General features: G+C 63.0%; 55 protein-coding genes (1 of these 55 cut by a window edge). 29 read left to right on the top strand and 26 right to left on the bottom strand.

Going from position 1 to position 55918, the window contains the following annotated elements; translation table 11 throughout:
• The 3 genes from GYB81_RS12980 to GYB81_RS12970 form a co-directional block, all read right to left on the bottom strand.
• On the bottom strand, positions 1-115 hold the 5' end (the start) of the coding sequence (locus tag GYB81_RS12980; RefSeq protein WP_161865838.1) for a 4-vinyl reductase. 416 nt of this gene lie to the left of the window's left edge; 115 of the gene's 531 nt are visible here — the first part of the coding sequence; the start codon lies at positions 113-115; its stop codon lies beyond the left edge, outside the window.
• A 189-nt stretch (positions 116-304) separates the two neighbouring features.
• Positions 305-1282 (bottom strand): dipeptidase, encoded by a 978-nt coding sequence (locus GYB81_RS12975; protein ID WP_161865839.1) that lies wholly within the window; start codon positions 1280-1282, stop codon positions 305-307.
• Between the two features lie 240 nt (positions 1283-1522).
• Complete coding sequence (locus GYB81_RS12970) at positions 1523-2467, bottom strand: GlxA family transcriptional regulator (protein ID WP_161865840.1); 945 nt, start codon at positions 2465-2467, stop codon at positions 1523-1525.
• A 233-nt stretch (positions 2468-2700) separates the two neighbouring features.
• Between GYB81_RS12970 and choX the strand changes: the two genes are divergently transcribed.
• The 4 genes from choX (at position 2701) to GYB81_RS12950 (ending at position 6380) form a co-directional block, all read left to right on the top strand.
• Positions 2701-3633 (top strand): choline ABC transporter substrate-binding protein, encoded by a 933-nt coding sequence (gene choX, locus GYB81_RS12965; RefSeq protein ID WP_161865841.1) that lies wholly within the window; start codon positions 2701-2703, stop codon positions 3631-3633.
• A gap of 97 nt (positions 3634-3730) precedes the next feature.
• Positions 3731-4618 carry a 3-dehydrocarnitine:acetyl-CoA trimethylamine transferase CdhC gene (cdhC, locus tag GYB81_RS12960; protein WP_161865842.1) on the top strand — a complete coding sequence of 296 codons (888 nt, stop codon included), beginning with the start codon at positions 3731-3733 and terminating at the stop codon, positions 4616-4618.
• A gap of 139 nt (positions 4619-4757) precedes the next feature.
• Positions 4758-5723 (top strand): L-carnitine dehydrogenase, encoded by a 966-nt coding sequence (locus GYB81_RS12955; RefSeq protein WP_161865843.1) that lies wholly within the window; start codon positions 4758-4760, stop codon positions 5721-5723.
• 183 nt (positions 5724-5906) lie between these two features.
• Positions 5907-6380: a thioesterase family protein gene (locus tag GYB81_RS12950; protein ID WP_161865844.1), complete on the top strand. Its 474-nt coding sequence runs from the start codon at positions 5907-5909 to the stop codon at positions 6378-6380.
• 21 nt (positions 6381-6401) lie between these two features.
• On the opposite strand, the gene GYB81_RS12945 is transcribed toward GYB81_RS12950, so the two are convergent.
• Positions 6402-6797, bottom strand: a complete 396-nt coding sequence (locus GYB81_RS12945) for a YkgJ family cysteine cluster protein (RefSeq protein ID WP_011920733.1) — start codon at positions 6795-6797, stop codon at positions 6402-6404.
• A 224-nt stretch (positions 6798-7021) separates the two neighbouring features.
• Between GYB81_RS12945 and GYB81_RS12940 the strand changes: the two genes are divergently transcribed.
• The 8 genes from GYB81_RS12940 to GYB81_RS12905 all read left to right on the top strand — a co-directional run bounded on the left by GYB81_RS12940 (position 7022) and on the right by GYB81_RS12905 (position 18403).
• The gene (locus tag GYB81_RS12940) at positions 7022-10612 is read left to right on the top strand and encodes a DUF2339 domain-containing protein (protein WP_161897857.1); all 3591 of its coding nucleotides are present in this window, start codon (positions 7022-7024) and stop codon (positions 10610-10612) included.
• A gap of 2 nt (positions 10613-10614) precedes the next feature.
• Positions 10615-11958: a DUF3999 domain-containing protein gene (locus GYB81_RS12935; RefSeq protein ID WP_178106597.1), complete on the top strand. Its 1344-nt coding sequence runs from the start codon at positions 10615-10617 to the stop codon at positions 11956-11958.
• Positions 11959-12193: 235 nt separating this feature from the next.
• Positions 12194-13825: a histidine kinase N-terminal 7TM domain-containing diguanylate cyclase gene (locus GYB81_RS12930; protein WP_233787568.1), complete on the top strand. Its 1632-nt coding sequence runs from the start codon at positions 12194-12196 to the stop codon at positions 13823-13825.
• Between the two features lie 89 nt (positions 13826-13914).
• The gene (gene estP, locus GYB81_RS12925; protein WP_161868000.1) at positions 13915-15759 is read left to right on the top strand and encodes an esterase EstP; all 1845 of its coding nucleotides are present in this window, start codon (positions 13915-13917) and stop codon (positions 15757-15759) included.
• A gap of 158 nt (positions 15760-15917) precedes the next feature.
• Positions 15918-16925, top strand: a complete 1008-nt coding sequence (locus GYB81_RS12920; RefSeq protein WP_161897855.1) for a class 1 fructose-bisphosphatase — start codon at positions 15918-15920, stop codon at positions 16923-16925.
• Entirely contained in the window at positions 16925-17527 is a 603-nt protein-coding gene (locus GYB81_RS12915) for a DUF924 family protein (protein ID WP_161868002.1), read from the top strand. Before GYB81_RS12920 ends, GYB81_RS12915 begins: the two co-directional genes overlap by 1 nt.
• A gap of 69 nt (positions 17528-17596) precedes the next feature.
• Entirely contained in the window at positions 17597-17848 is a 252-nt protein-coding gene (gene bamE / locus GYB81_RS12910) for an outer membrane protein assembly factor BamE domain-containing protein (protein ID WP_017360545.1), read from the top strand.
• A 12-nt stretch (positions 17849-17860) separates the two neighbouring features.
• Complete coding sequence (locus GYB81_RS12905) at positions 17861-18403, top strand: lipocalin family protein (protein ID WP_161868003.1); 543 nt, start codon at positions 17861-17863, stop codon at positions 18401-18403.
• 66 nt (positions 18404-18469) lie between these two features.
• On the opposite strand, the gene GYB81_RS12900 is transcribed toward GYB81_RS12905, so the two are convergent.
• The gene (locus tag GYB81_RS12900) at positions 18470-18907 is read right to left on the bottom strand and encodes a hypothetical protein (protein ID WP_161868041.1); all 438 of its coding nucleotides are present in this window, start codon (positions 18905-18907) and stop codon (positions 18470-18472) included.
• Between the two features lie 77 nt (positions 18908-18984).
• On the opposite strand from GYB81_RS12900, the gene pip reads away from it, so the two are divergent.
• The gene (gene pip / locus GYB81_RS12895) at positions 18985-19956 is read left to right on the top strand and encodes a prolyl aminopeptidase (RefSeq protein WP_161868040.1); all 972 of its coding nucleotides are present in this window, start codon (positions 18985-18987) and stop codon (positions 19954-19956) included.
• Positions 19953-20390: a D-aminoacyl-tRNA deacylase gene (gene dtd / locus GYB81_RS12890; protein ID WP_161868039.1), complete on the top strand. Its 438-nt coding sequence runs from the start codon at positions 19953-19955 to the stop codon at positions 20388-20390. The genes pip and dtd overlap by 4 nt, the downstream gene beginning before the upstream one ends.
• A 208-nt stretch (positions 20391-20598) precedes the next feature.
• On the opposite strand, the gene GYB81_RS12885 is transcribed toward dtd, so the two are convergent.
• The 9 genes from GYB81_RS12885 to ubiE form a co-directional block, all read right to left on the bottom strand.
• The gene (locus GYB81_RS12885; protein WP_161897854.1) at positions 20599-21309 is read right to left on the bottom strand and encodes a 16S rRNA (uracil(1498)-N(3))-methyltransferase; all 711 of its coding nucleotides are present in this window, start codon (positions 21307-21309) and stop codon (positions 20599-20601) included.
• Positions 21306-22100: a twin-arginine translocase subunit TatC gene (gene tatC, locus GYB81_RS12880; protein ID WP_161897853.1), complete on the bottom strand. Its 795-nt coding sequence runs from the start codon at positions 22098-22100 to the stop codon at positions 21306-21308. The genes GYB81_RS12885 and tatC overlap by 4 nt, the downstream gene beginning before the upstream one ends.
• Positions 22097-22435 (bottom strand): Sec-independent protein translocase protein TatB, encoded by a 339-nt coding sequence (tatB, locus tag GYB81_RS12875; protein WP_161868092.1) that lies wholly within the window; start codon positions 22433-22435, stop codon positions 22097-22099. Before tatB ends, tatC begins: the two co-directional genes overlap by 4 nt.
• Before the next feature lie 3 nt (positions 22436-22438).
• Positions 22439-22672 (bottom strand): twin-arginine translocase TatA/TatE family subunit, encoded by a 234-nt coding sequence (gene tatA / locus GYB81_RS12870; protein WP_024306614.1) that lies wholly within the window; start codon positions 22670-22672, stop codon positions 22439-22441.
• A 22-nt stretch (positions 22673-22694) separates the two neighbouring features.
• Positions 22695-23030 carry a phosphoribosyl-ATP diphosphatase gene (locus GYB81_RS12865; RefSeq protein WP_161868091.1) on the bottom strand — a complete coding sequence of 112 codons (336 nt, stop codon included), beginning with the start codon at positions 23028-23030 and terminating at the stop codon, positions 22695-22697.
• A complete protein-coding gene (gene hisI, locus GYB81_RS12860) occupies positions 23023-23421 on the bottom strand; it encodes a phosphoribosyl-AMP cyclohydrolase (protein ID WP_004372946.1) in 399 nt (132 codons plus the stop codon). Before hisI ends, GYB81_RS12865 begins: the two co-directional genes overlap by 8 nt.
• A gap of 70 nt (positions 23422-23491) precedes the next feature.
• On the bottom strand, positions 23492-25078 hold the full coding sequence (gene ubiB, locus GYB81_RS12855) for a ubiquinone biosynthesis regulatory protein kinase UbiB (RefSeq protein ID WP_161897852.1): 1587 nt from the start codon (positions 25076-25078) through the stop codon (positions 23492-23494).
• Positions 25075-25692 carry a ubiquinone biosynthesis accessory factor UbiJ gene (locus GYB81_RS12850; protein ID WP_161897851.1) on the bottom strand — a complete coding sequence of 206 codons (618 nt, stop codon included), beginning with the start codon at positions 25690-25692 and terminating at the stop codon, positions 25075-25077. The genes ubiB and GYB81_RS12850 overlap by 4 nt, the downstream gene beginning before the upstream one ends.
• Complete coding sequence (ubiE, locus tag GYB81_RS12845; protein WP_161897850.1) at positions 25692-26462, bottom strand: bifunctional demethylmenaquinone methyltransferase/2-methoxy-6-polyprenyl-1,4-benzoquinol methylase UbiE; 771 nt, start codon at positions 26460-26462, stop codon at positions 25692-25694. Before ubiE ends, GYB81_RS12850 begins: the two co-directional genes overlap by 1 nt.
• 147 nt (positions 26463-26609) lie before the next feature.
• Between ubiE and GYB81_RS12840 the strand changes: the two genes are divergently transcribed.
• From GYB81_RS12840 to GYB81_RS12830, 3 genes are all read left to right on the top strand, one after another.
• Positions 26610-26885: a polyhydroxyalkanoic acid system family protein gene (locus GYB81_RS12840; RefSeq protein ID WP_161897849.1), complete on the top strand. Its 276-nt coding sequence runs from the start codon at positions 26610-26612 to the stop codon at positions 26883-26885.
• Positions 26886-27078: 193 nt separating this feature from the next.
• On the top strand, positions 27079-27525 hold the full coding sequence (locus GYB81_RS12835; protein WP_161868077.1) for a phasin family protein: 447 nt from the start codon (positions 27079-27081) through the stop codon (positions 27523-27525).
• A 10-nt stretch (positions 27526-27535) separates the two neighbouring features.
• On the top strand, positions 27536-28396 hold the full coding sequence (locus tag GYB81_RS12830; protein ID WP_161897848.1) for a phasin family protein: 861 nt from the start codon (positions 27536-27538) through the stop codon (positions 28394-28396).
• A gap of 83 nt (positions 28397-28479) precedes the next feature.
• On the opposite strand, the gene GYB81_RS12825 is transcribed toward GYB81_RS12830, so the two are convergent.
• The 11 genes from GYB81_RS12825 to GYB81_RS12775 form a co-directional block, all read right to left on the bottom strand.
• Entirely contained in the window at positions 28480-29094 is a 615-nt protein-coding gene (locus GYB81_RS12825; RefSeq protein ID WP_161897847.1) for a TetR/AcrR family transcriptional regulator, read from the bottom strand.
• Positions 29095-29164: 70 nt separating this feature from the next.
• A complete protein-coding gene (gene phaC, locus GYB81_RS12820; RefSeq protein ID WP_161897846.1) occupies positions 29165-30847 on the bottom strand; it encodes a class II poly(R)-hydroxyalkanoic acid synthase in 1683 nt (560 codons plus the stop codon).
• Between the two features lie 33 nt (positions 30848-30880).
• Positions 30881-31018 carry a hypothetical protein gene (locus tag GYB81_RS12815; RefSeq protein ID WP_161868049.1) on the bottom strand — a complete coding sequence of 46 codons (138 nt, stop codon included), beginning with the start codon at positions 31016-31018 and terminating at the stop codon, positions 30881-30883.
• A 29-nt stretch (positions 31019-31047) separates the two neighbouring features.
• Positions 31048-31905, bottom strand: coding sequence for a poly(3-hydroxyalkanoate) depolymerase (gene phaZ, locus GYB81_RS12810; protein WP_024306621.1), 858 nt, complete (start codon positions 31903-31905; stop codon positions 31048-31050).
• Between the two features lie 141 nt (positions 31906-32046).
• Positions 32047-33726, bottom strand: coding sequence for a class II poly(R)-hydroxyalkanoic acid synthase (gene phaC / locus GYB81_RS12805; RefSeq protein WP_161897845.1), 1680 nt, complete (start codon positions 33724-33726; stop codon positions 32047-32049).
• Between the two features lie 290 nt (positions 33727-34016).
• The gene (locus GYB81_RS12800) at positions 34017-34388 is read right to left on the bottom strand and encodes a gamma-butyrobetaine hydroxylase family protein (RefSeq protein WP_161868055.1); all 372 of its coding nucleotides are present in this window, start codon (positions 34386-34388) and stop codon (positions 34017-34019) included.
• A 163-nt stretch (positions 34389-34551) separates the two neighbouring features.
• Positions 34552-35892, bottom strand: a complete 1341-nt coding sequence (gene hslU / locus GYB81_RS12795) for an ATP-dependent protease ATPase subunit HslU (protein ID WP_161897844.1) — start codon at positions 35890-35892, stop codon at positions 34552-34554.
• Between the two features lie 40 nt (positions 35893-35932).
• Positions 35933-36463, bottom strand: a complete 531-nt coding sequence (gene hslV, locus GYB81_RS12790; RefSeq protein ID WP_024306625.1) for an ATP-dependent protease subunit HslV — start codon at positions 36461-36463, stop codon at positions 35933-35935.
• 96 nt (positions 36464-36559) lie between these two features.
• Positions 36560-37234 (bottom strand): SPOR domain-containing protein, encoded by a 675-nt coding sequence (locus tag GYB81_RS12785; protein ID WP_024306626.1) that lies wholly within the window; start codon positions 37232-37234, stop codon positions 36560-36562.
• The gene (argS, locus tag GYB81_RS12780) at positions 37235-38974 is read right to left on the bottom strand and encodes an arginine--tRNA ligase (protein WP_161897843.1); all 1740 of its coding nucleotides are present in this window, start codon (positions 38972-38974) and stop codon (positions 37235-37237) included. It lies immediately after the preceding gene.
• 124 nt (positions 38975-39098) lie between these two features.
• Entirely contained in the window at positions 39099-41318 is a 2220-nt protein-coding gene (locus GYB81_RS12775) for a primosomal protein N' (protein ID WP_161897842.1), read from the bottom strand.
• A gap of 158 nt (positions 41319-41476) precedes the next feature.
• Here GYB81_RS12775 and rpmE point away from each other — a divergent pair, with 158 nt between their 5' ends.
• The 4 genes from rpmE to GYB81_RS12755 all read left to right on the top strand — a co-directional run bounded on the left by rpmE (position 41477) and on the right by GYB81_RS12755 (position 45322).
• A complete protein-coding gene (gene rpmE / locus GYB81_RS12770) occupies positions 41477-41689 on the top strand; it encodes a 50S ribosomal protein L31 (protein ID WP_024306629.1) in 213 nt (70 codons plus the stop codon).
• A 26-nt stretch (positions 41690-41715) separates the two neighbouring features.
• A complete protein-coding gene (locus tag GYB81_RS12765) occupies positions 41716-42516 on the top strand; it encodes a thermonuclease family protein (protein WP_161897841.1) in 801 nt (266 codons plus the stop codon).
• Positions 42513-43949, top strand: a complete 1437-nt coding sequence (locus tag GYB81_RS12760) for a M48 family metalloprotease (protein ID WP_161897840.1) — start codon at positions 42513-42515, stop codon at positions 43947-43949. The genes GYB81_RS12765 and GYB81_RS12760 overlap by 4 nt, the downstream gene beginning before the upstream one ends.
• Positions 43950-44053: 104 nt before the next feature.
• Positions 44054-45322 carry a malic enzyme-like NAD(P)-binding protein gene (locus GYB81_RS12755; RefSeq protein WP_161867615.1) on the top strand — a complete coding sequence of 423 codons (1269 nt, stop codon included), beginning with the start codon at positions 44054-44056 and terminating at the stop codon, positions 45320-45322.
• A 204-nt stretch (positions 45323-45526) separates the two neighbouring features.
• Here GYB81_RS12755 and GYB81_RS12750 read toward each other — a convergent pair whose 3' ends face one another.
• Positions 45527-47935: a penicillin-binding protein 1A gene (locus GYB81_RS12750; RefSeq protein ID WP_438810710.1), complete on the bottom strand. Its 2409-nt coding sequence runs from the start codon at positions 47933-47935 to the stop codon at positions 45527-45529.
• A 184-nt stretch (positions 47936-48119) separates the two neighbouring features.
• Between GYB81_RS12750 and GYB81_RS12745 the strand changes: the two genes are divergently transcribed.
• From GYB81_RS12745 to GYB81_RS12710, 8 genes are all read left to right on the top strand, one after another.
• Positions 48120-49184, top strand: coding sequence for a pilus assembly protein PilM (locus tag GYB81_RS12745; protein WP_161864624.1), 1065 nt, complete (start codon positions 48120-48122; stop codon positions 49182-49184).
• Entirely contained in the window at positions 49184-49756 is a 573-nt protein-coding gene (pilN, locus tag GYB81_RS12740) for a type 4a pilus biogenesis protein PilN (protein ID WP_161864625.1), read from the top strand. The genes GYB81_RS12745 and pilN overlap by 1 nt, the downstream gene beginning before the upstream one ends.
• Positions 49753-50373: a type 4a pilus biogenesis protein PilO gene (gene pilO, locus GYB81_RS12735; protein ID WP_161864626.1), complete on the top strand. Its 621-nt coding sequence runs from the start codon at positions 49753-49755 to the stop codon at positions 50371-50373. Before pilN ends, pilO begins: the two co-directional genes overlap by 4 nt.
• Positions 50373-50897: a type 4a pilus biogenesis lipoprotein PilP gene (gene pilP / locus GYB81_RS12730; RefSeq protein WP_161864627.1), complete on the top strand. Its 525-nt coding sequence runs from the start codon at positions 50373-50375 to the stop codon at positions 50895-50897. Before pilO ends, pilP begins: the two co-directional genes overlap by 1 nt.
• Before the next feature lie 55 nt (positions 50898-50952).
• Positions 50953-53070: a type IV pilus secretin PilQ gene (locus tag GYB81_RS12725; protein WP_161865069.1), complete on the top strand. Its 2118-nt coding sequence runs from the start codon at positions 50953-50955 to the stop codon at positions 53068-53070.
• 5 nt (positions 53071-53075) lie between these two features.
• The gene (aroK, locus tag GYB81_RS12720) at positions 53076-53594 is read left to right on the top strand and encodes a shikimate kinase AroK (protein WP_161864628.1); all 519 of its coding nucleotides are present in this window, start codon (positions 53076-53078) and stop codon (positions 53592-53594) included.
• 51 nt (positions 53595-53645) lie between these two features.
• On the top strand, positions 53646-54749 hold the full coding sequence (gene aroB, locus GYB81_RS12715; protein WP_161864629.1) for a 3-dehydroquinate synthase: 1104 nt from the start codon (positions 53646-53648) through the stop codon (positions 54747-54749).
• Between the two features lie 10 nt (positions 54750-54759).
• A partial coding sequence (locus GYB81_RS12710) for an AAA family ATPase (RefSeq protein WP_161897839.1) occupies positions 54760-55918 on the top strand: 1159 nt, incomplete at its 3' end.

The raw sequence follows: 55918 nt of genomic DNA, 5'->3' as shown, positions 1-55918 counted from the left end.
TATGGTTGTTGACGAAGAAATGCCGCGGTACGTAGAGCATCGGCAGGGCGTCGGTGGTCCATACGCCGGTTTCGTCGTCGACCAGGATGGGCATTTCGGGGGCGTGGGTGGCCATGTGTTCAAACTCCAGAATTCGTTATCTTGCGTGTTTAAAAATGCGGGTGAATGCCTGTGGAGCCGTAGCGAGCACGCCGAGAGCAAGGAGACCCGCAGCGACAAGCGAGAGCAGTACGCATGTACGGCGAGCTTGTCGCGAGGACACGACGCAGCTATCGGTGGGCGCAGTAGGCTCCGCAGGTATTCATCATTCGCCCCAGACGTCGGCTAGTACGCGTACCCAGTTCTCGCCCATGATCTTGCGCACCACGCGCTCGGAATGGCCGCGTTTGAGCAGGGTTTCGGTGAGGTTGGGGAACTCGCCGACGGTACGGATACCCAGTGGGTTGATGATCTTGCCGAAGTTGGTCAGGCGACGGGCGTAGCCCTTGTCGTGGGTCAGGTATTCGAAGAATTCCTTGCCGTGGCCCTGGGTGAAGTCGGTACCGATACCGATGGCGTCTTCACCGACGATGTTCATCACGTACTCGATGGCTTCGGCGTAGTCTTCGATGGTCGAGTCGATGCCCTTGGCCAGGAACGGCGCGAACATGGTCACGCCGACGAAACCGCCGTGGTCGGCGATGAACTTCAGTTCCTCGTCGGACTTGTTGCGCGGGTGCTCTTTCAGGCCGGAAGGCAGGCAGTGGGAATAGGTCACCGGCTTCTTCGACTCGAGGATGACTTCCTCGGAGGTCTTGCTGCCGACGTGGGACAGGTCGCACATGATGCCCACGCGGTTCATCTCGGCGACGATCTCGCGGCCGAAGCCGGACAGGCCGCCGTCACGTTCGTAGCAGCCGGTGCCGATCAGGTTCTGGGTGTTGTAGCACATCTGCACGATGCCCACGCCGAGCTGCTTGAACACCTCGACGTAGCCGATCTGGTCCTCGAACGCGTGGGCATTCTGGAAACCATAGATGATGCCGGTCTTGCCCAGCTCCTTGGCCTTGCGGATATCGGCGGTGGTGCGTGCCGGCATCACCAGGTCGCTGTTCTCGCGGATCAGCTTGCTGCTGGCGGCGATGCTGTTGACGGTGGCCTGGAAACCTTCCCACACGGACACGGTGCAGTTGGCGGCGGTCAGGCCACCTTTGCGCATGTCTTCGAACAGTTCGCGGTTCCACTTGGCGATGATCAGACCGTCGATGACGATGCTGTCGGCGTGCAATTCGGCTGGGCTCATCAGGCTTGTCCCCTAATACTGATGCGCCGAGACGGCTGTCGGCGCTTTGGGGAGAGCTTATCCCTGGGGGGCTGGCCGACCCGGTACAAAAACGACTGGGGGTTTGCCGAAAGCGTCAAGCCGAGGTCGCGGACGGATACGTTCGTCCTGCGCACCTCGTCACCTGTAGGAGAGCGGCTTTAGCCGCGATTGTTGACGGCAAGCTTCGCGACTGAAGCCGCTCCTACGGGCAGCTGTGCATCAGGCCGGTCGCTCGTGACGATCCTGGCTGGGGCTGGCGGCGAAACGCCGGCGGTAGCTGCGCGAGAAGTAGGAGGCTGAGTCGAAACCACACGCCAGGCCCACCTCCAGCACGCTGAGGTCGCTATGGCGCAGTAGCTGGCGCGCCTTGTCCAGGCGCAGGTCGAGGTAGAAGGCCGATGGCGTGGTGCCCAGATGATGGCGGAACAGACGTTCCAGCTGGCGCACGCTGATGCCCACCTGAGCGGCCAGCGTCTCACTGGATAGCGGCTGTTCGCACTGGCGCTCCATTTCGCCGATCACCCGCACCAGTTTCTTGTTGTGCAGGTCGTAGCGGCTGGCCACCTGCATGCGCTGGTGATCCAGGCGTGTGCGGATACGGCTGACCACGAACTGTTCCGACACCTGTACCGCCAGCGCCTCGCCGTATTCCTGGCCGATCAGTCCCAGCATCAGATCCAGACTGCTGGTGCCGCCCGCGCTGGTGATGCGCTTGCCGTCGATCTCGAACAGCTCCTGGGTGACCAGTAGCGTCGGGTAGCGTTCACGAAAGGCATCGATGGCTTCCCAGTGCAGCGTCAGACGCTGATGCTGGAACAGCCCCGCCTCGGCCAGTACGAAGCTGCCGGTATCGATGCCGCCGAGCACCGCCAGTTCGGGCTCGCGCCGTTGCAGCCAGTGCGCCAGGTGATGATCGTAGTGAGCCAGTGGCTCGAAACCGGCCACCACGAACAGCGCCCGGGTTGGGTCCGGCAGTTCCAGCGCACCGTCGACGTTCAGCGACATGCCGTTGCTCGCCAGCACGGCATTGCCGTCCTGGCTGAGCAGGCGCCAGCGGTATAGCTCGCCGCGGAAACGGTTGGCCACGCGCAGCGGCTCGATGGCCGACATCAGACCCATCATGGAAAAGCCGGGCAACAGCAGGAAGCAGAAGGTCTGGGGCATTCGGGTCATTGGGTGGTGTGGGGTATGTAGTCGGGAAATTAAGACGCCGTCATCGTTATTGTGCTCGCAAGTAGTCGGCTGAGGTCAAGAAACAGTCGCTAAAGTGCGAATTTTGCGCTGTGATCGAGCGTAAGGTGTTTTCATCGGGAAGCAAGAACCCGAGCACGGTGGGGGCCGCCATGGCCTCTAGAAGAACGAAATAGAACCGCTGTGACACGATGAGGAGCACCCAGATGAAAGGTCTTACCGCACTGGCCGCGTGCTGCACCCTGAGCCTGTTCAGTACATCCCTGCTGGCCGATGAGGCCAGCTGCAAGAACGTTCGCCTTGGCGCCGTCGGCTGGACCGACGTGGTCGCCACCACTGCCGTAGCCAGCGAGCTGCTGCACGGGCTCGGCTACGAAACCAAGCAGACCCAGGCGTCGCAACAGATCATCTTCGCCGGTATCCAGAAGGGGCAGATCGATGCCTTCCTCGGTTACTGGAAGCCGATCATGGACGACAACATCAAACCCTTCCTCGATGCCGGTGCGGTCAAGGTCGCGGCCGAGCCGTCGCTGGATGACGCCGTGGCCGTGCTCGCCGTGCCCAGCTACACCGCAGACAAGGGCCTGAAAACCCTGGCCGACATCGCCAGGTTCAAGGATGAGCTGGACGGCAAGATCTACGGCATCGAGGCCGGCTCCGGGGCCAATACGGCGATTCAGAAGATGATCGATTCCAACCAGTTCGGCCTCGGCGGCTTCAAGCTGGTGGAGTCCAGCGAGGCCGGCATGTTGGCCGCCGTTGGCCGTGCCGTGCGCAATGAGAAACCCGTGGTGTTCTTTGGCTGGAAACCGCACCCGATGAACCTGTCTATGCAGATCACCTATCTGACCGGCACCGAGGACGTGTTCGGCCCCAACGACGGTGCCGCGACGGTTTCCACCGTGACCGCGCCGGACTACGCCGAGCGCTGCCCCAACGCCAACCGCCTGCTGACCAGCCTGCGTTTCACCAGTGCGCAGGAAGCCGAGCTGATGCAGCCGATCATGGATCGCAAGCAGCCTGCGCAGGTCGCGCGCGACTGGATCAAGGCCAATCCGCAGGTGGTCGAGGCCTGGCTCGATGGTGTCACCACCCTGGACGGCAAGCCCGCCAGCGCGTCGCTGGTCGCCGGCAACTGATACCTAGGCGCCGGTTCGACCGGCGCTGACCCCTCTTTGCACAACGCCTGCGGCCCTGCCGTCGGCTTCTGTTCGCCCCCGGAAAGGAATGTCGAAGATGAACTACGAGGTTATCGTCACCTGCGCGGTGACCGGCGCTGGCGACACCGTCGGCAAGCACCCGGCGATCCCGGTCACGCCCAAGGAAATCGCGGCCGCTGCCATCGAGGCGGCCAAGGCCGGCGCCACCGTTGCCCACTGCCATGTGCGTGATCCGCAGACTGGCAAGCCGAGTCGCGATGTGGCGCTGTACCGCGAGGTGGTCGAGCGCATCCGCGAGAGCGACACCGACGTGATCATCAACCTCACCGCCGGCATGGGCGGTGATCTGGAAATCGGTCGCGGCGAGCAGCCGCTGGAGTTCGGCGCCGGCACCGACCTGGTCGGGCCGATCACCCGCCTGGCCCATATCGAGGAACTGTTGCCGGAAATCTGCACCCTGGACTGCGGCACGCTGAATTTCGGCGACGGCGATTTCATCTACGTCTCCACCCCGGCGCAACTGCGTGCCGGCGCCAAGCGCATCACCGAGCTGGGGGTGAAGGCCGAGCTGGAAATCTTCGACACCGGTCACCTGTGGTTCGCCAAACAGATGATCAGCGAAGGCCTGCTGGACGACCCGCTGATCCAGCTGTGCCTGGGCATTCCCTGGGGCGCGCCGGCCGACACCACGACCATGAAGGCCATGGCCGACAACCTGCCGCCCGGCGTCACCTGGGCCGGCTTCGGCATCGGCCGCATGCAGATGCCTATGGTCGCTCAGGCCATGCTGCTCGGCGGCAACGTGCGGGTCGGCCTGGAGGACAACATCTGGCTGGATCGCGGCGTGCACGCCAGCAACGGCCAGCTGGTCGAGCGTGCCATCGAGATCATCGAACGTCTCGGCGGCCGGGCTCTGACCCCGGCTGAAGGGCGCGAGAAGATGAAGCTCAAACCCAGACGCTAACGCTGCTTCCTCCCCTCTCCCATTTATGGGAGAGGGGCCGGGGGAGAGGGCTTGTGTGCATTCCCCGTAGCCCGGATGAAATCCGGGAAAACTTCACCTGCCATGCCCCGGACCGCATCCGGGCTACCGGAGTTCAACCATGACCTTCGTTACCGATATCAAGACCTTCGCCGCTCTCGGCACCGGGGTGATCGGCGCCGGCTGGATCGCCCGCGCCCTGGCCCACGGCCTCGACGTGATTGCCTGGGACCCTGCGCCCGGCGCCGAGGCTGCGCTGCGCACGCGCCTGGCCAATGCCTGGCCGGCGCTGCAGCAGCAGGGCCTGGCCCCCGGCGCCTCGCTGGATCGCCTGCGCTTTGTGAACACTATCGAAGGCTGCGTACGCGATGCTGACTTCATCCAGGAGAGCGCCCCCGAGCGCCTCGAACTCAAGTGCGAACTGCACGCGAAGATCAGCGCTGCCGCGCGTCCGGATGTGTTGATCGGCTCCAGTACCTCGGGCCTGCTGCCCAGTGAGTTCTATGCAGACGCCAGGCATCCCGAGCGCTGCGTGGTCGGCCACCCGTTCAATCCGGTCTATCTGCTGCCGCTGGTGGAGGTGGTGGGCGGTGTTAAGACCGCCCCGGAGGCGGTGCAGGCCGCCATCGAGGTTTACCAGTCGCTGGGCATGCGCCCGCTGCATGTGCGCAAGGAGGTGCCGGGCTTTATCGCCGACCGCCTGCTCGAGGCGCTGTGGCGCGAGGCGCTGCACCTGGTCAACGACGGCGTGGCGAGCACCGGCGAGATCGACGATGCGATCCGCTTCGGCGCCGGCCTGCGTTGGTCGTTCATGGGCAGCTTCCTGACCTACACCCTGGCCGGTGGTCCGGCCGGCATGCGTCACTTCATGGCCCAGTTCGGCCCGGCGCTGAAGCTGCCCTGGACCTATCTTGAAGCGCCGGAGCTGACCGAGGGGCTGATCGACGCGGTGGTCGAGGGCACTGCCGAGCAGCAGGGCGAACGCAGCCTGGATGCCCTGGAACGCTACCGCGACGATTGCCTGCTGGCGGTGCTGGAGGCGATCCGTCAGACCAAGGCCAGGCATGGCTTCGAGTTTGCCGAGTAAACGAGTCATTTCCGGTGCGCACGGCGCACCCTACGGCCAGCGCCTGTCCAGCTCTCCTCTCCCGCTTGCGGGGCGTAGGCGGGAAAAGCGAAGCACTGCTTCTCCCGCTGTAGCGCCCTGAGCTCTGTGAAGGGCAGGGGCGCAGAGTGGGGCTGGGGGAGAGGGCCTTATCGGAATACGAACATGAGTCTGCCAACCCACCGCACCACCATCTCCCCTGACTGGGTCGATTACAACGGCCACCTGCGCGATGCCTTCTATCTGCTGATCTTCAGTCACGCCACCGATGCCCTGATGGATATGCTGGGCCTGGACGAAACCGGTCGTATCCGCACCGGGCACACCCTGTACACCCTGGAATGCCACCTCAACTTTCTGGCCGAGGTGAAGGAGGGCGAAGCGGTGGAAGTGCGCACGCAATTGTTGGCGCATGACGGCAAACGTCTGCATATCCACCACGCGCTGTACCGGCCAGGCGAGGCCGTCAGCCGCGCCCAAAGCGAGCAGATGCTGATGAATATCGACAGCGCCGCCGGCCGCGCGGCGCCGTTCGACGCTCAGGTGGCAGACAGGGTCGCGCAGCTGGCCAGAGAGCATCAGGGGTTGCCACAGCCGGCGTGCGTTGGCCGGGTCATTGGCCTGCGCCGTGGCTCTTAGAAAAGATCTGCGTCGCAACCCTTACTTCGGCTTGTACGCGCAATACCCCGGTCGCGGGCCGACCTTGGGGTGATGACGGCAGGTATCCGGGCGCTTGTCGTAGACGGTGCACAGGCGCGTCTTGCGATCGAGGAACAGGCAGTCGTTATTGGACATGCGGGTCAGGGTGAAGATGCCCGACTTCTGGTTGAAGCGTTCGACCACGCCATCCTTCTGCAGACGCTTGGCGATGTTCTTCGGTGGCTCGCTGCGCTCGAACTCGTCCACCAGCTCCAGGCGGATCAGATCGTTCAGGCGTACTTCAACCGGCAGGGTGCAGCAGCTGGAGATGCAGCTGTGGCACATGTCGGCCGTGTATTTGGCCCAGGTTTCCAGGCGGTCGATCTCGGCTGCGGCTATCAGGCGGGGCTTCATCATGGCTTTATCGTGCGGTCTGCGCCGCTGCTGTCACGGGGCGGCGATGATAGCGGGCGCGCGGCATTTGTGAAGCACCGGCTGGCAGTTGGCTACTTTGCGTTGTGCCTGTGACCTGTGTGGCAGTCGTCTCTCTGTGGCTGGACGCTCGCTGCTCCTATACTGGCAGCCACCTCGGGCTGCCGGCAGGGACGCGAGGACACTTCCACAGCGGTAGGACATAACGCATGCAATGGATCTTCATGCTGGTCGGACTGGTGCTCGGCGCGGGCGTCAGCGAATCCGTCACGGGCGCCATTCTTGGCGGCCTGCTCGGCCTCAGTCTGGGGCAGGCGCTGCGTCTGCAAGGGCTGGAGACGCGCAACGCGCAACTGACCGCACAGCTCAAGGAATTCGCCGAGCGCTTCGAGCGCGGCACGCGCGCCATGCACGAGCGCCTGGTCAAGGTGGAGCAGGGCGAGCGTAGCGAGCCGGAACCTTCACCGGCCGCAGCGCCTGCCGAAGCCCCGTCCGAGCCGGAGGTGCAGCCTGAGCCGCTCGTTGCCGAAGAGCCTCTGCCGGAGCTGGATTGGACGCTACCGGAGCTGGAGGCCCCTCCTGCCGAACAGCCTGCACCGCTTGCCGCACAGGTCATTGCCGAACCGCAACCGGTTCCCCAGCAAAGTCCCTGGCGCGAACAGGCACCGCGTGAACCGAATCTGATCGAGCGTGGCATCGCCGCCGCCAAGGCCTGGTTGTTTGGTGGCAACACCGTGTTGCGGATCGGCGTGGTGCTGCTGTTCCTCGGCCTGGCCTTCCTGCTGCGCTACGCCACCGAAGGTGTCGAGGTGCCGGTCGAGCTGCGCTACATGGGCGTGGCGGCCAGTGCCCTGGCCTTGCTCGGCCTGGGCTGGTGGCTACGCCGGCGCAATCCCGGTTACGCCCTGGTGCTGCAGGGCACCGGCATCGCCGTGCTGTACCTGACGGTGTTCGCCGCCATGCGCCTGCATCCATTGCTCGACCCCGGCATGGCGCTGGGGCTGCTGGTGGCGGTGACGCTGTTCTCGGCGATTCTCGCCGTGCAGCAGAACGCCCTGGGTCTGGCCGCCGCGGCGGCGCTGGGCGGTTTCGCCGCACCTATCCTGACTTCCACCGGCAGCGGCAACCATGTCGCGCTGTTCTCCTATTTCGCCCTGCTCAATGCCGGCATCTTCGCCATCGCCTGGTTCAGGGCCTGGCGTCTGCTTAATCTGATCGGCTTCGTCGGTACCTTCGGCATCGGCTTCGCCTGGGGCCTGCGTTCCTACACGCCGGAGCTGCTGGGCAGCACCCAGCCGTTCCTGATCCTGTTCTTTGTGATGTACGTGGCCATCGGCCTGCTGTTCGCCCGCCGCACCCTGCGTGACGCAGCGGATGCGCCCGAGGCGCGCGACGAGCTGCTGCGCTGGTCGCTGCGCCGTGGCGACTATGTCGACGCTACCACCCTGTTCGGCCCGCCGCTGGTCGGCTTCGGCCTGCAGGTGGCGTTGGTGCGTCATATCGAGTTCGCTGCGGCGTTCAGCGCCCTCGGCCTCGGGCTGTTCTATCTGCTGCTGGCGCGCGTACTCAAGGCGCGCGCCGGCGGGCGGGCGCGGCTGTTGGTGGAAATCTGCCTGGCCCTTGGTGTGGTATTCGCCAGCCTGGCCATCCCGCTGGGTCTGGATGCGCGCTGGACGGCGGCGGCCTGGGCGGTGGAAGGCGCCGGTATCTACTGGCTCGGCCTGCGCCAGGGCCGGCCGCTGGCGCGCGCCTTCGCCCTGTTGCTGCAGGTCGGCGCAGCGCTGGCCTTCCTCAGTGGCCTGGATCTTGGCTACGCCAGTCTGCTCGACGGTTCGCCGCTGGGCGCACTGATGCTCGGCGTGGCGTTGCTGTTCAGCTACTGGCAACTGCGCCGCGAACCTGAGGCGGGCAGCGCCTGGGAGAGGCGCCTGCTGCCCTGGCTCGGCATTACCGGTCTGGCGTTTCTCTATCTGATCGCACCGTTGCTGTTCGAGGCCCCCGGCACGGCCATCGCCTGGGCGCTGGCGGGGCTGGCGACGCTGTTGGTCGGGCTGCGCATCGCAGCGCCGAGCTTCGTCTACAGCGCCTTTGCCGTGCAGCTGCTCGGCGGGCTGCTGTTCCTCGGGCAGATGGCGCTGGATTCGCTGTTCGGCGGTAACAGCTTCAAGGCGGGCTGGTTCGGCCTGCTGGCCGCGTCGATGGTCGGTTTCGGTCTGATCGCCGGCATGCTGCTGGCGGCGCGTGATCCGCACATCCGCGAGAACCGCCGGCTGCTCGGCGCACTGTCGGCGATCATGCTGGTGGGCCTGGTGTTCATCAATCTGGCCGTGCTCTTCGTCCTGCCCTGGGTCGCAGCCGCGGCGGTGTGGGGGGGTACGGGGCTGCTGATTCTCTGGCTGGCACTGTATCTGCAGCAGCGTGCGGCCTTCCTGTTCAGCCTGGCGCTGCAGCTGTTCGCCGGCCTGGCCTTCCTCGCCGCCGGGCCGCTGCTGCTGGCAGGAATCAGCGGCGAGGGCCTGTCGCCGCTGGCGCATACCGGCTTCTGGACGCCGGCGGTGCTCGGCCTGGCCGCGCAAGTCGGCGCCTGGCGCCTGCACAGCCTAGCGCACGGTGGGCGAGAGACGGGCATCGACGGCGTCAGCCTGCAGCGCCTGGGCCAGCTGTTATTGGCCTGGGGCGCGGCTTGGTGGGCACTGGCTGTGAGCAGCGAAGTGCTGCGCTTCGTGGCGCCGGATCTGCAAGCCAGCGCGTTGCTGGTGCTGGCAGCGTTGTCGGTGCTGATCTGGATGCTGCTGGCCCTGCGCACCCGCTGGCGTGAATTGGCGGTGCTGTGCAGCCTTCTGGCGCCGGTGGCCGGGGTGGTGCTGAGCCATGCCTGGCATCCGCTTTACCATCCGACCGCGAACTTTGGCTGGCTGGGGTGGACTGCCATTATCGCGGTGCATCTGCTGGTACTGCGGCGTCTGGCTGAACTGCTGCCGAGCCGCGCTGCCAGCGTCGCCCATGTGCTCGGCTGCTGGCTGCTGATCGGCGTGCTGGCTTTGGAACTGCGTTACCTGCTGCTGAGCCTGGCCGATCACTACAACGCCTGGCGCTGGCTGGGCTGGGCGCTGCTGCCGACGGCCTATCTCTGGGGCGTGACGCAGGCGCGTCGCCTGCCCTGGCCGGTGGCCACTTTCGAGCGTGAATACCGTCTCTGGGCCGCTGCACCCCTGGCGGCATTGATGCTCGTCTGGTTCTGGCTGGCTAACGCCAACAGTGCCGGCGACAGCGACCCGCTGCCCTACCTGCCGCTGCTCAACCCGTTGGAACTCGGTCTGCTGCTGTGCCTGGGCGCGTTGGTGGTCTGGGGGCGGTTCGCCCTGCCACGCTTCGCCCTGGAACCTGCGCGCGCACTACAGATCACTCAGTGTGTGGCGGGACTGTCGCTCTTTGCCCTGCTGACGGTGATGGTGATGCGTACGGCTCATCACTGGGGCGGTGTGGCCTGGGACAGCCCGGCGCTGTTCGATTCGATGCTGGTGCAGGCTGGTTTGTCCATCGTCTGGACCCTGATCGCCCTGGCGCTGATGCTCTTCGGCCACCTGCGCGCGCGTCGCGAGCTGTGGCTGGTTGGCGCCGCACTGATCGCTCTGGTGGTGGCCAAGCTGTTCTTCATCGAGCTGGGCAATCGTGGCGGGCTGGAGCGTATCGTTTCGTTCATCGGTGTCGGCGTGCTGCTTTTGGTTGTGGGTTATTTTGCCCCGCTGCCGCCGCGCAAGACCGATGAAGCCCCTGTGAACGAGGAGTCGCTGTCGTGAGAATGATCGCTGCCTGTCTGGCCCTTGGCCTGTCGCTGATCGCATGGGCACAGGCCGAGGAGCGTCCGCAGGACTATCGCCAACTGCTGCCGCTGACGCTGGATGGGACAGGCCCCTGGTATCGGGTCGAGTTGCCGATGGCCGTGCACTACGCCGCTCGGCATGCCGACCTGCGTGACCTGCGTATCTTCAACGGCGCCGGTCAGGTCCAGGCCTACGCGCTGTTGCCAGGCCAGAGCGAATCGCGCGACGAGGAACAGGAGCACGGGGTGCGCTGGTTCCCGCTGTACGCCGATGCGCAGCACAACGATGTGCCGCGCCTGCGGGTGCAGCGCAGCACCGACGGCACCCTGATCGAATTGACTGGCGACGAACCGGCGCCCGTGCAGCGCCAGTTGCGCGGTTGGTTGCTCGATGCCAGCGCCATCGATGCGCCGCTGGTGCGCCTCGACCTCAACTGGAGCGGCGGTGAGGAGGGCTTCCAGCGTTTCGCCATCGAGGCCAGCGACGACCTGCAGCATTGGAGCCGCTGGGGGGAGGGGCAGGTGGCGCGCCTGAGCTTCGCAGGCGACAGGATCGATCAGCCTCAGGTGGAGCTGCCCGAGCGAGCGGCACGCTACATCCGTCTGCTCTGGAGCAGCCCGCGGCAGGCTCCGGAGCTGGACGCGGTGACGTTGCGCAGTCGCCGCCAGGCGAGCAGCCCGGCGCCGCTGGTCTGGTCCGAGTCGATGCAGGCGCAAGCCACGAGCGATGGACATTACCAATGGCAATTGCCGCAAGCGCTGCCAATCGAACGCGTGCGCATCAATCTGGACGAACCCAACACCTTGGCGCCTGTTTCATTCGCGGCGCGCGCGGCAGAGAAAGACCCCTGGCGAGCGCTTGCCAGCGGTGTGCTCTATCGGTTGCCGCAAGAGGGGCGCGAGGTGCGCCAGGATGAATTGGTCCTGCCGGCCCTGCCGGTGCGCCAGGTGCGCCTGAAGATCGACGCACGTGGCGGAGGCTTGGGTCAGCAGGCACTGACCGCGGCCTTCGCCGTGCGCGCCACCCAGCTGGTTTTCCTGGCGCGCGGCGAGCCGCCTTACCGACTCGCGGTAGGACGCGCCGATGCCACAGCGGCCGCGCTTCCCCTCAGCACCCTGATCCCCGGTAACTCGACCGAGCGTCTGACCTCGCTGGCATCGGCACAGGTCGATGTCGCTGCCGTGCGGTCGGCTGAAGTGAATGTACCGGCGACAGCGGCGACGGATTGGAAGCGTTGGGGACTCTGGGCTGTGTTGTTGCTCGGAGTGGCATTGTTGGCGGCGATGGCGGCGAGCCTGCTGCGGCGTCCTGACAAAGGCTGAGCGCCATGGTCGGGAATGCATGTCATTACTGTTCAAGCCATGCTTTTGCAGTATCTTAGGCAGCGTTCACGGTTGCTTCGGTTGGGAAGTGTCACCGCGTTGTGAGCCGTGAGCAGCTTCGGGCGTCAACGCCCTCTACTCTGGTCAGGAAGGCCCGCTTGCGTATCTCGACTCGCTTCGTCGCCTCCTCCGTCACGGGCGTCTGCCAACGGAGGCCCCGTTGATACAGGCCTGCATGGCGCCTGGTTGGTCACCATCGCCCCCGGTTCTCGTCACGCTGCTGGTGTGCTTCGGCGTCATCCTGCTAGCGCACTGGATGACCCGCCAGGGCGACTTCCCCGGACGCGACAGCTTCATTCTGCTGCACCTTTCCAGCCTCTGGTGGATGGCCTGCTCCTCGCTGGAACTGAGCGTGATGTCGGCCGAGTGCAAGATGTTTCTCTCCGGCCTGGCCTGGCTCGGAATCCTGTTCACGCCCACCTTCTGGGCGGTGTTTCTCTGGCAGTACGTCAACAGCGTGCGCACACCTGTGCCGCGCGCCGGCGTGCTGGCGCTGAGTCTGATGCCTGTGCTGGTCTGGATCGTTGCGCTGAGCAACCCCTGGCACGGCCTGTTCTACCTTGCCAGCAGCGGTCCGATCGACGACAGCCCCGGGGCTCCGGTGCGTTATCGGCATGGTCCGCTGTTCTACGTTACCGCAGCTTATGTCTACCTGCTGATGGTGTTTTGCATGGGCGTGGTGGTGCGTGCCGCGGTACTCAGTCAGGGGCTCCATCGGCGGCACTATCTGGGTTTCGCGCTGGTCACGGCAGCGCCCTGGACGGCCAACATCGCCTACGTTGTGTTTGGCTGGACCGTGTTTGGCGTCGACCCCACGCCGTTCTGCTTCGCTTTCACCCTGGTCGCCTTCGCCTGGCTGATTCTCGGGGTGCGCCTGTTCGACCTGATGCCGGTGGCGCGTCACCTGCTGCTCGAAGCCCTGATCGACCCGGTGCTGGTGGTCGACCCGCGCGGGCGGGTGATCGAGGCCAACCCGGCTGCACTCAGGCTGGCGGGCCTGCAGCAAGGCTGGCAGGGACGGGCGCTGGCCGACTGGCCGGTATTCGGTGCCGATCTGCAGCGCTTGCTCGAACAGCACCAAGGCGAGGCGAGCGAGCAGATGCTCAGCCTGACCAGCGCCGCGCGCTACTACGAAGTGCGTGTGCGCGGGATCGAGCGCACCACGCGCAACGGCCCGGTTTTGCTCGGGCGCATGCTCTATGTGCGCGACGTCACGCTGAGGCATCTTGCCGAGCTCAAGCTGGCCGAGGCCCTGGCGGTCAGTGAAGAGCGTTTGCGCACCATCTCCGTTCTGCATGAGCAGCTGCGCGAGCAGGCGCTGTGCGATCCGCTGACCGGGCTCTACAACCGCCGCTATCTGGATGAGTTCTTCGACCGCGAACTGGCCAGAGCGCAGCGTGAGAATCTGCCCCTGGCTCTGGCGCTGATCGACCTCGACCATTTCAAGCGACTTAATGACGAGTGCGGCCATCTGGTCGGCGACGATGTACTCAAGTCGGTGGCTCAGCACCTCTTGGACAATCTGCGCAGCACTGACGCCGTGTTCCGTATCGGTGGCGAGGAATTTCTGCTCATTCTGCCGGGGTTGAATGCCCAGGCGGCTCACGCTCGACTCGAATCGCTGCGCATGCAGCTGGCGAGCGTGGATCACCCGACACGCATGGGTACGATGCCAGTGACCTTGTCCGCTGGCATTGCGGTATGGCCGGCGAATGGCGGGCAACTCGATGCGTTGCTGCATGCGGCAGACGTAGCGCTGTACGCGGCCAAACGCGGCGGGAGGAATCGTATAGCTTTGGCTTCATAGAGTGAATATCGCAGCCAACTGGATGTTTTTCAGCGCAGGAGTCGCTACATTTGTTGAGAAGTTCATTCCAACAACAATAAGGACTTGCCATGAAACGTCTGCTCAAGCCGCTGGCGGCTGCCTGTCTGCTGGCTAGCGCCCATCCTCTTTACGCTGCTCCCTACAGTGCCTTGTACGTATTTGGTGACAGCCTCAGTGATGCAGGCTGGTTTGCTGATGCTGACGGCCCTGCCGGCGCTACTACCCGTTTCACCAATCGAGTTGGCCCTACCTATCAGGACGGGAGTGGCGAAGCTTTCGGCCCGGTGGCGCCCATGCTACTTGGCGATGCCCTGGGCTTGGGTGGAGCAGGCCTGGGGCCGGCGAATTCGGTTGAGGGTGGCAACAACTGGGCGGTTGGTGGCTATCGTACCGACGAGATTCTCAAAACCATTAGCGGTCCAGGCGGGTACCTTGCCTCCAGCGGCGGGCGTGCCGACCCCAATGCGTTGTACTACCTCACCGGGGGCGGTAACGATTTTCTTCAGTTCCGTGTAGTCGATACTGCCAGCGCGCAAGCGGCTGCCGGTCGATTGGTCGACAGTGTCGAGGTTCTGCAGCAGGCAGGTGCGCGTTACATCATGGTGTGGCTGCTGCCGGATATCGGTCTGACACCGAATTTCTACGGCGGTGGACTGCAGGACTTTGTGTCCGGCCTGGGAAGCGACTTCAACCAGGAGGCGGTAAGTCAGTTGGCAACCGTCAATGCCAATGTGATTCCGCTGAATATTCCGCTCAATCTTTCGGAAACATTGGCTGATCCCGGCCGTTACGGCCTGGTCGATGACCGTGATGCGGTAATCGGAAGCTGTTTCGAGGGTTGCAGCAACCCACACCCGGTTTACGGGATTAATGGCACCGCTCCCGACCCGACCAAGCTACTGTTCAACGACAGCGTTCATCCGACAATCGCTGGGCAGCGTATCATTGCAGACTATGCCTACTCGCTTCTCGCGGCGCCTTGGGAGGTCACGCTTCTGCCTGAAATGGCGTTGGGGACGCTTCGTAGTCACCAAGACCAGTTGCGCGCTCAGTGGCTTGCCGATTGGGAAGCGTGGCAAGGGGTAGGGCAGTGGCGTGCTTTTATCAATACCGGCGGCCAGCGACTGGATTACGATCTGCAGCGTGGCGATGCCGACGGCAACGGCTATAGCCTCAACTTCGGGACCAGTTATCGACTCGATGAAGCCTGGCGCCTGGGTCTGGCTGCCGGGCTCTACCAGCAGAGTCTGGAAGCAGGGCGCGCGGGCTCCGATTACGATTTGCGCAGCTACCTGGGCACTGCATTTGCGCAGTATCAGCACAATCGCTGGTGGGGCGACCTGTCCGCGAGTATCGGTCGTCTCGACTACGATGACCTCAAGCGCAAGTTTGCCATCGGTCCTGCCACCAACTCGGAAAAGGGCGATACCGACGGTGATCTGTGGGCTTTCAGCGGCCGCTTCGGCTACGACATCGCTCAGCCTGGCAGCCAGTGGCACCTGAGCCCTTTTCTGAGCGCCGACTACGTACGGATCGAAGTGGACGGCTATGCCGAGGATGGCCAACGCTCCACGGCCCTGAGCTACGGAGATCAGGTGCGCAAATCCAAGCGTCTCGGTGCCGGCCTGCAGGGGCTTTACGACCTCACGCCACAGACCCGGCTATTCGGAGAGTTGGCGGTGGAGCGGGAATATGAAAACGACCCAAGCGAAGTACGTATGGCACTGAATAGTCTGCCGGGGATCGGTTTCGAACTACCGGGCTATCGACCCGACGACCGCATGTGGCGCAGCCATATCGGCGTTAGCCACAGCCTGGGGAACGGTTTGTCGCTACGTGGCAGCTATAGCTACCGGCATGCGGACGATCAAGCCCAGCATGGTTTGAATCTTTCGTTATCACTGGAGCTCTAAGAGTCGTTTCGAGACCAACGTACTTCTCCTGAGAGTGCTGGCAGTTGGTCCGGAGTGCGCTTTGTCATTTTCTCCTTTTCGTCGTGGCCTCAGGGAGGCGGCCATGACGGGAAAGGGTTAAACTGCGCGCGATTTTCCCCCTCTTTCCGGAGCCGTCCATGTCCCGCGTCACCCTGAGCCGCTACCTGATCGAGCAGACTCGCAGCCATAACACCCCGGCCGATCTGCGTTTCCTTATCGAAGTCGTGGCGCGGGCCTGTAAGGCGATCAGCCACCAGGTCTCCAAGGGCGCCCTCGGCGGCGTACTGGGCAGCCTGGACAGCGAGAACGTGCAGGGTGAAGTGCAGAAGAAGCTCGACGTCATCTCCAACGAGATCCTCCTCGAAGCCAACGAATGGGGCGGCCACCTGGCCGGCATGGCCTCCGAGGAAATGGACAATGCCTACCAGATCCCCGGCAAGTATCCGAAAGGCGCCTACCTGCTGGTATTCGACCCGCTGGACGGCTCCAGCAACATCGACGTCAACGTCTCGGTCGGCACCATCTTCTCGGTGTTGCGCTGCCCGGACCGTAACGGTGATACCGGCGACCTGGGCGAGGACGCCTTCCTCCAGCCGGGCACCCAGCAGGTTGCGGCCGGCTACGCCATCTACGGCCCGCAGACCATGCTGATGCTGACCCTCGGCGATGGCGTCAAGGGTTTCACCCTGGATCGCGAACTGGGCAGCTTCGTGCTCACCCACGACAACATCAAGGTGCCGGAGTCGACCAAGGAATTCGCCATCAACATGTCCAACCAGCGCCATTGGGAGGCGCCGGTACAGCGTTACGTCTCCGAGCTGCTGGCCGGCGAGACCGGGCCGCTGGGGCGCAACTACAACATGCGCTGGATCGCCTCGATGGTGGCCGACGTGCATCGCATCCTCACCCGTGGCGGTGTGTTCATGTACCCGCGCGATGCCCGCGAGCCGGACAAGCCGGGCAAGCTGCGCCTGATGTACGAAGCCAACCCGATGTCGATGATCATCGAGCAGGCCGGCGGTGCTGCCACCGACGGTAACCAGCGCATTCTCGATATCCAGCCCACTTCCCTGCACCAGCGCGTACCGGTGTTTCTCGGTTCCAAGGAAGAAGTGCTGCGCATCACCGCGTACCACCGCAACTGATGCCCGCCTGGCAGCCGCTGCTCGACTGGTGGTTCGGTGCCGATCACGGCACGGCCGCCGAGGTGGCGGCGGCGCGCCAGAGGTTGTGGTTCGGCAAGCGCGACAGCCAGGACCGTGAGGCCGAGACGCGTTTCGGCGCGCTGGTCGAGCAGGCACTGGCTGGCGAGCTGCAAGGCTGGGCGGACGTTCCGCAGGGCTGGCTGGCGCAACTGATTCTGCTCGACCAGCTGCCGCGCATGATCTATCGCGATACGCCGCGGGCCTTTGCCGGTGACAAGTTGGCGCAGCCGTTGTTGCAGGATGGCCTGGATCGCAACTGGGATCTCAGGCTGGCGCCCATCCAGCGGGTCTTTGCCTATCTGGTGTTCGAGCACGCCGAGGATCTGGCCTTGCAGAACCGCGCCGTCGAGCTGTTTGCCAGCCTGCTGAACCAAGCCGCTGCCGACGAGCAGGCATTGTTCGCCAACTTCCTCGATTTTGCCGAGCGCCACCAGCGGATTATCGCCCGTTTCGGGCGCTTCCCCCATCGCAATGCGATTCTTGGACGCGCCTGCAGCGACGAAGAACAAGCCTTCCTGCGGGAACCCGGCTCGCGTTTCTGAACTCCAATCGGGCAAGTCGTCGCCGGCTATGCCAAGCTTGCTGGCACCTTCCCATCAGGAGCTTCATCCATGTCGATGCGTATCGTCGCGTTGCTCGCCTGCTGCCTGCTTGCCGCCTGCAGCAAGATCAATCAGGAAAACTACTCCAAGCTCAAAGCCGGCATGAGCAAGCAGGAAGTGGAAAGCCTGCTCGGCGCGCCGGGCGAGTGTGCCGGCGCACTGGGGATGACCAGCTGCACCTGGGGTGACGACAAGGCCTACATCAGCGTCCAGTATGCCGGGGACAAGGTCATGCTGTTCTCCGGCAAGGGACTCAAGTAAACAGGAGCTTCCATGCGTTCGATCCTAATCGCCAGCGCCGTTCTCGCCCTCGCCGGCTGTGCCAACTCCGGTACCGGCAGCATTCAGAAGCCGCCACCGCAGACCATGCAGGTCGACCTGCAGCGCTACCAGGGCACCTGGTACGAATTGGCGCGCCTGCCGATGTTCTTCCAGCGCAACTGCGTGCAGTCCGAAGCGCATTACGGTTTGCGTGACGATGGCCGCATCGACGTGACCAACCGCTGCCGCGACAAGGACGGTGAGTGGATCGAGGCCAAGGGCGTCGCCGAACCGCAGGTCGAAGGGAAGACCGACAAGCTGTGGGTACGCTTCGACAACTGGGCCAGCAAACTGCTGCCGATCAAGGGCGACTACTGGGTGATCTACCACGACGAGGATTACCGCGTGGCGCTGGTTGGCCATCCTGAGCACAAATACCTGTGGCTGCTGTCGCGCACCCCTGAGGTGGATCAGCAAACCCGCGACAAGCTGCTGAGCATCGCGCGCGAGCAGGGTTACGTGACCTCGGACCTGATCTGGCGCCAGGCCGACTAGCCTGTAGCCCGGATGTAATCCGGGGATGCCTACAGGGTATTTCCCGGGTTGCATCCGGGCTACGGATCACTCCCAATCCAGGCGCGCGAGCTTCCATTCGCCGCCGTCTAGCCACCACTCCAGTTTCACCGAATAGTGCCGCGCACTATCGGGAATCAATCCTTCGGCCCCGCTCAGGCCAACCTGCGCCTCGGTGTAGCCCTTGCTGCTGATCGCCGAGTCGATCCAGCTTTTCTTGCCCAGGGCGAGCACCTTGACGTTCTTGTGGCGCAGAAACAGCAGGGTCATGGTGCCCTTGGCCCATTCGCGGTCAAGCTCCTGGCGGGCCAGGAAATCGCCATGCAACTGGTCCATCACCGCGCCGGTGCTCTTGGCCTCGATATTGTCCTGCAATTGCTGCACGGCCGCTTCCAGTGCAGCCTGCGGGTCGTCACGACCGCCGCAGCCTGCGAGCAGGAGGGTGAGGGTCATGAACAGCGACCAGAACAGATGACGCATCGACATGCTGAACTTCCTTTTCATGGTTATGATGCCAGGCAGAGCGGACACGGCAGTTGTAGCCCAGCCAACAGGAGCCAACCATGCAGACTTTGTATCCGGAGATCAAACCCTACGCACGCCATGAGCTGGCGGTCGAGGCGCCGCACGTGCTGTACGTCGACGAGAGCGGCTCGGCGGATGGGTTGCCGGTATTGTTCATTCATGGTGGCCCAGGGGCAGGCTGTGATTCTGCCAGCCGCCGTTATTTCGATCCTGCACTGTATCGCATCGTTACCTTCGACCAGCGCGGCTGTGGCCGTTCCACGCCCCACGCGAGTTTGGAGAACAACACCACCCAGGCGCTGATCGGCGATATCGAGCGTATTCGCGAGCACTTGGGGATAGACAAGTTCGTGCTGTTCGGCGGCTCCTGGGGTTCCACCCTGGCGCTGGCCTATGCGCAAACGCATCCACAGCGTGTGCACGGGCTGATTCTGCGCGGCATCTTCCTGTGCCGGCCGCAGGAGTTCAGCTGGTTCTACCAGGAGGGCGCCAGCCGCCTGTTCCCCGATTACTGGGAAGACTACGTCGCACCGATTCCGCCTGAAGAGCGCGGCGACCTGATGCAGGCCTTTTACAAACGCCTGACCGGCGCCGACCAGATCGCCCAGATGCACGCGGCCAAGGCCTGGTCGACCTGGGAAGGGCGTACCGCCACCCTGCGTCCCAATACTCAGGTGGTCGAGCGCTTCAGCGAGGCGCACCGGGCGCTGTCCATCGCCCGTATCGAATGCCACTACTTCGTCAACGATGCCTTTCTCGAGTCGAACCAAATGCTGCGCGACATGCCGAAAATCGCCCATTTGCCGGGCATCATCGTGCATGGCCGCTACGACGCCATCTGCCCGCTGGATAACGCCTGGGCGCTGCACCAGGCCTGGCCCAACAGTGAGCTGCAGATCATCCGCGACGCTGGCCACTCGGCGGCGGAACCTGGTATCACCGATGCGCTGATCCGCGCCACTGAACAGATGGCCCGCCGTCTGCTCGACCTGCCGCCGGAGGATGCATGAAGCTGCTGATCCAGCGCGTCACTGGCGCGCGGGTAGAGGTCGATGGTGAAGTGGTGGGGAGCATCGATCAGGGCCTGCTGGCGCTGGTCGGCATCGAACCGCAGGATGACCAGGCCAGCCTCGCCCGCGCCCTGCACAAGCTGCTGAACTACCGCGTATTCAGCGACGAGGCGGGCAAGATGAACCGCTCGCTGACGGACGTGCAGGGCGGTCTGCTGCTGGTCTCGCAATTCACCCTGGCCGCCGATACCAAGAGCGGCATGCGCCCCAGCTTTTCCAGCGCAGCGCCGCCTGCGCAGGGCGCTGCACTGTTCGATGCCTTGGTCGAGATGGCCAAGGCCCAGCACCCTCAGGTCGGCACCGGACGCTTCGGCGCTGATATGCAGGTGCACCTGGTCAACGATGGGCCGGTGACCTTCCTGCTCGAGGTGTGAGCCTGGAGTTGAGGGACCTGCACAGCATTCGCGGCTAAAGCCCCTCCCACTAGAGTGTGGATGCGCTGGCAAAAGCAGGCATGCCACCTCCCCGTGGGAGGGGCTTCAGCCGCGACTACCAATCAGCGCCGTGCATCGGGTGGACAACGCGAAGCTTGTCCACCGCCCGTAGGGTGCGTCCCGCGCTCCGGCGATTCAAAGAACGCGATCAGAACAACCGGGCCAGCAACGCCGGCACCGCCGTTTCCACGCGAAGAATGCGTTCGCCCAACTGCACCGGCTGCAGGCCTGCGGCTTGGCGCAGCAGATCGACTTCGTAGGGAATCCAGCCACCTTCCGGGCCGATGGCCAGGGTCACCGGCTCCTGCACGGCGCGTGGGCAGGCCGGGTAGTCGCCCGGGTGGCCGACCAGGCCCAGCGTGCCGGCTGCCAATGCCGGCAGGCGATCCTCGACGAAGGGCTTGAAGCGTTTCTCGATGCTCACCTCGGGCAAGACGGTGTCGCGCGCCTGCTCCAGGCCGAGAATCAGCTGTTCACGAAGCGCTTCGGGGTCGAGAAAGGGTGTCTGCCAGAAGCTCTTCTCCACCCGGTAGCTGTTGACCAGCACCAGACGCGGTACGCCCATCGCGCTGACGGTTTGCAGCACACGTTTGAGCATCTTCGGGCGGGGCAGGGCGAGGATCAGAGTCAGGGGCAGCTTGGCCGGTGGCGGCTGGTCGAGGCTGACCTGCAGCTCTGCATGTTCGGCGTCCAGCGAGAGCAGTTGCCCCCCGCCCATCAGCCCGCCAAGGCGGCCGACGCGCAGGCGGTCGCCGGCCTCGGCGCGATGCACCTCATGCAGATGCTTCAGACGTCGGCCGGTGAGGCGTACCCGATCGACGCCAATGAAATCGGCGTCTTCCAGCAGCAGCAGATTCACGACAGGGGCGCGGGCGGCTGGTCTTCGGGCTTGGCTTCTTCCTCGGGCTGCTCCTCGTCACGCTTGCGCTTGACCAGCGCACCGGCCAGCAGGCCGCTTTCGAACAGCAGCCACATGGGTAGGGCCAGCAGGGTTTGCGAGAACACGTCCGGCGGCGTCAGCACCATGCCCACCACGAAACAGCCGACGATCACGTAGGGACGGCTCTTGCGCAGGGTGGCGACGTCGACCAGGCCGACCCAGATCACCAGAAAGGTGGCGATGGGAATCTCGAAGGCCACGCCGAAGGCGAAGAACAGCGTCAGGACGAAGTCCAGGTACTGGCCGATGTCGGTCATCATCGCCACGCCCTGCGGGGTCACGCTGGCGAAGAAGCCGAACATGATGGGGAACACCACGAAATAGGCGAAGGCCATGCCTGCATAGAACAGGAAGATGCTGGAGATCAGCAGCGGTACGGCGATGCGCCGTTCATGGGTGTAAAGCCCCGGCGCGATGAAGCCCCAGGCCTGGTGCAGGATCACCGGCATGCCGAGAAACAGCGCGCACATCAGCGTCAGCTTGAACGGCGTGAGGAAGGGCGAGGCGACGCCGGTGGCGATCATCGTCGCGCCTTCCGGCAGGTAGGCGCGCAGCGGCGCCGCCACCAGGGCGTAGATGTCCTGGGCGAAATAGAACAGGCCGGCGAAGATCACAAAGATAATCACCACGCAACGCAGCAGGCGCGTGCGCAGCTCGGTCAGGTGCGAGACCAGGGGCATTTCCTGGTCGGCGTCCGGCAGTTTGCTCATGGCTGGGGATTCTTGTCTTGGGCGGCGGGCTGGGGCGTTTCGGCGGGCTTGCCGGTCTCGTTGACCGGCTTGAGGCTGGTGGTGTCGAGGATGTCCTGCTTCATCGCCTTCATTTCCCGCTCCAGCTCGAGAATCCGCTCGTTGTGCAGTTGGCGGCGGATCTCGTCGGCGCCGATCTCGCGCTCCACTTCGGCCTTGATTGAGTTGAAGCTGCGCTTGATCCGACCGATCCACAGGCCGGCCGTGCGAACCGCGCCCGGCAGACGCTCAGGGCCGAGCACCACCAGAGCGACCAGGCCGACCAGCAGCAGTTCGGTAAAACCGATGTCGAACATGGCTTAGTCTTTCTTCGCCGGCTCTTCGACCTTGCGTGCCTGGGCGTCGATGGTCTGCCCCTTGGGCTCTTCGACTGCCGGCTTGTCGGCTTCGCCGTTGTCCATCGACTTGCGGAAGCCCTTGATCGCGTCGCCCAGGTCCGAGCCCAGATTCTTCAGGCGCTTGGTGCCGAACAGCATGACCACGATGAGCAGAATGATCAGGAGTTGCCAGATGCTGATACCGCCGAAACCCATGATGCGTTCTCCGTTGTGAAAGTTATTCGGATTGCGGTCGCGCGGCTTTTTCCGCGTGGCCGGAGAGGCCGAAACGGCGATCCAGTTCATCCAGCACGGCCTGCGGATGCTGGCCGAGGGCGGCGAGCATGACCAGGCTGTGGAACCACAGATCGGCGGTTTCGTAGATCAGGTCCTTGCAGTCACCGCCGGCGGCGGCGTCCTTGGCGGCGAGAATGGTTTCCACCGATTCCTCGCCGACCTTTTCCAGAATCTTGTTCAGGCCCTTGTGATACAGGCTGGCGACATACGAACTGTCCGGCGCTGCGCCCTTGCGCGCTTCCAGTACTTCGGCCAGGCGGCTCAGGGTGTCACTCATGGCTGTGTCCTGCATAGATGGCGTGCGGATCTTTCAGCACGGCGTCGACGGTTTTCCAGCCGCCATTCTCGTACACGCGATAGAAGCAGCTCTCGCGTCCGGTGTGGCAGGCGATGCCGCCCAGCTGCTCGACCATCAGCACGATGACGTCTGCGTCGCAGTCCAGGCGCAGTTCATGCAGCTTCTGCACATGGCCGGACTCCTCGCCCTTGCGCCACAGCTTGCCGCGCGAGCGTGACCAGTAGATGGCGCGCTGCTCGCTGACGGTAAGGGCGAGAGATTCGCGGTTCATCCAAGCCATCATCAGGATGCGGCCGGTCTGGTGGTCCTGGGCGATGGCCGGCACCAGGCCGTCTTCGTTCCAGTGAATTTCGTCGAGCCAATCGTTCATCGGTGTTCCAAGTCTGCCGGCGCTGCCGGACTGTCAGTTCGCCAAGTGTGCCAGTGCTGTGGCTGGCTGGCTATCGGCGCAGTACCAGATAGAGACCGCCACCGACCATCAGCCAGGCTGGCCAGGCAACCAGCAGCGGCGCCAGGCCTTGAACGGTGCCTGCGCCGATCAGTGCGGCGCCGAGCAGGCGTAATGGCCACTGGTCGCGGTTGGGGCGCTGCTCTTCGCGCTGCTGCGAGCGCTGCAGGCGTTCCAGGGTGTCGCGGGCGATCTGCGACAGGTGCGGCACCTGCTCGGCCTGCTGCTGCAGGTTGCGCAGCAGGTGCAGCGGGCTGATGCGCTCGCGCATCCAGCGCTCGAGGTAGGGCTGGGCAGTGCTCCACAGGTCCAGATCCGGATACAGCTGGCGGCCCAGGCCTTCGATATTGAGCAGGGTCTTCTGCAGCAGTACCAGCTGCGGCTGCACCTCCATATTGAAGCGACGTGCGGTCTGGAACAGGCGCAGCAGCAACTGGCCGAAGGATATGTCCTTCAGCGGTTTCTCGAAGATCGGCTCGCACACGGTGCGGATGGCGGCTTCGAACTCGTTGACCTTGGTTTCTGCCGGTACCCAGCCCGAGTCGATGTGCAGCTGCGCCACCTTGCGGTAGTCACGCTTGAAGAAGGCCAGCAGGTTGCGCGCCAGGTAGTCCTGGTCCTCGTCGGTGAGGCTGCCGACGATGCCGCAGTCGATGGCGATGTACTGCGGGCTCCAGGGCGTGCGGGTGCTGACGAAGATGTTGCCGGGATGCATGTCGGCGTGGAAGAAGCTGTCGCGGAACACCTGGGTGAAGAAGATTTCCACGCCGCGCTCGGCCAGCAGCTTCATGTCGGTGCGCTGGTCGGCCAGGGTGGCCAGGTCGGTCACCGGGATGCCGTAGATGCGCTCCATGACCAGCACCTGGTGGCGGCACAGGTCCCAGTAAACCTGCGGCACGTAGAGCAGTGGCGAGCCTTCGAAGTTGCGCCGCAGCTGGCTGGCGTTGGCCGCCTCGCGTAGCAGGTCGAGCTCGTCGTAGATGGTCTTCTCGTAGTCGCTGACCACCTCCACCGGGTGCAGGCGGCGGGCATCGGCAGAGGCCCTTTCGGCGATGCGGGCGATCAAAAACAGCCAGGCCAGGTCCTGGCGGATAACCGGCTTGAGGCCGGGACGCACCACCTTGACCACCACTTCCTCGCCGCTCTTCAACTGCGCGGCGTGGACCTGGGCCACCGAGGCCGAGGCCAGCGGCTGGCTGTCGAAGCGGGCGAACAGCTCGCTGACCGGCGCGCCGAGCTGGCGCTCGATCAGGGCGATGGCCTGATCCTCGGGGAACGGTGGCACGCGGTCCTGCAGGTGGGCCAGCTCGTCGGCGATGTCCGGCGGCAGCAGGTCGCGACGGGTGGACAGCAACTGGCCGAACTTGATGAAGATCGGCCCCAGGTCCTCCAGAGCCAGGCGCAGGCGCGCGCCGCGCGACAGCGCCAGCGGCTTGCGTGGCAGCCAGCGCCAGGGCAGCAGGCAGGACAGGGTGCGCAGCCAGAACGGCAGCGGCAGCTCGAAGAGCATTTCGTCCAGTTGATAGCGGATCACTACGCGCTGGATGCGCAGCAGACGGCGAACGGCAAGCAGCTTCATGCGTCGGGCTTATGGGCAGAAGTGAGGCGCTCGATGCGTGCTTCCAGGCGGTCGAGGGCGAGTTTCAGTTGGTCCAGCTCGGCGAAGCGCACATCGGCTTCGCGCTGGCCCACCAGGGTTCGTGATTCTTCGGCCAGGTAGTCGGCCAGATCCTGCCTGAGGCTGGCGGCGCCGTTGCTGGCCAGGTTCACCCGGCTGCGCAGATGGCCGGCGAGCAGGGTGGTGGCCACCGGGCCGAGCCAGCGCGAGACTTCGTATTCCCAGTCCAGCTCCAGATCCTGCAGGACGCCGGCCAGTTGCAGCAGCACGGCGCTGTCGCCATCGAGCGATACTTCGGGACGATGCAGCACGGCGGTCTTCTCGCGGCTCAGGGCCAGACGCGCCAGGCTGGCAGCCGGTGCTGTCAGCGTACAGTCGGCGGGCGCATGCCATTGCGCAGCCAGCTGCAGGCCATCGCCGCTGGGCAGGATATACAGCTCAAGTGCCGGGCTCTGGCACTGCACGGCGATAACCTTGCCGCTGAGTGCCTGCAGACGCGGCAAGGCCGTACCATCGAGGCGCAGGACGCGGTTGAGGCCCGTCTCGACGCCGGCCAGCAAACCCGTGATGAGCATTAAGGCTTGATGCCTCTGTGCAGGGCGACGATACCGCCGGTCATGTTGTGGTAAGTGACGCGCTCGAAGCCGGCGTCGACCATCATCGCCTTGAGAGTTTCCTGATCCGGGTGCATGCGGATCGACTCGGCGAGGTAGCGGTAGCTGTCCGAGTCATTGGTGATCAGCTTGCCGGCCAGCGGCATGAAGCTGAACGAGTAGGTGTCGTAAGCCTTGGCCAGTAATGGGTTGCCGGGCTTGGAGAACTCCAGCACCAGCAGCCGCCCGCCCGGCTTGAGCACGCGCAGCATGGAGCGCAGGGCGTCTTCCTTGTGCGTTACGTTGCGCAGGCCGAAGGCGATGGTGACCACGTCGAAGTGGTTGTCCGGGAAGGGCAGTTTCTCGGCATCGGCCTGGACGAACTGCACATTGCCGGCCACGCCCTTGTCCAGCAGGCGGTCGCGACCGACCTTGAGCATGGAGTCGTTGATGTCGGCCAGCACCACGTCGCCGGTCGGACCGACCAGGCTTGAGAATTTGCGGGTCAGGTCACCGGTACCGCCGGCGATATCCAGCACGCGATTGCCCGGGCGTACGCCTGACAGCTCGATGGTGAAGCGCTTCCACAGGCGGTGCAGACCGCCGGACAGCACGTCGTTCATCAGGTCGTACTTGGCCGCCACCGAGTGAAAGACTTCGGCTACCTTCTCTGCCTTCTGGCTTTCCGGCACGTCCTGGAAACCGAAGTGAGTGGTGGGTTCCTGTTCCTGGGCCTTGCGTGGATCGCTCATGTCGCTCTCACCGGATAGAAAACCGCCCCATTCTAAAGGCGCCTGGCGCCTTTGTCTTGCCTGGGTGCCCGCTCGCCCAATGGGCTGGTAGAGTGATGTGACTTCATGCCGCAGCCGTGCGGCGCGCTGCCAGTTCAAGGAGTTGCCATGTCCCGCATTCGTGTCGAACGATCCCATACCCTCGGTCGCGAGGGCGCCCGCGAAAAGGCCGAGCGCCTGGCCGAACGCCTGGCCAGCGAGTACGACGTACGTTATCGCTGGAATGGCGACGTCCTGGAGTTCAAGCGCAGTGGTGCTGATGGCAGCATTGCAGTGGGTGAAGACACCGTACGTGTCGAGCTCAAGCTCGGCCTGCTGCTGTCGCCCATGGGCGGCATGATCCAGCGCGAGATCGAGCAGGTCTTGGATAAGTCGTTGGTGTGAAGGGGCTGCAGGCCGCAGTCTACAGGCGGCAGGTAAGAGCAAAAGCAATTCGCTACGCTGCTTGGCCTGAAGCCTGAAGCCTGAAGCCTGAAACCGCTCTTAGTATGTGATTTCTAATTTTTCTCCCTAGGGTGTACCCAAGCCTGCATTCCGTGGGCGTTTCCGCTAACTGTCAAAGCGCGTGAGGTGCACCATGTCGAAAGTTGCCGTGAAGAAAAAAACCGAAGCCGTGGTCGAAGACAAGGCCGGTCTGTTCGACGACGTGAAGGGCTATGCCCGCAAGATCTACCTCGCCGGCCTGGGCGCTTATGCCAAGGCGGGTGCCGAGGGGGCCGAATACTTCAAGGAACTGGTCAAGGCCGGTGAAGGCGTCGAGAACAAAGGCAAGAAGCTGGTCGACGAACAGGTCGAGGCCGCCAACAGCCAGATCGAATCGGTCAAGCAGTCGGTCAATTCCAATGTCACCAGCGTTAAAGGCAAGGTCGAAGTTCAACTCGACAAGATCGAGAAGGCTTTCGATACTCGTGTGGCTTCCGCTCTGAACCGCATCGGTATTCCGTCCAAGCAGGATGTAGAAGCACTCTCTGCTAAGCTGGATGAGCTGAGCGCGTTGCTCGAGCACGTCGCGCGTACCAAATAAGGAGATCAGGATGGCTGTTAAGAAGAAAACCGAGAAACAGACCAGCTCCTGGATCGGCGAGGTCGAGAAATACTCGCGCCAGATCTGGTTGGCAGGCTTGGGCGCTTATTCCAAGGTCAGCAAGGACGGCACCAAGCTGTTCGACTCGCTGGTCAAGGATGGCGAGAAGGCCGAGAAACAGGCCAAGACCGAAGTCGACAAGCAGGTCGGCGCGGTCAAAGCCGGTGTCGGCTCGGCCCGCTCCAAGGTCGACGAGGTCAAGGGCAAGGCGTTCGGCAAGTGGAGCGAGCTGGAAGAGGCGTTCGACAAGCGTCTGAATAACGCCATCTCGCGTCTGGGCGTGCCCAGCCGTAACGAGGTCAAGGCGCTGAACGACAAGGTCGACAGCCTGACCAAGCAACTGGAAAAGATCGCTGGCGTGTCGGCCAAGTCTGTCGCCAAACCTGCTGCCAAAGCGGCGCCCAAGCCTGCTGCCAAGGCCGCAGCCAAGCCCGCTGCCAAACCTGCAGCGAAGCCGGCCGCCAAAGCTGCAGCCAAGCCAGCCACTGCCAAAGCTACCGCGAAACCGGCCGCTGCAAAACCGGCCGCTAAAGCTGCGGCCAAGCCCGCGGCCAAGCCGGCAGCCAAGGCCGCAGCGAAACCCGCTGCCAAGCCGGCTGCTGCAGCCAAGCCAGCGACGGCCGCCAAGCCGGCGGCCAAACCGGCCGCGAAACCGGCTGCAGCGAAGAAACCGGCCGCGAAAAAGCCAGCCGCGCCCAAGGCGGCTGCAGCGAAGCCGGCAGCACCGGCTCCGGCCCCGACGGCTGCTGCGACTCCGGCAGCTGCACCGGCTCCGGCAGCTACTCCGGCGACTCCCGCCACCTCGTCCTGAGTTTCTCGGGATCAAAACGCCCGGCCTGGTGCCGGGCGTTTTCATTTCAGGTCGTGGAATGGCGCAGCAACTGCGGATGTGCGTCAGGCTTCCAGATAACGCTGTGCCAGATGCTCGACCGTGCTGCGTGATGGCTGGTTCAGGTGCGGCGCGACCAGCATCATGATCTGGTACACCACCAGGCGCACTTCTCCTTCCTGATCGAGGATGCGCTGGTAATCGAGGGAAAACAGCAGAGTCAGGGTGATCTGCTCGACCAGTTGGCCGAGCGCCTGGGTGTCGCTGTTCAGTTGACCGTCGGCCATCAGGCGGGCGAGCAGGGCGGCCAGGGTGCGTTTCAGCGCGTTCAGCCAGTGGCGAATGCCGCGCGCCAGTTTTGGCAGCCGTCCGGCCAGGTTGGACATGTCCTGGAAGAGAAAGCGGTACTGCGACAGGCGTTCGACGATCAGATGCAGGAACAGCCAGTAGTCCTCGACATCCAGTTCGGCCTCGGCTGGTGGATCGAGCAGCGGCGCCATCTCGGCCTGGAAACGTTCGAACAGCTCCAGCACCAGCGGCTCCTTGCCGTGGAAGTGGTAGTAGAGATTACCCGGGCTGATGTCCAGTTCGTTGGCGATCTCCAGGGTGGAAACGTTGGGCTCGCCCTGCTCATTGAACAGCTGCAGGGCGGCTTGCAGAATGCGTTCGCGGGTTTTCATCCTTGGCTTCTTGTTCGGCTGGGCGCGATGGGCTGACGATAACCGGCCGCTACGCTGCCGGCCATTGCTTTCAACGGATATGCACGTAGGTGCCCGGTGCCGCCTCCATGGCCGGATGGCTCTGGTTGCCCAGCGTCATCAGGGTTTCCCGCTGCTCGCCGGAACGCGCCTGAATCCACTCCAGCCACTGAGGCCACCAACTGCCCTGTTGATGCTGAGCGTCGTGGTACCAGGCGCGCGGGTCGGAGGTGAGCTTGGCGTTCTCATGGTAGTTGGCCTTGGGGTTGCCCGGCGGGTTGAGAATGCTCTGGATATGGCCGCTGTTGGAGAGGATGAAACGGCGGTTGCCGCCGAGCAGCAAGGTTGAACGATAGACCGCATCCCAGGGCGTGATGTGATCGTTGATGCCGGCCACGCTGAAGCTGTCGACGTTGACCTTGGTCAGGTCGACCGGCGTACCGCAGACCTCCAGCCCACCGGCACGGCGCAGCGGGTTGTGCTTGAAGAAGTCGATCAGGTCGCCATGCAGGGCAGCGGGCAGGCGGGTGTTGTCGTTGTTCCAGTAGAGGATGTCGAACGCCGGTGGCTGCTTGCCGAGCAGGTAGTTGTTGATCCAGTAGTTCCAGATCAGGTCGTTGGGGCGCATCCAGGCGAACACGCGGGCCATGTCGCGGCCATCGAGCACGCCCTGCTGGTAGGAGCGGCGCTTGGCCGCTTCCAGGGTTTGCTCATCGGCGAAGAGCATGGCCGGGCTGTCGATCTGGCTGTCGAGCAGGCTGACCATGTAGGTGGCGCTGGAGACTTTACGCAACTGCCGACGTGCCTGCAGATGGCCTTGCAGGGCGGCGATGGTGAGGCCGCCGGCGCAGGCGCCGAGCAGGTTGACGTCCTTGCTGCCGCTGATGGCGCGGCAGGCGTCGACGGCGTCCTCGACGGCCTGCACATAGCTCGACAGGCCCCATTCGCGGTGGCGCGGATCCGGGTTGCGCCAGCTGATCATGAAGGTCTGCAAGCCGTTCTTCAGTGCGTACTGGACGAAGCTCTTGTCGTTGGACAGATCGAATATGTAGTACTTGTTGATCTGCGGCGGCACGATCAGCAGCGGGCGCAGGTACTGCTTTTCGCTCATCGGCTTGTACTGGATCAGCTCCAGCAGCTCGTTGCGAAATACCACGGCGCCGGGCGTACAGGCCAGGTTACGGCCGATCTCGAAGGCGTGCTTGCTGACCTGGCTGGGCAGGCCGTCGTTATGCAGCAGGTCGTCGAGCAGGTGGCGCAAACCCTTGAAGGCACTGCTGCCGCCGGTGTTGAACAGCTCCTTTACCGCTTGCGGATTGAGCGGGCTGTTGGACGGCGACAGGGCGTCGCTCATCAGCGAGGCGAGAAAGCGCGCGCGGGCGCGATCATCGGCCGACAGGTCGCTGTCGTCGATCCACGCCGCCAGCTGTTTCTGCCAGGCCAGGTAGGCCTGCAGGCTGCGTCGATAGAAGGGGTTGAGGTGCCAGGTCGGATCGGCGAAACGCGCATCCTGCGGGTTGACCTTGTGCGGCGTGTCGCCGAGCAGCACGCGGCCCAGCTGGCCGCCGAAGGCCAGCAGTTGCCGGCCGCTGCGGGCTGGATTCTTCAGGCTCTGGGCGGCCAGCAGGCGCATGGTGGATAACAGATCGCGCCCGCGTACGCCCACTACTGCGCTTTGGGCATTCATGAAGGTGGCAGGTGCCGGCAGTGAGGCCGGGTTCGACTTGTCTCGCATGGGGTAACACTCCGTCGTCAAACCTAGAGACATTCATGGCGCGGACTGCCAGATGCGCGCCTTGTGCTTGTGCCGGCTGTGCAGCAAGCCCTGTACCAGGCGCACGGGAAGTGCATTGCAGAGCGCCTGTGAATAATCGAAGGGGCCATGGTCGGCCCCTTCGTCGAGCATGCAGAACATTGCGCACCAAGCTGGTGCCGTCAATGCTGGCGCACCGGGGTGGGCTGCGGGTGCATCACCGCACGGTGCCGCTCTTCCTCGAGGAACTTCATGATGATCGGCGCCACCGCTTCGGCGCGGGTCACCAGAAACAGGTGACCGTCGTCGATGATGTGCAGCTCCGAGTTGGGAATGCGCCAGGCCAGCAGGCGCATGTTGATCAACGGAATCAGCGGGTCGTCGTCGCCAGCCATGATCAGCGTGGGTTGGCGAATCTTGTGCAGCCAGTGGATGCTGGTCCAGCCGAGGCCGGCGAACAGTTGCCAGTAGTAGCCCATCTTGCCGCCCGAGCGCACCTTGCTGGCATGCGCCATGGCCAGTTTCGGGTCGCGACGGAAGGCGCCGCCGTAGATGTCCGGGGCGATGCGCACGCCATAGGAGGGTTGCACGTAGCGCCGCGGACTGGCCATGCGCCAAAGCACCTTGGGCTTGCCCGGCACCATCACCGCACCGGCCGAGGTGGCGGCAAGGATCAGCTTCTTGCAGCGCTCGGGGTAGTCATGGGCGAATTGCTGGGCCAGGGCGCCGCCCCAGGACACGCCGATGGCGTTGACCTGACCGTAGTCAAGGTAATCGAGCATGCGCGCCGCCAGCTTGGCCAGACCCGGGAAGCGGTAGGGCGTGGCCGGGGTCGATGAGCCACCGACGCCGGGGACGTCGAAGGCGATGATCTCCAGCTCCGGATCCAGGGCGGCGACGAAGGGCATCACCAGTTCCAGGTTGGCACCGATGCCGTTGAAGATCAGCAGCGGCACCAGTTGGCTGTTGCCCGGCCGCACCGCGGTGCGGATGGTCTGCCCATCGAGGTCGATGGTGCGGAATACGAATGGTTGCGGCATGGGCGCAGCCCCTGTGGAGTTGAGCGCTGGCGACGGCCGTCCGGGCCGCCCCCAGGGTTACCAGGGATTACCTGGTTGCACGCCGGTCAGACCGTCGTGGCGTGCGGCACTTCCCGGTGCCGCTGCGGTTGCAGCCGACTATCAGCGTTCGTGTACATAGGTACCCGGGGCGGCTTCGCCGGCCGGAAATTTCTTGTTGCCCAGGGCACGTGGAGCATTCTTGGTGTCGCCCGAGCGCTCGGCCAGCCAGCTTTGCCAATGCAGCCACCAGGAGTCGGCATGCTTGGTCGAGCTTTCCTGCCAGGCCTTCGGGTCCAGCGGCATCTCGCTATTGGTCATGTAGCGTGCCTTGGGGTTGCCTGGTGGGTTGAGAATGCTCTGGATATGGCCGCTGTTGGACAGTACGAATTCGCACTTGCCGCCGAACAAATGAGCCGACTTGTAGCAGGAATCCCAGGGCGTGATGTGGTCGGTGGTGCCGGCGACGACGAAGAAATCGCAGGTCACCTGCTTGAGGTCGATCGGTGTGCCGCACACCTCCAGCGCGCCCGGGCGGGTCAGCGGGTTGGTCTGGAACATTTCGATGAACTCGCCGTGCAGTGCGGCGGGCAGGCGTGTGGTGTCGTTGTTCCAGTAGAGGATGTCGAACACCGGCGGCTCGTTGCCCAGCAGGTAGTTGTTGACCCAGTAGTTCCAGATCAGGTCGTTGGGGCGCATCCAGGCGAACACCTTGGCCATGTCGCTGCCTTCCAGCACGCCGGCCTGGTAGGAGCGGCGCTTCGCGGCTTCCAGAGTCTTCTCGTCGGCGAACAGCGCCACCTGAGTGTCGAGCTGGGTGTCGAGCACGCTGACCAGCAGGGTCAGGGCATTGACCTTCGGCTGGCCGAGCGCGGCGTAGTGGCCGAGCAGCGATGCGGTGGTCAGGCCGCCGGAGCAGGCGCCGAGCATGTTGATGTCCTTGCTGCCGGTGATGGCGCAGATGACGTCGATGGCTTCCTTGAGCGCCTCGATGTAGGTGGACAGGCCCCACTCGCGCTGCGCCTTGGTCGGGTTGCGCCAGCTGACCACGAAGGTCTGCACCTGGCTGCGCAGGAGGAAGCGCGCCAGGCTCTTGTCCGGCGACAGGTCGAAGACGTAGAACTTGTTGATCTGCGGCGGCACCACCAGCAGTGGGCGCTCGTGGACGCTCTCGGTGACCGGCTTGTACTGGATCAGCTCCAGCACGTCGTTGCGAAACACCACGGCGCCCTCGGTGGTGGCCAGGTTCTTGCCGACCTCGAAGGCCTCCATGTTCACCTGACTCGGCATGCCGCCGTTGTGCACCATGTCCTTGGCCAGGTGGGAGAGACCATCGAGCAGGCTCTTGCCGCCGGTTTCGAAGAAGCGCTTGACCGCCGCCGGATTGGCCATGCTGTTGGAAGGCGCCATGGCTTCGGTCATCAGGTTGATCACGAAATGGCCGCGACTGGCGTCCTGCTCGGACAGCGAGCTGTGCTCGATCCAGTCGTGCAGTTCCTTGCGCCAGGCCAGGTAGGTCTGCAGGTAGCGGCGATATAGCGGGTTCTGGCTCCAGGCCGGGTCGGCGAAGCGGCGGTCGCCGTCCTCGGGTTTGAGCGCGGACTGGCCGAGCACGACGTTCTTCAATTCAAGGCCGAAGTGGGCGACGTGTTTGGCGCTGTGGAAGGGTTGTTTGAGCGCCTGAGCGAGCACCATGCGGGCAGAGGTCAAAAGATCCTTGCCGCGGATACCGATCACCGGGTTGAGTCCCAGGGTGTTTTCCGAGGCCTGGCGTTTCAGGTCTTCGTTATTCTTGTCACTCATCTACGACGCTCCAATGTCCTGAGTCGCGCACCGGCCGTGCTCGCGGCGAAACAAGGGCCAGGTACTGCTCGGGTTGCCGGGGGCGGATCGAGTCCGCGTCATGCATTGCATCTGGTTGGGCCAAATGCAGGGAACCTGCCAGTTCCTTGGTTACCCGAGTTTTTGCCGTTAGGCAAGCTGATCGATGGGGCAGGAGTATGCCGCGATAGTTTAGAAAAATCGTTCTAACTACCGGGTAAAGAGCAGCGGGGATAAGTGCGGGCGCTCTGCGGCGAGGCCTGCGCCCGGACTCAGAGCATCAGGCGTACGACGGACTCGTTGGGGTCGCGGGATTTGCCGGCGGCGCTGAGCTGCGCCAGGTAGTCGGCCCAGAGCTGGTCTTGCCGGGTGGCCAGCTCGTGCAGGTATTCCCAGGTGAACAGGCCGCTGTCATGACCGTCATCGAAGCACAGTTTCAGGGCATAGTTGCCGGCGGGTTCGATACGCTCGAGGCCGACATTGAGCTTGCCGGTCTGCAGAATCGGTTGGCCATGCCCCTGCACTTCCGCTGAGGGAGAGTGCACGCGCAGAAACTCGGCGCTGAGCGAGTAACTCTGCTCGCCGTAGCGCAGCTCCAGAGTCTTCGAGGCCTTGTGCAGTTTGATCGCGCTGGGGATGGGCATGGCTGATTTCCGTGATCTTATTTAGGCGCTACGCCCAGTTGAGTGATTGCGCCCTCCTGTAGGAGCGGCTGGGCGGCATTCCGCTTCAGCCGCGAAATTCGCGGATAAATCCGCTCCTACAAAAATGACGCCGGCCACCGGCGACCAGATCCTGCGCCGGGATTTACAGAATATACCGCGACAGGTCTTCGTCCTGCGCCAGTTCGCCGAGGTGGCCGTCGACGTAGGCCGCATCGATGCGAATCGCTTCGCCGTGCTGCTGGCCAGCCAGATCGGAGGCGGTGAAGGACACCTCTTCCAGCAGGCGTTCGAGCAGGGTGTGCAGGCGACGGGCACCGATGTTCTCGGTCTTCTCGTTGACCTGCCAGGCGATCTCCGCCAGGCGCTTGATGCCATCTTCGGCAAATTCGATATTCAGCCCTTCGGTCTTCAGCAGTGCGCTGTACTGCTCGGTGAGCGAAGCGTGCGGCTCGCTGAGGATGCGTTCGAAATCCTGCGGGCTCAGGGCCTTGAGCTCGACGCGGATCGGCAGGCGGCCCTGCAGCTCGGGCACCAGGTCGCTCGGTTTGCTCAGGTGGAAGGCGCCCGAGGCGATGAACAGGATATGGTCGGTCTTGACCATGCCCAGCTTGGTGTTGACCGTGCAGCCCTCGATCAGCGGCAGCAGGTCGCGCTGTACGCCTTCACGCGAGACGTCGGCACCGCCGGCGTTGGCGCGTTTGGCCACCTTGTCGATCTCGTCGATGAAGACGATGCCGTGCTGCTCGACAGCCTCCAGCGCGCGGGCCTTGAGTTCTTCCTCGTTGACCAGGCGCGCAGCCTCCTCGTCGCGTACCAGTTTCATGGCATCGGCGACCTTGAGCTTGCGGCTCTTCTTCTTGCCCTTGCCCATGCTGGAGAACAGGTTCTGCAGCTGGTTGGTCATCTCCTCCATGCCCGGCGGGGTCATGATCTCCACACCCATGGGAGCGTCGGCCACTTCGATGTCGATTTCCTTGTCGTTCAACTGACCTTCGCGCAGGCGCTTGCGGAACAGCTGACGGGTATTGGAATCCTCGCTGCGCGCCGGCTCGTCGCCGAAGCCCTGGCGCGCGGGCGGCAGCAGGGCGTCGAGGATGCGCTCCTCGGCGGCGTCCTCGGCGCGGTGACGGACCTTGGTGATCTCCTGTTCGCGCAGCATCTTCACCGCGGCATCGGCCAGGTCACGGATGATCGACTCGACGTCACGGCCAACGTAGCCGACTTCGGTGAACTTGGTGGCTTCGACTTTCAGGAACGGCGCATTGGCCAGCTTGGCCAGGCGGCGAGCGATCTCGGTCTTGCCGACGCCGGTCGGGCCGATCATCAGGATGTTCTTCGGCGTCACTTCCTGGCGCAGCTCGGCCGGCAGCTGCATGCGCCGCCAGCGGTTGCGCAGCGCGATGGCGACGGCGCGCTTGGCGTCGTCCTGGCCGATGATGTGGCGGTTGAGTTCGTGGACGATCTCGCGGGGCGTCATGGACATGGAATCTGGCTCGCTATCGAATCGGTATGCAGAACGGACGTCACTCGGGGGCGTCCAGTTCCTCGATGGTCTGGTGATGATTGGTGAAGACGCAGATATCGCCGGCAATACCGAGCGCGGTCTCGGCCACTTCACGGGCGGACAGGTCGGTCTTCATCAGCAGTGCGCGTGCGGCCGCCTGGGCGAAGTTGCCGCCGGAGCCCATGGCGATCAGGCCTTCTTCGGGCTCGACGACGTCGCCGTTGCCCGTGATGATCAAGGATGCGTCCTTGTTGGCCACAGCCAGCATGGCTTCCAGGCGGCTCAGGCTGCGGTCGGTACGCCAGTCCTTGGCCAGCTCGACCGCGGCGCGGACCAGATGGCCCTGATGTTTCTCAAGCTGCCCTTCGAAGCGCTCGAACAAGGTGAAGGCGTCGGCGGTAGCGCCAGCGAAGCCGGCCAGCACCTGGCCGTGGTAGAGGCGGCGCACCTTCTTGGCGTTGCCCTTCATGACGGTGTTGCCGAGGGATACCTGGCCGTCGCCTGCCATCACGACCTTGCCGTGGCGGCGCACTGAAACGATGGTGGTCAAGGGTGAATCTCCACGCTGCGGGGCGAACTTGCCCGGATGGAAACTCAGATGGGGTGCCCGCCGCGGCTTTTCAACCAGCGGCGGATCAAACGGTGATCAGCGGACCTGACGCTGCTGTAACAGCAGGTTGCTGTAGCCGTTGCCGGCCAGGGTCTTCTGTGCCGCCGCCAGTTGCTCGCGACTGGCGAAGGGGCCGACCAGTACGCGGTGCCAGGTCTCGTCGCGTACCTTGCCGGTTTCCACGCGCACGTTCTGCCCGAGCAGAATGATCTGCGCGCGCACGGCATCGGCATCGTCGCGTTTGCGGAACGAGCCGGCCTGGAGGAAGAACTGCGTGGTCACCGGCGCGCTGGCCAGCACCGGTGGCGGAGGCGGCGGCACCTGGCCGTTGAGCGCGGCTTCGGCGCGCGCAGTGTCGATCTTCGCGGCTTCTTCCGGGGTGACCGGCTTCTGCTCAGGTGCCGGTGGCGGCGTTTCCTCCAGTGCTTGCGGCAGGATCACTTCCGACTCCGGCAGCAGGGTGTAGAAGTCGTATTTGGGCCTGGCCGGCTCGGGCTGCGTCGGCTTCGGTTCGGGCTTGGTGCTGCGCACCTGCTCGCCCTTGTCGCGCTTGATCTCGTCACGGCCCGGTTCGAGGCTGAACAGGAACATGAAGAAACCACCGACCACCAGGCCGCAGGCCAGCCAGATCCAGCCCGGTACGGGCTTTTTCGCCGGGGCCTGATAGCGACTGGCGCCGCGTTTCGGCGCCGGCTTCTTGCGCGCTGCCATTTACATCCGCTCCAGAGTTTCCAGGCCGAGCAGCTCCAGGCCCTGCTTGAGGGTGCGGCCGGTCAGGGCAGCCAGGCGCAGACGGCTGTCGCGTGTGGCTTCGCTCTCGGCGCTGAGGATCGGGCAGTTCTCGTAGAAGCTGGAGAACAGGCCGGCGATGTCATACAGGTAAGCGCACAACATATGCGGCGTGCCTTTCTCGGCGACATTGCCGAGCAGCTCGCCAAACTGCGCCAGTTTGCCAGCCAGTGCCTGTTCCTGATCGGCGACCAGGGAGATCTGCCCGCCGATTTCATCCACGCCCTTGCCCAGCTTGCGGAAGATGCTGGCGACACGGGTGTATGCATACAGCAGGTACGGCGCTGTATTGCCTTCGAAGCTCAGCATCAGGTCGAAGTTGAAGCTGTAGTCGCTGGTGCGATGCTTGGACAGGTCGGCGTATTTCACCGAGGCGATGCCGACCACGCGGGCTATCTGGCGCAGCTCGTCCTCGTCCAGTTCCGGGTTCTTGTCCTTGACCAGGCTGTAGGCGCGCTGTTCGGCTTCATCAAGCAGTTGCACCAGTTTCACGGTGCCGCCGTCGCGGGTCTTGAATGGGCGGCCGTCCGGGCCATTCATGGTGCCGAAGCCCATGTGTTCCATTTCCATGCTGGACGGGACGAAGCCGGCCAGGCGTGCGCAGGCGAAGACCATCTGGAAGTGCAGGGCCTGGCGCTGGTCGACGAAGTACAGCACGCGGTCGGCCTTGAGCACGCCTGCGCGGTAGCGGGTGGCAGCCAGGTCGGTAGTGGCGTACAGGTAGCCGCCGCCAGCCTTCTGCACGATCAGCGGCAGCGGGTTGCCTTCGGCGTTCTTGAACTCGTCCATGAACACGCACTTGGCGCCATTGTCCTCGGTCAGCAGGCCCTTGGCGGCGAGGTCGGCGACCACCTGTGGCAGGTCGTCGTTATAGGCGCTCTCGCCCTTGACGTCGGTCATGGAGAGCTTGACGCCGAGGCGGTCGTACAGCGCCTGGCAGTGCGACAGGGAAATGTCGTTGAAGCGATGCCACAGACGCAGGCACTCGGCGTCGCCGGCCTGCAGCTGGACCACCAGTTCGCGGGCGCGGTCGGCGAACTCGGGCGACTCGTCGAAGCGTTTCTTGGCCGCGCGGTAAAAACCTTCCAGGTCTGCCAGCTCGCTCTCGGCGGCTGCCGGGTTTTCCTGCATGTAGGCCAGCAGCATGCCGAACTGGGTGCCCCAGTCGCCGACATGGTTCTGACGGATCACCGTGTCACCGAGAAACTCCAGCACCCGCGCCACGCCGTCGCCGATGATGGTCGAGCGCAGGTGGCCGACGTGCATTTCCTTGGCCAGGTTGGGCGCGGACAGATCGACCACCACGCGCTGCGCCGGGCCGTTCTTGCGCACGCCAAGTTTGGCATCGGCCAGTGCCGCTTCCAGACGCTGTGCCAGGGCATCACTGTTCTGGAAGAAGTTGAGGAAGCCGGGGCCGGCGATTTCCACCTTGGTGATCTGCTCGTCGGCCGGCAATGCTGCGATCAGCTTTTCGGCCAGGTCGCGCGGCTTCATGCCGGCCGGTTTGGCCAGCATCATGGCGATGTTGCTGGCGAAGTCGCCGTGACTCTTGTCCTTGGTGTTCTCCACCTGGATGACCGGCGTCAGGCCTGCAGGCAGCACGCCTTCGGCGGTCAGGCGGTCGAGGGCTTGCTGGATCAGGTGGCGAATGCTGTCTTTCATGTTCGGCTCGGGTTGCCTTGGGGCTTTGGTCGAAAACTGCGCATTATAGGAGTAGCTGCAGGTTGCAGGCCACAGGCTTCAGGCAAAGCGATCGGCCTGTGGCCTTCAGCTTGCAGCCTGAGGCCTAGAAAAGATCGATCGGGTCGACATCCAGCGACCAGCGTACCGCACGGCCACTGGGCATTTGCTCCAGCGCATGCAGCCAATGGTTGAGCAGGCGGTGTAGCGGGGCGCGGGCATTGCCCTGTAGCAGCAGTTGCGCGCGAAAGCGTCCGGCGCGGCGTTCCATCGGCGCCGGTACCGGGCCGAGCAGTTCGATGCCGGACAGCCCCAACTCACCCAGCAGGTGCTCTGCCTCGCTGCAGGCCTCATCGAGGAAACTTTCTGCCTGGCCGGGCTTGTGCGCTTCGGCGCGCAGCAGGGCCAGGTGGCAGAACGGCGGCAGGCCGGCACTGCGGCGCTCGCTCAGCGCCTGCTCGGCGAAGGCGAAGTAGCCCTGTTCGGTCAGTTGCACCAGTAGCGGATGGTCGGCCAGATGGCTCTGAATGATTACCTTGCCCGGCTCCTCGGCACGCCCGGCGCGGCCGGCAACCTGCACGATCAGCTGCGCCATGCGCTCGCTGGCGCGAAAATCCGCCGAGAACAGGCCGCCATCGGCGTCGAGGATCGACACCAGCGTCACCCGTGGGAAGTGGTGACCCTTGGCGAGCATCTGGGTGCCGACCAGGATGCACGGCTCGCCCTTGTTGATGGTGGTGAACAGGCGATCCATGGCGCCCTTGCGCGAGGTGCTGTCGCGGTCGATGCGCAGCACCGGATAATCGGGGAACAGCAGCGCCAGGCGCTCTTCGGCACGCTCGGTGCCGGCGCCGACCGGGCGCAGGTCGACGTGCTGGCATTTCGGGCAGTTGCTCGGTTGCTTCTCGACGTGGCCGCAGTGGTGGCAGCGCAGCTCCTGATAACGCTGGTGCACGGTCATGCGCGCATCGCAGCGTGGGCACTCCGATAGCCAGCCACAATCGTGGCAGAGCAGGGTCGGGGCGAAGCCGCGGCGGTTGAGAAACACCAGCACCTGCTGGCCGGCCGCCAGGGTCTGGGCGATGGCCTGCTGCATCGGTCCGGAGATGCCCGAGTCCAGTGGCCGGCTCTTCACGTCCAGGCGCAGGAAGCGTGGCTGGCTGGCGCCGCCGGCGCGCTGGGTCAGCTTGAGCAGCGCGTAGCGGCCGCTGTGGGCGTTGTGCAGACTTTCCAGCGAGGGCGTGGCCGAGCCGAGGACGATGGGTACGTCTTCCTGGCGCGCGCGAACCAGTGCGAGGTCACGGGCGTGATAGCGCAGACCTTCCTGCTGTTTATAGGAGGCGTCATGTTCTTCGTCGACGATGATCAACCCAGGGTTCTTCATCGGCGTGAACAGTGCCGAGCGGGTGCCGATGATGATGTCGGCCTCGCCATCGCGCGCGGCTAGCCAGGCATCGAGGCGATCGCGGTCGTTCACCGCCGAATGCAGCAGGGCGATGCGTGCGTTGAAGCGGCGGGCGAAACGGTCGAAGGTCTGCGGGCCGAGGTTGATCTCGGGGATCAGCACCAGGGCCTGCTTGCCGGCTTGCAGGCATTGATGGATCAGTTGCAGGTAAACCTCGGTCTTGCCGCTGCCGGTGACGCCAGCGAGCAGAAAGGCATTGAACTGGTTCCAGCCCGACGCCACGGCATTCACCGCCGCGCGCTGTTCGGCGTTCAGCGGCAGTTCCGGTTGCGCCAGCCAGTGCGCAGGCTTGGGATGAGGCTGGGTGCGGCGCACCTCTACCCGTACCAGCCCCTTCTCATGCAGTAATTGCAGGCTGTCGCGGTTGAGTTGCAGCTGGCTGAGCAGGCTGTGGGCCACGCCGTGCGGGTGCTGTGCCAGTGCCTTGAGTGCGTCGCGCTGGCGCGGAGCTCGGGCCAGCCGTGGGTCGTCGACACTGGCGCCTTTGCTGGCCAGCCAGTAACGCTCCTGGCGAGTTTCGGCCGGCTCGCCCTGGCGCAGCAGTACCGGCAAGGCCCAGCTCAGGGTGTCGCCGAGGCTGTGTTGGTAGTACTGCGCTGTCCACAGGCACAGTTTGAACAGCGGCGCCGGCAGCGGTGGGCGAGCATCGAGCAGTTCCAGGGCGGGCTTGAGCTTGTCGAGTGGGACTTCGCTCTGGCTGTCGACTTCCACCAGCACGCCGATCATCTCGCGGCGGCCGAAGGGCACGCGCAAGCGTACGCCTGGCTGCAAGGCACTGCGCGACACGCCAGCGGGGGCGAGGTAGTCGAACAGGCGGCGCAGCGGCGAGGGCAAGGCAAGGCGCAGGATCAGGTTGGGCAAGCCAGGAGCTCCTTTGACAGGCCGGCGATCTTAGCACGCGACGGCCGGCACCTTGCGCAGCTTGCATCGTGTCGGGTGTCTGGTAAGATGCGCGGCCTATTTCTGTGCGGTGCCTGACATTGGTCGGGTGGCGGCACGACTACCCCGAGGAAAGCACCATGAAAGCCGATATCCATCCGAACTACGTCGAGATCGACGCCACCTGCTCCTGCGGCAACGTGATCAAGACCCGCTCCACCATTGGCAAGAACCTGAGCCTGGACGTTTGCTCCGAGTGCCACCCGTTCTATACCGGTAAGCAGAAAGTGCTGGACACCGGCGGCCGTATCGATCGCTTCAAGCAGCGCTTCGGCGTATTCGGCGCCAAGTAAGCGACCGAACGATAACGGAAACTGGCATGCGCCACTCCGTGATACTGAAAAAGGCGTCCCTGGTGGGCGCCTTTTTCGTTTCTCTGCTTTGTGCCGGCCTGGCCCAGGCCTTCTGTCCGCAGCGTGCCGATCTTGCTCAGGTCGCCGTGCGTCAGGTGGTCGATGGCGACACGGTGCGCCTGGTCGACGGGCGCAGCATTCGCCTGATCGGCATCAACGCCCCTGAACTGGGGCGCAAGGGGAACAGTGACGAGCCTTTCGCTGTGCAGTCCAAGCGGCGTCTGCAGGCGCTGGTCGATGCCAGCGATGGGCGTGTCGGCCTGCTTTACGGCAAACAGCGCAAGGACCGCTACGGGCGCACCCTGGCGCATCTCTATGATCGCCAGGGACGTAATCTCGAAGCGCAATTGCTGAGCGAAGGCCTCGGTTTCATGGTCGCGGTGGCGCCCAATGCTGTGCTGGCCGGCTGTCAGGCACAGGCCGAGCGCCAGGCGCGGCTTCAGCGCCTCGGCCTATGGCGCGCCGATCAGGTGAAATCGGCCGGTCAGCTGAAAGGTGGCGGTTTCGCCCTGCTCGGCGGCCGGGTTGTCGAGGTGCAGCGCAATCGTGGCGGTTTGTGGATCGATCTCGATGGTGGTCGGGTGCTGCGCGTGGCGCCTGAACTGCTCGGCGAGTTCGACCTCCCGGCTTTGCAGAAACTCAAGGGGCGGCGGGTGGAGGCGCGTGGCTGGGTCATCGACCGCCAGAGCCGCGGCGGCTTGAAATCCGGGCAGGCGCGCTGGATGCTGCCGCTTACCCATTCGGCGATGCTGGAGGTGTTGCCATGATTCGTGCATTGATGCTGTGTCTGTGCTGCAGCTGGTTGGCCGGTTGTGCGGTCAATCCCGCGACCGGTCGTACCGATTTCGTGATGATGAGCGAGCGCCAGGAGCTGGATCTCGGCGCGCGCTACAACCAGGAAATCCTCAAGCAATACCCGCGCTACGAGGATGCCAAGCTGCAGGCCTACATCCAGCGCGTTGGTGAGCGGGTGGCGCGTAGCAGTCACCGCAATCAGCTGAACTATGTCTTCACCCTGGTGGACAGCCCGGACGTCAATGCCTTCGCGCTGCCGGGTGGCTACATCTATATCCACCGTGGCCTGCTCGCCTACCTCAACTCCGAGGCGGAGCTGGCTGCCGTGCTGGGCCATGAGGTGGGTCACGTGACGGCCCGCCACAGCGTGCGCCAACAGAGCCAGTCCACGGCCTGGGGGCTGCTCGGCCAGGCTGCGGCCATCGGTACCGGTGTCGGTGCGGTGGGCGATCTGACCAATGTGATGGGCAATGCCTTCGTGCGCGGCTACGGGCGCGACATGGAGCTGGAGGCCGATGGCCTGGGCGCGCAGTACCTGGCGCGCAGCGGCTACGACCCGCAGGCGATGATCGAGGTGGTCAAGGTGCTCAAGAGCCAGGAGGACTTCGCCCGCGAGCAGGCCGCCAGGCGTGGCGAAGCACCGACAGCGGGCGGCTATCACGGCTTGTTCGACACTCACCCGGACAACGATAGACGCCTGCAGGAAGTGATTGGTCCTGCGCGCGCGCTGGCCGGCGGCAACCAGGAAGTGGGTCGCGATAATTTCCTGCAGATGCTCGACGGCCTGGTGTTCGGCGATTCGGCCGCCAGCGGGATTCGCCGCGGGCGCAACTTCTACCATGGCGAGCTGGATTTCACTCTGAGCTATCCGCAGGGCTGGCAACTGGTCAATCGCCCGGATGTGCTGATCGGCCATACCCCGGATGAGCAAGCCTTCATCGCCATGACGCTGGAAGCGGCGGACAAGCAGCTTTCGCCCGCCGAATTCCTGCGCAGACGCGTCGGCAATCAGCGGCTGGTCGCCGGCGAGGACCTGCGCCTGGGGACGCTGCAGGGCTACACCGCAGTGTTGCAGGGGCAGTCGGCGCGGCGTGTTGCGGTGATCTACCGCGGCGACAATGCGTACCTGTTCGTGGCAGCGGTGAAGGGGCGCGCTTCGCTGGAAACCGAGGACCAGCGTTTCCTCGAGGTGATCCGCAGCTACCGGCCCCTGAAGCCTGCCGAACGCAAGCTGGCCGAGCCGGTGCGCCTGCATCTGGTGAAGGCCAAGGCGGGGCAAAGCCTGTCCGTTCTGGCCACGGATTTACCACTGACGACTGATGGCGAGGCGCAGCTTCGGCTGCTCAACGGGCTCTATCCGAAGGGTGAACCGCGCCCTGGCGAGTGGCTGAAAACGCTGCGCTAGCGCGGCGCTTCAATCGCGACCGAACGGTCTTGTGCAGGTGTATACAACTTGCGTATCCTCGGCCGCCTGCCCGTTCAACAGCCAACAAAAGCGGAAATGCCACTATGTCAGATCTAAAAACTGCCGCTCTCGAATATCACGCTCAGCCCCGCCCCGGTAAGCTGAGCGTCGAGTTGACCAAAGCCACTGCCACTGCCCGCGATCTGTCGCTGGCCTACAGCCCGGGCGTTGCCGAGCCGGTTCGCGAAATCGCGCGCGACGCCGAGTTGGCCTACCGTTATACCGGTAAAGGCAACCTGGTCGCCGTTATCTCCGACGGTACCGCTATTCTCGGTCTGGGTAATCTCGGCCCGCTGGCTTCCAAGCCGGTGATGGAAGGTAAAGGCGTACTGTTCAAGCGTTTCGCCGGTATCGACGTGTTCGATATCGAAGTCGATTCGGAAAGTCCGCAGGCTTTCATCGACACCGTAAAGCGCATCTCCATCACCTTCGGCGGCATCAACTTGGAAGATATCAAGGCCCCCGAATGCTTCGAGATCGAGCGCGCACTGATCGAGCAGTGCGACATCCCGGTCTTCCACGATGACCAGCACGGCACCGCGATCGTGACCGCCGCCGGTATGCTCAACGCCCTGGAAATCGCCGGCAAGACCCTGGAGGAGGCGAAGATCGTCTGCCTGGGCGCTGGTGCTGCTGCCATCTCCTGCATGAAGCTGCTGGTGAGCATGGGGGCCAAGGTCGAAAACATCTTCATGATCGACCGCAAGGGCGTGATCCACGCTGGTCGTGACGACCTGAACCAGTACAAGGCTGTGTTCGCCACCGAGACTGACAAGCGCACGCTGTCCGACGCGCTGGAAGGTGCTGACGTGTTTGTCGGTCTGTCCGGTGCCAACCTGCTGAGCCCGGAAGACCTCAAGCGCATGGCAGCCAACCCGATCGTGTTCGCGTGCTCCAATCCGGACCCGGAAATCAAGCCGGAGCTGGCGCACGAGACCCGTAATGACGTGATCATGGCAACCGGTCGTTCCGACTACCCGAACCAGGTCAACAACGTGCTGGGTTTCCCCTTCATCTTCCGCGGTGCTCTGGACGTACGCGCCACCCGCATCAATGAAGAGATGAAGATCGCCGCTGCCCTGGCACTGCGCGATCTGGCCAAGCTGCCGGTGCCGCAGGACGTGTGCGACGCCTACGGTGGCATCAAGCTGGAGTTCGGTCGTGAGTACATCATTCCGAAGCCGATGGATCAGCGCCTGATCACCGTGGTTTGCGATGCCGTGGCCAAGGCTGCCATCGAGTCCGGCGTGGCAACTCTGCCGTATCCGAAGCACTATCCGCTGAAGTCGGTGGATGACGTGTTCAACGGCTGATCAGCCGAACAATAAAAAACCCGCTTCGGCGGGTTTTTTATTGTCATCTTGGCTACAGGCTACAGGCTACAGGCTACAGGCTACAGGCTACAGGCTACAGGCTACAGGCTACAGGCTACAGGCTACAGGCTACAGGCTACAGGCTACAGGCTACAGGCTACAGGCTCTTGCCTGCCGCTTGCAGCCTGAGACTTGCCGCCGCTCCTAGAACAGATCGATCGGCGCCATCTCGTCAGCGGGCAGCGGGCTACCGGGAGCGCCCATGCCGGGCTCGAACTCGCTCATCGGCGGCGGCGAGTCCTCGCTCTTGAACAGTTCGAAGTACGCATCCGGCGTGCCAGGCGCGGCGGCGCGGCCGCTGACCGGATCGACGCGCAGGGTCAGCAGGCCCTTGGGTTCCTTGGGTAGATGGTTGGGGCGGTCCTTGAGCACCGCACCCATGTAGTTCATCCAGATCGGCAGGGCCACGGTGCCGCCATACTCGTGCCGGCCCAGGCTTTCCGGCTGATCGAAGCCAGCCCAGACGGTGGTCACGTAGTCGGCGTTGTAGCCGGAGAACCAGCTGTCCTTGGACTCGTTGGTGGTACCGGTCTTGCCCGCCAGGTCGTTGCGCCCCAATGCCAGGGCGCGGCGACCGGTGCCGCGCTTGATCACATCCTGCAGCATGCTGGTCATGATGTAGGCCGTGCGCTCGTCGATGATCTGCTCGGCCACCTTGGGTTCTTCCAGAGGCAGATCGTCGGTCGCGTTCACCGTCAGGTTGGCATTCTCTTCGGTCGGCTCGCTGCCGGGGACGCGCGCCGGGTTGGCGCGGAACAGCAGCTTGCCGTTGCGATCTTCGATGCGTTCGATCAGGTAGGGCTCGATCTTGTAGCCGCCGTTGGCGAAGGTGGCCCAGCCTTCGGCGATTTCCATCGGCGTCAGGCTGGCGGTGCCGAGGGCCAGCGACAGGTTGCGTGGCAGGTCCTGCGGGGCGAAGCCGAAGCGTTCGATGTAGCGCAGGCTGCGGTCGATGCCCATGTCCTGCAGCAGGCGGATCGAGACCAGGTTACGCGACTTGTAGAGCGCCTCGCGCATGCGAATCGGGCCGAGGAAGGTGTTGTTGTCGTTCTTCGGCCGCCACTTCTGCGACAGGTAATCGTCGGAGAGGATGATCGGTGCATCGTTGACCAGTGTCGCCGCGGTGTAGCCGCTATCCAGTGCCGCGCTATAGATGAAGGGTTTGAAGCTGGAGCCCGGCTGACGCTTGGCCTGTACGGCGCGGTTGTAGTTGCTCTGGTCGAAGGCGAAACCGCCGACCAGTGCCTGGATGGCGCCGCTGTAAGGATCGAGGGAAACCAGCGCGCTTTGCGCCGCCGGCACCTGGGTAAAGCGCAGGCTACCATCCTCCTGGCGCTGCACGCGCACGATATCGCCGACCTGGGCGACGTCGCCGGGCTGTTGCGGACGCGGACCAAGACTGTTGGTGTTGAGGAAGGGGCGTGCCCATTTCATGCTGTCCCACGCCACGGCCTGTTCTTCGCCGTTGCGGGTCAGCACCAGGATGCCGCTCTTCTCCACCTGGGTCACCACTGCAGGCTCCAGGCCACCGATACTGCGGAATTTGCCCAGTTCGGCAAGCCAGTTTTCGCGGGTCATGCCTGGCAGGCGGCTCTCGGGGCCGCGGTAGCCGTGGCGCTGGTCATAGGCGATCAGCCCGTCACGCAGCGCGGTGTTTGCTACTTCCTGCAATTGGCTGGGCACGGTGGTGGTGACGTTGAAACCTTCGGTGTACGCCTCGCTGCCGTAGCGACCGACCATCTCCGCTCGCGCCATCTCGGCTATATAAGGTGCGCTCAGTTCAGGTGCAGGCACGTGGTAGCGGGCATCGACTTCTTCGGCCAGGGCTTGCTCGTAGCTGGCCTGGTCGATGCGGCCAAGGCGATACAGGCGGCCGAGAATCCAGTCGCGGCGTTCCTTGGCGCGTGTCGGGTTGACCAGCGGGTTGTAGCGCGAGGGGGCTTTCGGCAAGCCGGCGATCATCGCCATCTGCGCCAGATTCAGGTCGCGGATTGACTTGCCGTAGTACACCTGAGCGGCGGCTTCGATGCCGTAGGCGCGGTGACCAAGATAGATCTTGTTGACGTACAGTTCGAGAATCTCGTCCTTGCTCAGTTCGCGCTCGATCTGCAGGGCCAGCAGGATCTCGGTGGCCTTGCGCGAGAAGCTGCGTTCGCTGGTAAGGAAGAAATTCTTCGCCACCTGCATGGTAATGGTGCTGCCGCCACTCTGAATCTGACCGCTTTTCAATAATTGCGTGGCAGCGCGCATCAGGCTGGTCACATCGACGCCATAATGGTTGGCGAAATTATCGTCTTCTGCGGCCAGCAGGGCGCTGATGAATTCCTTGGGGATCTCGTCGAAACGAATGGGCGAGCGGCGCATCTCGCCGAACTCGGCGATCAGCTTGGCATCGCTGCTGTAGACGCGCAGCGGGATCTGCAACTGGACCTGACGCAGCGACTCGACGGACGGAAGGGTCGGGCTAAGATAAAGAAACGCACCGCTGAAACTGAGCAACAGCCCACAAAAAACGGCAACGAAAGACCACCAGATGAACTTCAGCAGGCGTATCAAAATGTTCGGAATTCCAAGTAAAAGAATGAGTTAAGCAGGAGTCGTGGCACAAAGGGAAAAGCTGATCACATTATAAGCGTTTTTTTTCCCGGGGAGCCATTTGCGCTTCTGTCAAGACTGATATTTAATGTGGAAAAACATAAATAGTCCGTAAGTCGCGGATGCCAATAGGAAAACGGTCGTGCTAGGGCTCTTCACTAAGAAAGCGAATACGCTGCTGGGGATCGATATCAGCTCGACTTCGGTCAAGCTCCTCGAACTGAGTCGCTCGGGAAGCCGCTACAAGGTAGAGGCATACGCAGTCGAGCCGCTTCCGCCAAATGCAGTGGTCGAGAAGAACATCGCCGAGCTGGAGGGGGTCGGTCAGGCGCTCTCTCGCGTGTTGGCCAAGGCCAAGAGTGGCGTCAAGACGGCAGCCGTTGCCGTTGCCGGGTCGGCTGTCATCACCAAGACCATCGAAATGGAAGCTGGGCTTTCCGAGGATGATCTGGAAAACCAGCTGAAGATCGAGGCCGATCAGTACATCCCCTATCCGCTGGAAGAGGTCGCCATCGATTTCGAGGTGCAAGGCCCTGCGCCACGCAATCCAGAACGGGTGGAGGTGCTGCTGGCAGCATGCAGAAAGGAGAACGTCGAGGTGCGCGAGGCCGCCTTGGCGCTCGCCGGGCTTACCGCGAAGGTGGTCGATGTCGAGGCCTATGCGCTTGAGCGAGCCTATGGTCTGCTGGAGGCTCAGCTGGGCGGTGATCATGACGATCTGACGGTGGCGGTGGTCGATATCGGTGCGACCATGACCACGCTCAGCGTTCTGCATAACGGTCGCACCATCTATACACGCGAACAGCTTTTTGGCGGCAAGCAACTGACCGAGGAAATTCAGCGCCGTTACGGCCTTTCGGTCGAGGAAGCTGGTTTGGCCAAGAAGCAAGGTGGTCTCCCAGACGACTACGACAATGAAGTATTGCAACCGTTCAAAGAGGCAGTCGTTCAGCAGGTCTCGCGCTCGCTGCAGTTCTTTTTCGCGGCCGGCCAGTTCAATGACGTTGATTACATCCTCTTGGCGGGTGGTACCGCGTCCATTCCTGATCTCGATCGGCTGATTCAGCAGAAGATCGGTACTCAGACGCTAGTGGCCAATCCCTTTGCCGACATGGCGCTGAGCAGCAAGGTCAATGCCGGAGCGCTGGCCAGCGATGCGCCGGCATTGATGATTGCCTGTGGTCTGGCGATGAGGAGTTTCGACTGATGGCGCGGATTAACCTACTTCCCTGGCGCGAGCAGCTGCGAGAAGAGCGCAAGCAGCGGTTTCTGGTAAGCCTTGCTGGGGTTTTCATCGTCGCAGCCGGCTTGGTTTTTCTGGGTGACCAGTTGCTTAACGCGGCGATTAGCAACCAGAACGCCCGCAATGAATTCATCAAGAAAGAAATTGCTGTTCTGGATGCGCGTATCAAAGAAATCAGTGAGCTGAAAACCCGCCGGCAGCAGCTGCTGGAGCGCATGAAGATTATTCAGGATCTTCAGGGTAATCGCCCGATCATTGGTCGCGTCTTCGATCAGTTGGTCAGGACGTTGCCGGATGGAGTTTACTTCACCAGTGTCAAGATGACAGGCAAGAATATTGCGATTGTCGGTGCTGCCGAATCTAACAATCGAGTTTCCAATCTGATGCGTAATTTAGACGGTTCTGAGTGGTTAGCGTCGCCTAATCTAACTGAGGTCAAGGCCGTGACGGCGGGCGCTTTGGATCAGGCGAACGTTTTCCAGCTAACGGTCCAGCAGACACAGCCTGGTCAGGAACAAGCGGAGGCTGCGCAATGAGCATTAAAAGTTCTCTGGAGGGCCTGCGGAGCGTCGATTTAAATGATCTCGACATGAATAATGTTGGGTCTTGGCCGGCCGCTGTTAAGTTTATAGCTGGCGTTTTGCTGCTCATTATTGTGCTTGGTTTGGGCTACAACTTTCATTTGAAAGACCTGCAGAGCATGCTGGAGCAACGCCAGAGCGAGGAGGCGACGCTAAAACAGCAGTTCTCCACCAAAGCCTTTCAGGCTGCCAATCTGGAGGCGTACAAAGAGCAAATGCAGGAGATGGAAGTATCCTTCGGTGCGCTTTTGCGGCAATTGCCTAGCGATACCGAGGTCCCAGGGCTGTTGGAGGACATTACCCGCACAGGGTTGGGCAGCGGCTTGGAGTTCGAAGAAATCAAATTGCTGCCGGAGGTCGCTCAGCAGTTTTATATCGAACTGCCTATTCAGATAAAAGTCAGTGGCGGTTATCACGACCTCGCAACATTTGTCAGTGGCGTGGCTAGCCTGCCTCGTATCGTAACTTTGCATGATTTTCAGCTGGCGCCGGCGAGCGCTGATAGTGCCAGTCGCCTGAGTATGCAGATTATGGCGAAGACCTACCGTTACAATGATAAGGGGGCTCAATAATGGGTTTCTCTCGCTTGTTTTTGGTGGTCGGTGTATTGGCTCTTGCCGGCTGTGGCTCCAGTGGCGATTTTGCTGATCTGCGCAGTTACATGGACGAGGTCCGCGCCAAGCCGAAAGGCGCTATCGAACCTCTGCCAACATTCCAGCCTTATGAAAGCTTTACCTATCGTGCCGCATCGTTGCGCAGCCCTTTCCAGCCGCCGGTAAAAATCGACGTAGTTGCCAGGCAAAAAGGCTCCCAGGAAATCAAGCCCGACGAGTCCCGGGTCAAGCAGTTTCTCGAGGGATTCAATATCGAAACCTTTGAGATGGTGGGCACGCTCAGGAATGATCGTGAGCTCTTTGCTTTGGTCAATGGGGCTGGCGGTGTACACCGTGTCAAAGTGGGCGATTACCTGGGGCGTAATCACGGCAAGATATTGGCGATCGATGAATCCAAGATCGACGTGATGGAGATCGTGCCGGATGGCGAAGGTGGCTGGCTTGAGCGACCACGCAGCCTTTCCTTGAAGGAGCGCTCCTGACGGAGCGGTGTGAAAAATGAATACAAATAATCTGTCTGCCAAACGGGATACGAAAATGAATGGCTCTCTTTCGCGTCTTAGTGTCGCCCTGATGGCGGTGCTGCTGTCGCCCGCAGTATTGGCGGCTAACTTACAGGGTCTGGATGTTGCCAGTTTGCCCGGTGATAGGGTTGAGTTGAAACTGTCCTTCGACGAGCCGGTGAATGCTCCCCGAGGCTATACGATCGAGCAGCCAGCTCGCATCGCCCTGGATCTTCCCGGTGTGTCGAACAAACTGGGCTCCAAGAACAGAGAGCTGGGCGTCGGAAATGCGCGCAGTGTGACCATCGTCGAAGCCAAGGACCGTACCCGGCTTATTGTCAATCTGACCAATCTGGCGCCTTACAGCACGCGTGTCGAAGGTAACGATCTATTCGTTCTGGTCGGTGACACTTCTGCCGCGGCTTCCCGTCCGGCTGTTGCGCCTGCCGTCGCTAGCTCTGCACCAGCGAAGAAAACTTACGGTCCGCAGCCCAAAGCGATTAGCAATATCGATTTTCAGCGGGGTGAGCAGGGTGAAGGGAATGTCGTAATCACGCTTTCCGACAAGTCAGTCGCGCCCGATATTCAGGAGCAAGGCGGCAAGATTCGCCTCGATTTTGCGAAGACCGAACTGCCCGAGTCTCTGCGGGTACGTCTCGATGTCAAGGATTTTGCGACTCCGGTGCAGTTTGTCAGCGCCACAGGCAGCGCGGATAAGTCGAGCATCGTGATCGAACCCGTTGGTCTTTATGATTACCTGGCTTACCAGACCGAAAACACCCTGACCTTGAGTGTCAAGCCCCTCTCTCAGGACGATGTCGAGCGGCGGAAGGCTGAGCGCTTTGCTTATACCGGGGAAAAGCTGTCGCTCAACTTTCAGGACATCGACGTGCGTTCGGTCCTGCAGCTGATCGCTGACTTTACCGATCTTAACCTGGTGGCAAGTGATACCGTCGCCGGCAATATCACGTTGCGCCTGCAGAATGTCCCTTGGGACCAGGCGTTGGACCTGGTATTGAAGACCAAGGGGCTGGATAAGCGTCAGGTTGGTAACGTCCTGCTGGTCGCGCCCGCTGATGAAATCGCTGCGCGTGAGCGGCAGGAACTGGAGTCGCAAAAACAGATCGCCGAGCTGGCTCCGCTGCGTCGTGAGTTGATTCAGGTTAACTACGCGAAGGCGACCGATATGGCCAAACTGTTTCAGTCGGTGACCAGTGCCGATGGTGCGGCCGATGATCGCGGTTCCATCACTGTTGATGACCGTACCAACAGCATCATCGCCTATCAGACCCAAGATCGCTTAGATGAGCTACGCCGTATCATCGCTCAGCTCGATATTCCAGTGCGTCAGGTGTTGATTGAAGCGAGGATCGTTGAAGCCAATGTCAACTACAACAAGGCCCTTGGGGTTCGCTGGGGGGGCAGTGTCCGTAATGGTCGTTGGGATGTGAGTGGTAAGGATGGTGTGCAGGCGTTCGATGAGGATACAGGTCAGCGAGTCGGTTTCGTTGGTACCGATGAGATAGGGAATACCACGCTTGATGATGGCCTTGCGCGCTTGCCGTTCGTTGATATGGGCGTTAACAACAGCACATCAGGTATTGCAATCGGCTATCTGGGAAGTAGTGTGGTGCTTGATCTTCAGCTATCTGCTATGGAAGCGACCGGTAACGGTGAAGTCATCTCGCAGCCAAAGGTAGTCACTTCCGACAAGGAGACGGCGAAGATTCTGAAAGGGCAGGAAGTTCCATATCAGGAAGCGAGTTCCAGTGGCGCGACGAGTACCTCCTTCAAAGAGGCAGCGCTGTCTTTGGAAGTGACTCCGCAGATCACTCCAGATAACCGCATCATCATGGAAGTTAAGGTTACAAAGGATGCTCCCAACTTCCAGGCCGCCATTAACGGTGTTCCGCCAATTAATAAAAACGAGGTCAATGCCAAGGTGCTGGTTAACGACGGGGAGACCATCGTGATTGGTGGCGTGTTCGAGAACACGCAAACTAGGGCTACCGAAAAGGTTCCCTTCCTGGGCGATCTGCCGTTCATCGGTCGTGTTTTCCGCCGCGATGTCGTTACTGATGATAAGGCCGAGTTGCTCGTTTTCATCACTCCGCGCATCATGAACAACCAAGCCATTGCCGTGAATCGATGATCTAAGTGCGCAATGTAATCCTCGTAGGCCCGATGGGAGCTGGAAAGAGCACCATCGGGCGTTTGCTTGCCAAAGAGCTGCGTTTGCCTTTCAAGGACTCCGACAAGGAGATTGAGCAGCGTACCGGTGCCGATATTCCCTGGATCTTCGATGTTGAGGGGGAGCAGGGTTTTCGTGAGCGAGAGCAGGCGGTGATCGCCGAGCTGTCGCAGCAGGACGGCCTTGTGCTGGCCACTGGTGGTGGGGCGGTCATGCGTCCGGAGAACCGCCAGGCGCTGCATGCTGGTGGACGAGTCGTCTACCTGCATACGTCCGTGGAGCAGCAGATCGATCGTACGTCGCGTGATCGTAATCGTCCGTTGTTGCGCACGGCTAATCCGGCCCAGGTACTCAGGGATCTGATGGCTATGCGCGACCCTCTCTACCGGGAGGTTGCCGATATCATCATCGAGACCGACGAGCGTCCGCCGCGTATGGTGGTTCAGGAAATTCTCTCGCGTCTGGAAGCTTTGTCGCCCCGTTAAAGCGTGGGGCGAACTGCGCTATCCTAGTGGCCTTTTTATTCTGGGGGCCTCATGCAGACTCTTCACGTTGATCTCGGCGAGCGCAGCTATCCCATTTATATCGGGGATGGCCTGCTGGCACGCCCCGAGTTGCTCACTCGTCATATCGCCGGGCGGCAGGTGGCAGTGGTCACCAATGAAACCGTTGCGCCTCTGTATCTTGAAACGCTGATGCGCTACTTGGATGGCTTCAAGGTCGCTTCGGTGGTGTTGCCTGATGGTGAGGCGTTCAAGAACTGGGAAACTCTGCAACTGATTTTCGATGGTCTGCTGAAGGCCCGACATGATCGGCGTACGACCGTTATCGCTCTTGGTGGTGGTGTGATTGGTGATATGGCGGGCTTCGCAGCTGCCTGTTATCAGCGGGGTGTGGATTTCATTCAGGTACCGACGACTCTGCTGTCGCAGGTGGATTCCTCGGTAGGTGGCAAGACGGGTATCAATCACCCGCTGGGCAAAAACATGATTGGTGCCTTCTATCAGCCCCAGGCGGTGCTGATCGATACCGCCAGCCTGCATACGTTGCCGGAGCGCGAGTTGTCCGCCGGTTTGGCCGAGGTCATCAAGTACGGTCTGATCTGTGACGAGCCTTTCCTGGCTTGGCTCGAGAGCAACATGGATGCTCTGCGCGCGCTGGATGGCGCTGCACTGACCTATGCCATCGAGCGTTCCTGTGCGGCCAAGGCACGAGTGGTGGGCGCCGACGAGCGTGAGTCTGGAGTACGCGCCACCCTGAATCTGGGACACACCTTCGGTCATGCCATCGAGACCGAGCAGGGTTATGGGGTGTGGCTGCACGGTGAAGCCGTTGCCGCCGGAACGGTTATGGCGCTGGAAATGTCTTATCGACTCGGCTGGCTGTCGGCGGCGGATCGGGACCGTGGCGTGCGCCTGTTGCAGGCTGCCGGACTGCCAGTGGTGCCGCCGCGAGATATGACGCCGGAACAGTTCCTGGAGCATATGGCGGTGGACAAGAAAGTTCTCGACGGCCAACTGCGCCTTGTCTTGCTCAAGCGCCTGGGTGAGGCGGTAGTGACTGCGGATTACCCGCGTGAAATTCTCGACGCCACGCTGCGCAGCGACTACGCAGCACTGGCTCAGTCGTCCAACTCTTGAAGAGCGATTCATGACCAGTTTGCATGCTGACGAAGCTTTCCTGGCCCATTACCAGTTCAGTCACGACCCCTTTGCCCCGCGAGTGCCTGGCTTCAAGTTCTTCCCGGCTCAACGTAAGCCTGTGCTGGGGCAGTTGCATCACCTTGCGCGCTACAGTCAGCTGCTGCTGGCGGTAGTCGGGCCTGAGGGTAGCGGCAAGACGCTGCTGCGTCAGGCCTTGGTTGCCAGTACCAACAAGCAGGCGGTGCAAAGCATCGTGATTGCTCAGGGCGTGACGGGTAGCGAGGCGTTGTTGCGTCAAATAGCGCAGGGCTTGTCCATTACCCAGGCGGATGTTCGCTCGATTCTGGCGCAGGTCGGGCAGCTGGCGCTGACAGGTCAGGAAGTTTACCTGCTGATCGATGATGCTGATCAGTTGGATGATGTCGCGCTGAAGAATCTGCTGGTGCTCGCAGCGGGCGGCGATGAAGGGCGTCCGCATGTCTTCCTGTTTGCCGAGCATGAATTGCTGGCTCGGCTGGAGGCGCTGGCGGGCGGCGAAGAGTGCTATCACGCGATCGAGCTTCAGCCCTATGCCGAGGAGGAAACGCGCGAGTATCTTGCGCTACGTCTGGAGGGGGCAGGGCAGGACATCGCGCTGCTGACCGATGAGCAGATCGAGGACATTCATGCGCGTTCTCAAGGTTGGCCGGGTGCGATCAATCACGAGGCGCGTGAATTGCTGGTCGAACAAATGCTTGCACAGCGCGCAGCTGGGCGTAGCGCTGCGGGTGGAGGCTTCGCATTGCCGAAGAAGCATCTTCTGGCGCTTGCGGTGGTCCTGGTGGGTGTCGCTGCCGCCTGGTTCATGCAGGGGCGCGAGTCGTCCCCATCTGCGCCGGTAGCCAGCAATACGTCGCTGCCCTTGCAGTCCTCCGCTCCGGCCGTTGAGTCTGAAGAGCCCGCGCAGGCGCCTGTGACAGAGAGCCGCGCGCCCGCCATCGAGTTCGCGGGTGCCAGCCAGCCGCTGCCTTTACCGCTGGTGGGCGAATCACAGACCGTGATTCGCCAGCCTTTGGCCGAAGCGGCAGGTGAGGAGCTGGATAATTTCGAACCGCCGGCTTCGCCTGAGCCCTCGACAGTGACGCTGCCATCGGCTCCAATCGCTGCTGCACCTGCACCTGCACCTG

Origin of the sequence: Pseudomonas yangonensis, assembly GCF_009932725.1 — a bacterium.
Lineage (GTDB): Bacteria > Pseudomonadota > Gammaproteobacteria > Pseudomonadales > Pseudomonadaceae > Aquipseudomonas > Aquipseudomonas yangonensis.
This window is presented reverse-complemented; position numbering and strand designations above follow the sequence as displayed.

What these genes read in the sequence shown, in the direction of transcription:
- GYB81_RS12975 (WP_161865839.1), bottom strand. Translation starts at nt 1,282, where the DNA reads ATGAGCCCAGCCGAATTGCACGCCGACAGCATCGTCATCGACGGTCTG.
- GYB81_RS12970 (WP_161865840.1), bottom strand. Translation starts at nt 2,467, where the DNA reads ATGCCCCAGACCTTCTGCTTCCTGCTGTTGCCCGGCTTTTCCATGATG.
- choX (WP_161865841.1), top strand. Translation starts at nt 2,701, where the DNA reads ATGAAAGGTCTTACCGCACTGGCCGCGTGCTGCACCCTGAGCCTGTTC.
- cdhC (WP_161865842.1), top strand. Translation starts at nt 3,731, where the DNA reads ATGAACTACGAGGTTATCGTCACCTGCGCGGTGACCGGCGCTGGCGAC.
- GYB81_RS12955 (WP_161865843.1), top strand. Translation starts at nt 4,758, where the DNA reads ATGACCTTCGTTACCGATATCAAGACCTTCGCCGCTCTCGGCACCGGG.
- GYB81_RS12950 (WP_161865844.1), top strand. Translation starts at nt 5,907, where the DNA reads ATGAGTCTGCCAACCCACCGCACCACCATCTCCCCTGACTGGGTCGAT.
- GYB81_RS12945 (WP_011920733.1), bottom strand. Translation starts at nt 6,797, where the DNA reads ATGATGAAGCCCCGCCTGATAGCCGCAGCCGAGATCGACCGCCTGGAA.
- GYB81_RS12940 (WP_161897857.1), top strand. Translation starts at nt 7,022, where the DNA reads ATGCAATGGATCTTCATGCTGGTCGGACTGGTGCTCGGCGCGGGCGTC.
- GYB81_RS12935 (WP_178106597.1), top strand. Translation starts at nt 10,615, where the DNA reads ATGATCGCTGCCTGTCTGGCCCTTGGCCTGTCGCTGATCGCATGGGCA.
- GYB81_RS12930 (WP_233787568.1), top strand. Translation starts at nt 12,194, where the DNA reads ATGGCGCCTGGTTGGTCACCATCGCCCCCGGTTCTCGTCACGCTGCTG.
- estP (WP_161868000.1), top strand. Translation starts at nt 13,915, where the DNA reads ATGAAACGTCTGCTCAAGCCGCTGGCGGCTGCCTGTCTGCTGGCTAGC.
- GYB81_RS12920 (WP_161897855.1), top strand. Translation starts at nt 15,918, where the DNA reads ATGTCCCGCGTCACCCTGAGCCGCTACCTGATCGAGCAGACTCGCAGC.
- GYB81_RS12915 (WP_161868002.1), top strand. Translation starts at nt 16,925, where the DNA reads ATGCCCGCCTGGCAGCCGCTGCTCGACTGGTGGTTCGGTGCCGATCAC.
- bamE (WP_017360545.1), top strand. Translation starts at nt 17,597, where the DNA reads ATGTCGATGCGTATCGTCGCGTTGCTCGCCTGCTGCCTGCTTGCCGCC.
- GYB81_RS12905 (WP_161868003.1), top strand. Translation starts at nt 17,861, where the DNA reads ATGCGTTCGATCCTAATCGCCAGCGCCGTTCTCGCCCTCGCCGGCTGT.
- GYB81_RS12900 (WP_161868041.1), bottom strand. Translation starts at nt 18,907, where the DNA reads ATGTCGATGCGTCATCTGTTCTGGTCGCTGTTCATGACCCTCACCCTC.
- pip (WP_161868040.1), top strand. Translation starts at nt 18,985, where the DNA reads ATGCAGACTTTGTATCCGGAGATCAAACCCTACGCACGCCATGAGCTG.
- dtd (WP_161868039.1), top strand. Translation starts at nt 19,953, where the DNA reads ATGAAGCTGCTGATCCAGCGCGTCACTGGCGCGCGGGTAGAGGTCGAT.
- tatC (WP_161897853.1), bottom strand. Translation starts at nt 22,100, where the DNA reads ATGAGCAAACTGCCGGACGCCGACCAGGAAATGCCCCTGGTCTCGCAC.
- tatB (WP_161868092.1), bottom strand. Translation starts at nt 22,435, where the DNA reads ATGTTCGACATCGGTTTTACCGAACTGCTGCTGGTCGGCCTGGTCGCT.
- tatA (WP_024306614.1), bottom strand. Translation starts at nt 22,672, where the DNA reads ATGGGTTTCGGCGGTATCAGCATCTGGCAACTCCTGATCATTCTGCTC.
- GYB81_RS12865 (WP_161868091.1), bottom strand. Translation starts at nt 23,030, where the DNA reads ATGAGTGACACCCTGAGCCGCCTGGCCGAAGTACTGGAAGCGCGCAAG.
- hisI (WP_004372946.1), bottom strand. Translation starts at nt 23,421, where the DNA reads ATGAACGATTGGCTCGACGAAATTCACTGGAACGAAGACGGCCTGGTG.
- ubiB (WP_161897852.1), bottom strand. Translation starts at nt 25,078, where the DNA reads ATGAAGCTGCTTGCCGTTCGCCGTCTGCTGCGCATCCAGCGCGTAGTG.
- GYB81_RS12850 (WP_161897851.1), bottom strand. Translation starts at nt 25,692, where the DNA reads ATGCTCATCACGGGTTTGCTGGCCGGCGTCGAGACGGGCCTCAACCGC.
- ubiE (WP_161897850.1), bottom strand. Translation starts at nt 26,462, where the DNA reads ATGAGCGATCCACGCAAGGCCCAGGAACAGGAACCCACCACTCACTTC.
- GYB81_RS12840 (WP_161897849.1), top strand. Translation starts at nt 26,610, where the DNA reads ATGTCCCGCATTCGTGTCGAACGATCCCATACCCTCGGTCGCGAGGGC.
- GYB81_RS12835 (WP_161868077.1), top strand. Translation starts at nt 27,079, where the DNA reads ATGTCGAAAGTTGCCGTGAAGAAAAAAACCGAAGCCGTGGTCGAAGAC.
- GYB81_RS12830 (WP_161897848.1), top strand. Translation starts at nt 27,536, where the DNA reads ATGGCTGTTAAGAAGAAAACCGAGAAACAGACCAGCTCCTGGATCGGC.
- GYB81_RS12825 (WP_161897847.1), bottom strand. Translation starts at nt 29,094, where the DNA reads ATGAAAACCCGCGAACGCATTCTGCAAGCCGCCCTGCAGCTGTTCAAT.
- phaC (WP_161897846.1), bottom strand. Translation starts at nt 30,847, where the DNA reads ATGCGAGACAAGTCGAACCCGGCCTCACTGCCGGCACCTGCCACCTTC.
- GYB81_RS12815 (WP_161868049.1), bottom strand. Translation starts at nt 31,018, where the DNA reads ATGCTCGACGAAGGGGCCGACCATGGCCCCTTCGATTATTCACAGGCG.
- phaZ (WP_024306621.1), bottom strand. Translation starts at nt 31,905, where the DNA reads ATGCCGCAACCATTCGTATTCCGCACCATCGACCTCGATGGGCAGACC.
- phaC (WP_161897845.1), bottom strand. Translation starts at nt 33,726, where the DNA reads ATGAGTGACAAGAATAACGAAGACCTGAAACGCCAGGCCTCGGAAAAC.
- GYB81_RS12800 (WP_161868055.1), bottom strand. Translation starts at nt 34,388, where the DNA reads ATGCCCATCCCCAGCGCGATCAAACTGCACAAGGCCTCGAAGACTCTG.
- hslU (WP_161897844.1), bottom strand. Translation starts at nt 35,892, where the DNA reads ATGTCCATGACGCCCCGCGAGATCGTCCACGAACTCAACCGCCACATC.
- GYB81_RS12785 (WP_024306626.1), bottom strand. Translation starts at nt 37,234, where the DNA reads ATGGCAGCGCGCAAGAAGCCGGCGCCGAAACGCGGCGCCAGTCGCTAT.
- argS (WP_161897843.1), bottom strand. Translation starts at nt 38,974, where the DNA reads ATGAAAGACAGCATTCGCCACCTGATCCAGCAAGCCCTCGACCGCCTG.
- rpmE (WP_024306629.1), top strand. Translation starts at nt 41,477, where the DNA reads ATGAAAGCCGATATCCATCCGAACTACGTCGAGATCGACGCCACCTGC.
- GYB81_RS12765 (WP_161897841.1), top strand. Translation starts at nt 41,716, where the DNA reads ATGCGCCACTCCGTGATACTGAAAAAGGCGTCCCTGGTGGGCGCCTTT.
- GYB81_RS12760 (WP_161897840.1), top strand. Translation starts at nt 42,513, where the DNA reads ATGATTCGTGCATTGATGCTGTGTCTGTGCTGCAGCTGGTTGGCCGGT.
- GYB81_RS12755 (WP_161867615.1), top strand. Translation starts at nt 44,054, where the DNA reads ATGTCAGATCTAAAAACTGCCGCTCTCGAATATCACGCTCAGCCCCGC.
- pilN (WP_161864625.1), top strand. Translation starts at nt 49,184, where the DNA reads ATGGCGCGGATTAACCTACTTCCCTGGCGCGAGCAGCTGCGAGAAGAG.
- pilO (WP_161864626.1), top strand. Translation starts at nt 49,753, where the DNA reads ATGAGCATTAAAAGTTCTCTGGAGGGCCTGCGGAGCGTCGATTTAAAT.
- pilP (WP_161864627.1), top strand. Translation starts at nt 50,373, where the DNA reads ATGGGTTTCTCTCGCTTGTTTTTGGTGGTCGGTGTATTGGCTCTTGCC.
- GYB81_RS12725 (WP_161865069.1), top strand. Translation starts at nt 50,953, where the DNA reads ATGAATGGCTCTCTTTCGCGTCTTAGTGTCGCCCTGATGGCGGTGCTG.
- aroB (WP_161864629.1), top strand. Translation starts at nt 53,646, where the DNA reads ATGCAGACTCTTCACGTTGATCTCGGCGAGCGCAGCTATCCCATTTAT.